This window comes from Amycolatopsis sp. M39, from assembly GCF_001651785.1.
Taxonomy (GTDB): Bacteria; Actinomycetota; Actinomycetes; order Mycobacteriales; family Pseudonocardiaceae; genus Amycolatopsis; species Amycolatopsis rubida.
This window is the reverse complement of sequence record NZ_LWSF01000029.1, coordinates 1-57,671: the sequence shown is the minus strand read 5'-3', so window position 1 is coordinate 57,671 and position 57,671 is coordinate 1. Positions and strand designations below refer to the sequence as shown.

The 57,671-nt window shown below is 68.0% G+C and carries 44 protein-coding genes, 1 tRNA gene and 1 pseudogene (1 of these 46 running past the window's edge); 14 read left to right on the top strand and 32 right to left on the bottom strand.

Annotation, left to right across the window (positions count from 1 at the left end; all coding sequences use genetic code 11):
- The 4 genes from A4R44_RS38415 to A4R44_RS38400 all read right to left on the bottom strand — a co-directional run.
- Nucleotides 1-973 carry the 5' portion of an ABC transporter substrate-binding protein gene (locus A4R44_RS38415; RefSeq protein WP_067592267.1) on the bottom strand. It extends 83 nt beyond the left edge of the window, so 973 of the gene's 1,056 nt are visible here — the first part of the coding sequence; its start codon is at nt 971-973; its stop codon lies off the left edge, out of view.
- A 114-nt stretch (nt 974-1,087) separates the two neighbouring features.
- On the bottom strand, nt 1,088-2,113 hold the full coding sequence (locus A4R44_RS38410) for an S-adenosylmethionine:tRNA ribosyltransferase-isomerase (protein ID WP_067592265.1): 1,026 nt from the start codon (nt 2,111-2,113) through the stop codon (nt 1,088-1,090).
- Nucleotides 2,110-2,784, bottom strand: coding sequence for an SDR family oxidoreductase (locus A4R44_RS38405; protein WP_067592263.1), 675 nt, complete (start codon nt 2,782-2,784; stop codon nt 2,110-2,112). Before A4R44_RS38405 ends, A4R44_RS38410 begins: the two co-directional genes overlap by 4 nt.
- Before the next feature lie 43 nt (nt 2,785-2,827).
- Nucleotides 2,828-4,201 (bottom strand): cytosine permease, encoded by a 1,374-nt coding sequence (locus tag A4R44_RS38400; RefSeq protein WP_067592261.1) that lies wholly within the window; start codon nt 4,199-4,201, stop codon nt 2,828-2,830.
- A 101-nt stretch (nt 4,202-4,302) separates the two neighbouring features.
- On the opposite strand from A4R44_RS38400, the gene A4R44_RS38395 reads away from it, so the two are divergent.
- Nucleotides 4,303-5,523, top strand: coding sequence for an MFS transporter (locus tag A4R44_RS38395; RefSeq protein ID WP_067592259.1), 1,221 nt, complete (start codon nt 4,303-4,305; stop codon nt 5,521-5,523).
- A gap of 62 nt (nt 5,524-5,585) precedes the next feature.
- Here the strand turns inward: A4R44_RS38395 and A4R44_RS38390 are convergent, their stop codons facing one another.
- Nucleotides 5,586-7,565, bottom strand: a complete 1,980-nt coding sequence (locus A4R44_RS38390) for a protease pro-enzyme activation domain-containing protein (protein ID WP_067592256.1) — start codon at nt 7,563-7,565, stop codon at nt 5,586-5,588.
- Between the two features lie 902 nt (nt 7,566-8,467).
- Between A4R44_RS38390 and A4R44_RS38385 the strand changes: the two genes are divergently transcribed.
- On the top strand, nt 8,468-11,344 hold the full coding sequence (locus A4R44_RS38385) for a BTAD domain-containing putative transcriptional regulator (RefSeq protein WP_067592253.1): 2,877 nt from the start codon (nt 8,468-8,470) through the stop codon (nt 11,342-11,344).
- Nucleotides 11,345-11,396: 52 nt separating this feature from the next.
- Nucleotides 11,397-12,185 (top strand): hypothetical protein, encoded by a 789-nt coding sequence (locus A4R44_RS38380; RefSeq protein ID WP_338080392.1) that lies wholly within the window; start codon nt 11,397-11,399, stop codon nt 12,183-12,185.
- Nucleotides 12,186-12,188: 3 nt separating this feature from the next.
- Here the strand turns inward: A4R44_RS38380 and A4R44_RS38375 are convergent, their stop codons facing one another.
- Nucleotides 12,189-12,647, bottom strand: a complete 459-nt coding sequence (locus A4R44_RS38375; protein WP_067592248.1) for a DUF4396 domain-containing protein — start codon at nt 12,645-12,647, stop codon at nt 12,189-12,191.
- Nucleotides 12,648-12,744: 97 nt separating this feature from the next.
- Between A4R44_RS38375 and A4R44_RS38370 the strand changes: the two genes are divergently transcribed.
- Together A4R44_RS38370 and A4R44_RS38365 are read left to right on the top strand one after the other, a co-directional pair.
- The gene (locus A4R44_RS38370; protein ID WP_067592247.1) at nt 12,745-14,211 is read left to right on the top strand and encodes an alpha/beta hydrolase; all 1,467 of its coding nucleotides are present in this window, start codon (nt 12,745-12,747) and stop codon (nt 14,209-14,211) included.
- 98 nt (nt 14,212-14,309) lie between these two features.
- The gene (locus A4R44_RS38365) at nt 14,310-15,323 is read left to right on the top strand and encodes an autoinducer 2 ABC transporter substrate-binding protein (protein WP_067592245.1); all 1,014 of its coding nucleotides are present in this window, start codon (nt 14,310-14,312) and stop codon (nt 15,321-15,323) included.
- A gap of 6 nt (nt 15,324-15,329) precedes the next feature.
- On the opposite strand, the gene A4R44_RS38360 is transcribed toward A4R44_RS38365, so the two are convergent.
- The 3 genes from A4R44_RS38360 to A4R44_RS38350 all read right to left on the bottom strand — a co-directional run bounded on the left by A4R44_RS38360 (nt 15,330) and on the right by A4R44_RS38350 (nt 19,001).
- Entirely contained in the window at nt 15,330-16,889 is a 1,560-nt protein-coding gene (locus A4R44_RS38360) for an esterase-like activity of phytase family protein (RefSeq protein ID WP_067592242.1), read from the bottom strand.
- A 90-nt stretch (nt 16,890-16,979) separates the two neighbouring features.
- On the bottom strand, nt 16,980-18,236 hold the full coding sequence (locus tag A4R44_RS51960; protein WP_067592239.1) for a hypothetical protein: 1,257 nt from the start codon (nt 18,234-18,236) through the stop codon (nt 16,980-16,982).
- Nucleotides 18,237-18,239: 3 nt separating this feature from the next.
- Complete coding sequence (locus tag A4R44_RS38350; protein ID WP_067592237.1) at nt 18,240-19,001, bottom strand: DUF4239 domain-containing protein; 762 nt, start codon at nt 18,999-19,001, stop codon at nt 18,240-18,242.
- A 513-nt stretch (nt 19,002-19,514) separates the two neighbouring features.
- Here A4R44_RS38350 and A4R44_RS38345 point away from each other — a divergent pair.
- On the top strand, nt 19,515-20,537 hold the full coding sequence (locus tag A4R44_RS38345; protein ID WP_067592234.1) for a family 2 encapsulin nanocompartment cargo protein polyprenyl transferase: 1,023 nt from the start codon (nt 19,515-19,517) through the stop codon (nt 20,535-20,537).
- A gap of 668 nt (nt 20,538-21,205) precedes the next feature.
- Here A4R44_RS38345 and A4R44_RS38340 read toward each other — a convergent pair.
- From A4R44_RS38340 to A4R44_RS38315, 6 genes are all read right to left on the bottom strand, one after another.
- Complete coding sequence (locus A4R44_RS38340) at nt 21,206-22,333, bottom strand: CapA family protein (RefSeq protein ID WP_369806028.1); 1,128 nt, start codon at nt 22,331-22,333, stop codon at nt 21,206-21,208.
- 78 nt (nt 22,334-22,411) lie between these two features.
- Nucleotides 22,412-23,731 carry a DNA polymerase IV gene (locus A4R44_RS38335; protein WP_067592232.1) on the bottom strand — a complete coding sequence of 440 codons (1,320 nt, stop codon included), beginning with the start codon at nt 23,729-23,731 and terminating at the stop codon, nt 22,412-22,414.
- A gap of 1 nt (nt 23,732) precedes the next feature.
- Nucleotides 23,733-24,038, bottom strand: a complete 306-nt coding sequence (locus A4R44_RS38330) for a transcriptional regulator (protein ID WP_067592229.1) — start codon at nt 24,036-24,038, stop codon at nt 23,733-23,735.
- Nucleotides 24,031-24,678, bottom strand: coding sequence for a hypothetical protein (locus A4R44_RS38325; RefSeq protein ID WP_067592226.1), 648 nt, complete (start codon nt 24,676-24,678; stop codon nt 24,031-24,033). Before A4R44_RS38325 ends, A4R44_RS38330 begins: the two co-directional genes overlap by 8 nt.
- A gap of 54 nt (nt 24,679-24,732) precedes the next feature.
- On the bottom strand, nt 24,733-25,467 hold the full coding sequence (locus A4R44_RS38320; protein ID WP_067592223.1) for an ABC transporter permease: 735 nt from the start codon (nt 25,465-25,467) through the stop codon (nt 24,733-24,735).
- A complete protein-coding gene (locus tag A4R44_RS38315) occupies nt 25,464-26,366 on the bottom strand; it encodes an ABC transporter ATP-binding protein (RefSeq protein ID WP_067592221.1) in 903 nt (300 codons plus the stop codon). Before A4R44_RS38315 ends, A4R44_RS38320 begins: the two co-directional genes overlap by 4 nt.
- Before the next feature lie 285 nt (nt 26,367-26,651).
- Here A4R44_RS38315 and A4R44_RS38310 point away from each other — a divergent pair, with 285 nt between their 5' ends.
- Nucleotides 26,652-27,818, top strand: a complete 1,167-nt coding sequence (locus tag A4R44_RS38310; RefSeq protein ID WP_067592218.1) for a macrolide family glycosyltransferase — start codon at nt 26,652-26,654, stop codon at nt 27,816-27,818.
- Nucleotides 27,819-28,145: 327 nt separating this feature from the next.
- Here the strand turns inward: A4R44_RS38310 and A4R44_RS48555 are convergent, their stop codons facing one another.
- The 5 genes from A4R44_RS48555 to A4R44_RS38290 form a co-directional block, all read right to left on the bottom strand.
- On the bottom strand, nt 28,146-28,415 hold the full coding sequence (locus tag A4R44_RS48555) for a hypothetical protein (RefSeq protein ID WP_157905106.1): 270 nt from the start codon (nt 28,413-28,415) through the stop codon (nt 28,146-28,148).
- 221 nt (nt 28,416-28,636) lie between these two features.
- Nucleotides 28,637-30,364 carry an aminotransferase class V-fold PLP-dependent enzyme gene (locus A4R44_RS38305; protein ID WP_067592215.1) on the bottom strand — a complete coding sequence of 576 codons (1,728 nt, stop codon included), beginning with the start codon at nt 30,362-30,364 and terminating at the stop codon, nt 28,637-28,639.
- Complete coding sequence (locus A4R44_RS38300) at nt 30,361-31,128, bottom strand: amino acid ABC transporter ATP-binding protein (protein WP_067592391.1); 768 nt, start codon at nt 31,126-31,128, stop codon at nt 30,361-30,363. The genes A4R44_RS38305 and A4R44_RS38300 overlap by 4 nt, the downstream gene beginning before the upstream one ends.
- Nucleotides 31,121-32,014 carry an amino acid ABC transporter permease gene (locus A4R44_RS38295; protein WP_067592212.1) on the bottom strand — a complete coding sequence of 298 codons (894 nt, stop codon included), beginning with the start codon at nt 32,012-32,014 and terminating at the stop codon, nt 31,121-31,123. Before A4R44_RS38295 ends, A4R44_RS38300 begins: the two co-directional genes overlap by 8 nt.
- Complete coding sequence (locus A4R44_RS38290) at nt 32,001-32,948, bottom strand: ABC transporter substrate-binding protein (RefSeq protein WP_067592209.1); 948 nt, start codon at nt 32,946-32,948, stop codon at nt 32,001-32,003. Before A4R44_RS38290 ends, A4R44_RS38295 begins: the two co-directional genes overlap by 14 nt.
- A gap of 99 nt (nt 32,949-33,047) precedes the next feature.
- Here A4R44_RS38290 and A4R44_RS38285 point away from each other — a divergent pair, with 99 nt between their 5' ends.
- A complete protein-coding gene (locus tag A4R44_RS38285) occupies nt 33,048-33,434 on the top strand; it encodes a pyridoxamine 5'-phosphate oxidase family protein (protein WP_067592206.1) in 387 nt (128 codons plus the stop codon).
- 407 nt (nt 33,435-33,841) lie between these two features.
- Here the strand turns inward: A4R44_RS38285 and A4R44_RS38280 are convergent, their stop codons facing one another.
- The 3 genes from A4R44_RS38280 to A4R44_RS38270 form a co-directional block, all read right to left on the bottom strand.
- On the bottom strand, nt 33,842-35,041 hold the full coding sequence (locus A4R44_RS38280; protein WP_067592389.1) for a GTPase: 1,200 nt from the start codon (nt 35,039-35,041) through the stop codon (nt 33,842-33,844).
- A 691-nt stretch (nt 35,042-35,732) separates the two neighbouring features.
- Entirely contained in the window at nt 35,733-37,505 is a 1,773-nt protein-coding gene (locus tag A4R44_RS38275) for a dynamin family protein (RefSeq protein WP_067592203.1), read from the bottom strand.
- A 97-nt stretch (nt 37,506-37,602) separates the two neighbouring features.
- The gene (locus A4R44_RS38270; RefSeq protein ID WP_198545613.1) at nt 37,603-38,940 is read right to left on the bottom strand and encodes an IniB N-terminal domain-containing protein; all 1,338 of its coding nucleotides are present in this window, start codon (nt 38,938-38,940) and stop codon (nt 37,603-37,605) included.
- Between the two features lie 304 nt (nt 38,941-39,244).
- Between A4R44_RS38270 and A4R44_RS38265 the strand changes: the two genes are divergently transcribed.
- A complete protein-coding gene (locus A4R44_RS38265; RefSeq protein WP_067592197.1) occupies nt 39,245-40,387 on the top strand; it encodes a molecular chaperone DnaK in 1,143 nt (380 codons plus the stop codon).
- On the top strand, nt 40,384-43,065 hold the full coding sequence (locus A4R44_RS38260; RefSeq protein ID WP_198545612.1) for a helix-turn-helix transcriptional regulator: 2,682 nt from the start codon (nt 40,384-40,386) through the stop codon (nt 43,063-43,065). Before A4R44_RS38265 ends, A4R44_RS38260 begins: the two co-directional genes overlap by 4 nt.
- A 13-nt stretch (nt 43,066-43,078) precedes the next feature.
- Here A4R44_RS38260 and A4R44_RS38255 read toward each other — a convergent pair whose 3' ends face one another.
- The 3 genes from A4R44_RS38255 to A4R44_RS38245 are packed head-to-tail and all read right to left on the bottom strand — an operon-like array spanning nt 43,079 to nt 45,063.
- Nucleotides 43,079-43,822 carry a ferredoxin reductase gene (locus A4R44_RS38255; protein WP_067592194.1) on the bottom strand — a complete coding sequence of 248 codons (744 nt, stop codon included), beginning with the start codon at nt 43,820-43,822 and terminating at the stop codon, nt 43,079-43,081.
- Nucleotides 43,792-44,391: a molybdopterin-dependent oxidoreductase gene (locus A4R44_RS38250; RefSeq protein ID WP_067592191.1), complete on the bottom strand. Its 600-nt coding sequence runs from the start codon at nt 44,389-44,391 to the stop codon at nt 43,792-43,794. The genes A4R44_RS38255 and A4R44_RS38250 overlap by 31 nt, the downstream gene beginning before the upstream one ends.
- A gap of 48 nt (nt 44,392-44,439) precedes the next feature.
- On the bottom strand, nt 44,440-45,063 hold the full coding sequence (locus A4R44_RS38245; RefSeq protein ID WP_067592188.1) for a pentapeptide repeat-containing protein: 624 nt from the start codon (nt 45,061-45,063) through the stop codon (nt 44,440-44,442).
- A gap of 224 nt (nt 45,064-45,287) precedes the next feature.
- Here A4R44_RS38245 and A4R44_RS51335 point away from each other — a divergent pair, with 224 nt between their 5' ends.
- On the top strand, nt 45,288-46,595 hold the full coding sequence (locus tag A4R44_RS51335) for a hypothetical protein (protein ID WP_232791965.1): 1,308 nt from the start codon (nt 45,288-45,290) through the stop codon (nt 46,593-46,595).
- Between the two features lie 300 nt (nt 46,596-46,895).
- Here A4R44_RS51335 and A4R44_RS38235 read toward each other — a convergent pair whose 3' ends face one another.
- The 3 genes from A4R44_RS38235 to A4R44_RS38225 all read right to left on the bottom strand — a co-directional run bounded on the left by A4R44_RS38235 (nt 46,896) and on the right by A4R44_RS38225 (nt 51,688).
- Nucleotides 46,896-48,323 (bottom strand): ATP-binding protein, encoded by a 1,428-nt coding sequence (locus tag A4R44_RS38235; protein ID WP_067592185.1) that lies wholly within the window; start codon nt 48,321-48,323, stop codon nt 46,896-46,898.
- Nucleotides 48,320-49,972: an FAD-dependent oxidoreductase gene (locus A4R44_RS38230; RefSeq protein WP_067592182.1), complete on the bottom strand. Its 1,653-nt coding sequence runs from the start codon at nt 49,970-49,972 to the stop codon at nt 48,320-48,322. The genes A4R44_RS38235 and A4R44_RS38230 overlap by 4 nt, the downstream gene beginning before the upstream one ends.
- A gap of 108 nt (nt 49,973-50,080) precedes the next feature.
- A complete protein-coding gene (locus A4R44_RS38225) occupies nt 50,081-51,688 on the bottom strand; it encodes a coagulation factor 5/8 type domain-containing protein (protein ID WP_198545619.1) in 1,608 nt (535 codons plus the stop codon).
- A 919-nt stretch (nt 51,689-52,607) separates the two neighbouring features.
- On the opposite strand from A4R44_RS38225, the gene A4R44_RS38220 reads away from it, so the two are divergent.
- A tRNA-Ala gene (locus A4R44_RS38220) sits at nt 52,608-52,680 on the top strand.
- Nucleotides 52,681-53,871: 1,191 nt separating this feature from the next.
- On the opposite strand, the gene A4R44_RS48550 is transcribed toward A4R44_RS38220, so the two are convergent.
- On the bottom strand, nt 53,872-54,312 hold the full coding sequence (locus A4R44_RS48550) for a hypothetical protein (protein WP_157905105.1): 441 nt from the start codon (nt 54,310-54,312) through the stop codon (nt 53,872-53,874).
- Nucleotides 54,275-55,750 (bottom strand): DUF4365 domain-containing protein, encoded by a 1,476-nt coding sequence (locus tag A4R44_RS46825; protein WP_095213869.1) that lies wholly within the window; start codon nt 55,748-55,750, stop codon nt 54,275-54,277. The genes A4R44_RS48550 and A4R44_RS46825 overlap by 38 nt, the downstream gene beginning before the upstream one ends.
- A 322-nt stretch (nt 55,751-56,072) precedes the next feature.
- Between A4R44_RS46825 and A4R44_RS49655 the strand changes: the two genes are divergently transcribed.
- Complete coding sequence (locus A4R44_RS49655) at nt 56,073-56,351, top strand: hypothetical protein (RefSeq protein WP_161269499.1); 279 nt, start codon at nt 56,073-56,075, stop codon at nt 56,349-56,351.
- A 76-nt stretch (nt 56,352-56,427) separates the two neighbouring features.
- Here the strand turns inward: A4R44_RS49655 and A4R44_RS38205 are convergent, their stop codons facing one another.
- On the bottom strand, nt 56,428-56,817 hold the full coding sequence (locus tag A4R44_RS38205) for a hypothetical protein (protein ID WP_067592169.1): 390 nt from the start codon (nt 56,815-56,817) through the stop codon (nt 56,428-56,430).
- A 671-nt stretch (nt 56,818-57,488) separates the two neighbouring features.
- Between A4R44_RS38205 and A4R44_RS38195 the strand changes: the two are divergent.
- A pseudogene (locus A4R44_RS38195) lies at nt 57,489-57,671 on the top strand (transposase); the annotation flags it as partial.

Below are 57,671 nucleotides of genomic sequence, written 5' to 3'. Positions count from 1 at the left end.
CCTTCAGGTCCGCCACCTGGTCGACGACGCCCGCGGTCACCGAGTCCTTGGCCAGCTGCGGGAACTGCGCGGGCACCGGGTCGGTGGTCAGTTCGATGTTCGCGAACGCGCGGTCGAGCACGGCCGGGCTGAGCGAGCTGCCGGACAGCTCCTTGAGCGCGCCGTTGACGACGGTCTTCGCCTCGGCCGGGTTCTTCTTCGCCCAGTCGATCGCCTGCAGTTCGCCCTTCAGCAGCGCGCGCACGGTGTCCGGGTGCTGCTTGAGGAATTCGCTGCGCACGATCGCGACAGTGGTCGGGAACCGGCCTTCCGGCCACAGCGACTTCTCGTCGACCAGCACCTTCGCGCCCGCGTCGGTGACCAGCCGCGACGACCACGGCTCGGGCAACCAGCCGCCGTCGACCTCGCCCTTGCGGAACGCGTCGAGCGTCTTCGGGTTGTCCAGGTTGGTCACGTTCACCTGGCCGGTCAGGTGCTTCTCGGCGAGGAACTTCTTGAGCGCGACGTCCTGGGTGTTGGCCAGCTGCGGCGTCGCGATCGTCTTGCCCTTGAGCTGGTCGACCGAGGTGATCCCGGGCTTCACCACCAGCTGCGCGCCGCCGGTGACCGCGCCGGACACCAGCTGGATCGCGCCCTTGGACTTGGTGAACGCGTTGATCGCGGGCCCGGAGCCGATGAACGCGACGTCCAGCGAACCGCCGAGCAGCGCGTTCACTTCGGTGGGACCGGCGTTGAACGTCTGGGTCGTGAGCTTGGCGCCGCCGAGGTTCTGCGCGAAGAAGTTCTTCTTGACCCCGATCAGCGCGGGGGTGTGCGTCACGTTCGGGAAGAAGCCGACGCGCACCTCCCCGGCGGCGCCCTGGTCGGTCGCGGCCTCAGTGCGGTCCGCGCGGGAACACCCGGCGAGCGCCCCGAGCACCGTCAGCGCGGCGAGTGCGGAAGCGAGCAATCGGGTTCGCGGAAATGTACGCACAAATGGCCCTTTCGCGGTCAGCGGAACGGGGCGAGAATGACACGTTCACCCGCGAGACTGCATATGCATCCGCATCCCGGGAAATTGTGTGGGATTACTTGACAGGCCCGGGCCTCACCTGCTTGCCAGGAGCGAGACGTCGCCGAACTCGTGCCACAGATACTCCCGCCGCACTGCCGCGTCGTAAGCCCGTTGCACCAGCTCCGGACCCACGACCGCTTCGAGCAGCAGCAGGTGAGAAGCCTCCGGCGCGTGCAATCCGGTAAGCAAACCGTCGACCGCGTGCGCCGGCCGGTCCGGGCCGAGCACCAGTTCGGTCCACCCCGCCGCCGCGGTGACGAGCCCGCCGGGATTCGCGGCCGATTCGATCGCGCGCACCGCCGTTGTCCCTACTGCGATAACGCGTCCACCCTGGTCGCGCACCCAATTGACCAACGCGGCAGTTGTTGCCGGAACGCGAAATCGCTCACCGTACGGCGGTTCCCCGGCTTCCGGCGACGAGACGCCGGTGTGCAACAGGATCGGCGCGAACAGCACACCGCGCGAGACGAGTTGAGTGACCAGCTCCGCAGTGAACGGCCGGGCCGCGCTCGGCATCTCCGCCGAACCCGGATCGAGCGCGAACACAGTCTGGTAATTCGGCAACGGCCACGCACGCGGGACATAGCCGTAGCGGATCGGCCGCCCGACCTTCGCGAGATACCGCGGGACCTCGCCTTCCACTTCGATCTTCGCGCGCCACAGTCGTTGCGCACCGGCGACGTGCGGCTCCCGCAGCGTGACGACGGCACCGGCGGGCAGGCGGAGCCGCTCCCCCACGCGCCCGTCGAGAAGAGGACCTCCAGGGGCGCGGAGTTCGACCACCCAGGTGCCGTCGTCGAGTTCAGTGGAGAAGTGGATGGTGATGACGTAGTCGTCCCGGATGGCGTCGACCGCAGCCGGCAGCGTGCCAGAAGTGTTGATTACCACCAGATCTCCGGGGTGCAAGAACGCCGCCAGCTCGCGGAAAGCGGCGTGCCGCACGCCCTCTGGACCGGCCGCGAGCAGCCGCACTTCGTCCCGGGCGAGGCCGCGCGCTTCGGGCGGCGCGGACGCGCTGCGGTCCTCGGCCAGGTCGAACCGGGTGCGCGGTGCGGTCATGACCGCACCTGCAGATCCGCTGCCCGGAACCGGCCGCTCGCCGGACGTTCCTCCAGCAGCCGCAGGAAAGCCGGCACCGCGGCCTCCGGCAGCGGCCGGTCCGAGATGTCCTCGCCCGGGAAAGCGGCCTGGTGCATGGCGGTGCGCAGATCCCCGGGATCGACGGCGTAAACCGCGATGTCCGGGTTCTCCACGCCCAGCACCGCGCTCACCTGGTCCAGCGCGGCCTTCGCCGAACCGTAGCCGCCCCAACCCTCGTACGCCTCCACGGCGGCGTCGGAGCTGATGTTCACCAGCACTCCCTTTGCCGCAGTGAGCGCGGGCAACAGCAGCCGAGTGAGCGCGAGCGGCGCGAAAACGTTGGTGCGGAAGACCGTTTCCAGCTCGTCCGGCGGATACTCGGCCAGCGGGGGCAGCGGGCTGGCCCCGAGCGTGCTGGCATTGTTGACAAGCAGGTCGAGCCGGGATCCGGCGGCTTCGGCGAGCTGGGCGCGGTGCACGGGATCGGTGACGTCGCCGGGCACCGGGGCGAACCCGAGGTCCGCCGCGGCCGCGCGCAGCGTGCCCGGGTCGCGCCCGGTGCCCAGCACTGTCCATTCGCGACGGACGAGAGCCGCGGCGAGCGCCCGGCCAAGACCGGCGGAAGCGCCGGTGACAACAGCTACTGGCATGGTCCCTCCAGGAGTAGGCACCTGCCAGCGTGCGACCTCTACCTTACTGGAGGTCAACCGTCCGTCGTCCGCGCAGCAGTGTGTACGCCGCCAGCGAAACCACGAACCCGGCGTAGTAGGCCAGATCCGCCCCGTGCAGCGCCGCGGCGACCGGTCCGGTGTAGACAGTCGTGTTCATGAACGGCACCGCCGCCGCGAAGCCCGCCACGAACGCCGCCAGCGCGGCCCAGCTGCGCACCGGTCGGCGCAGCTCAGCCAGCACATCGACCTCGCGACCACGACGCGTGCGCCGCAGCCAATCCGGCACGACGACACCGAGGAACGGCGGGATCCAGTAACTCACCACCAGCAGCACGTTCTGAAATTTCGCCGCCAGGTCGCCGCTGTGCATCCAGAGGATCAAGGCGAACGCCAGCACCGTCACGACCACCGCGGATACCGGACGACGCACCCGAACGCCGACAGTTTGCAACGCGAGCGAACCGCTGTAGTCGTTCATCGCGTTGGACGACACCGCCGCCAGCGCGATCACCAGCAACGCCACCGCACCCAGCACGCCACCGCCGAGCAGCGTCGACACCCCGGCGGCGGTCTGGTCGCCCAGCGCGGTGCCGAGGGCGAGACCAATGCCCTCGCCGAGCGCGTACGACGCGGTCAGGCCGAGCAGCGTGAACCAAAAGACGCCGCTCGGCCGCGTCGAAGCGGGCAAGTAACGGCTGAAATCCGACGCATAAGGAGCCCAGGAAATAGCGAGGCTGAGCGTGATTGTGGAAAACAGCACGACGGCTCCGGCGAAATCGCCGCCAGTCGCGGAATCGGCGAACGTGATCGGGTGATCAAGCACCACCTTTACCGCGAGCGCGACAAACGCGACAACCAGCACCACACTCATCACGGCCTGGACCCGGTGAATCACCGCGTAGCCGAACACGCCGAGCGTGCACTGCAACACCAGCACCACGAGCACCGCCGCCCAGAACGGCAAGCCGGTCAGCTGTGCCAGTGCTTCGCCGCCGAACAGCCCGACCAGCGCGTCCCAGGCGATCGAACCGAGCCATTGCACCAGGCCGGGCAGCACGACGCCGCGGCCGAACGGCAGCCGCGCGAGCGGCAGCTGACCAGTGCCGGTGCGCGGCCCCCAGGTGGACAACCACGCGACCGGCAGCGAACCGACCACGGTGCCGATCAGCGCGATGACGAACCCGGTGGTGAAGCCGAGCCCGAGCGTCGCGCCGAGGGTGCCGGTGAAGACGGCGGTCATGGTGAGGTTCGGGGCGAACCACACGCCCGCGAGCCGCCACGGCCGCCCGAACCGGTTCGCGGGCGGGATCGGGGTGATTCCGTGCGTTTCGATCGCGAAATCCCCTGCTCCGGAGGGCATTCGGCCGCCGAAGACCTCGGCGTCGATCCCGCTCATGCGCTGTCCTTTCTCCCGGCTGACCCGTGAGTCTGAACCGGAGCGCCCGGCCGCGCCAATACTCTGTGGCGTTCCCGACCCGTTCCCGTCAGGATCGCGGGGTGGGGGAAAGACCGCGCACTCCGCTGCGCCAGCGCGCATTCGCCGTTTTCTACACCGGACGGCTGGTCTCGCTGCTGGGCAGCGCCATGACCCCGGTCGCGCTGGCGTTCGCGGTGCTGGGCAGCAGCCACAGCCCGACCGACCTCGGCGTCGTGCTCGCCGCCGGGATCGTGCCGCTGCTGACGTTCCTGCTCGTCGGCGGCGCGGTCGGCGACCGGTTCCCGCGCAACCGCGTGCTGCGGCTGTCGAACCTCGGCGCGGGTGCGGCGCAACTGGTCGCCGCGACCATCCTGCTCACCGGCAACTACTCGCTGGCCGCCATCGCCGTCACCGAGTTCCTCGGCGGCGTCTGCACCGCGTTCACCACGCCGGTGCTGCGCGGGATCGTGCCGCAGATCGTTCCGGCGGAATCGCTGCGCCAGGCGAACTCGCTGCTGGCCACCGGACGGAACATCACCAAGGTGGCCGGTCCGGCCGTCGCCGGCGTTCTCGTCGGCACGGTCGGCGGCGGCTGGGCGATCGCCGCCGACGGGGTGTCGTTCGTGCTCGCCGCCCTGCTCTACCAGGCGATCACGCTGCCCCCGGCGGAGCACACTGTGCAAGACAGTGTCTTGCACAGTGTGCGAACCGGCTGGCGGCAGTTCTGGCGGATCCCGTGGCTGTGGCGGGTGGTCACCGCGTTCACCGTCTACAACATCGTGTTCACCGGTGGCTGGCTGGTGCTCGGGCCCGGCATCGCGCAGGACACGATCGGCGCGGCCGGATGGGGCGTGGTGCTGAGCGTGCGCGCGGTGGGAGCGTTGCTGTCCGGGCTCGTGATGTACCGGCTCGCACCGCGACGGCTGCTGCCGGCGGGACTGGCGAGTGCCGCCCTGACTGTGCTGCCGCTGGTCGCGCTCGGCCTGCACGCGGGGTTCGCGGTGCTGGCGGGGTCGACCTTCGTCGCCGGGTTCTGCGCGGGCGTCATGAGCGTCGCCTGGGACACGACGATGCAGGAGAACATCCCCGGGCATGTGCTGTCGCGGATGGCCGCGTTCGACGATTTCGGTTCTTACGCGGGCATTCCCGTGGGCGAACTGCTGGCCGGACCGCTCGGGGCGGCGTTCGGCGCGCCGCAGGTGGTCCTCGTCGGCGGGATCGTCATCGCCGTCGCCGCACTGTCCCCGCTGCGCTCGCCCGCCGTCCGCGCGCTGCGGCACCCGCCGGTCCGCGTGCCGTGAAGGACGGCTTCGCAAGGAAGGGCCTGCCGGGATTCCCGGCAGGCCCTTCCTTCACCCCTCGGTCACACCAGCAACAGGAACGCCACTCCGTTGGGCGAGCCGAGGCCCGTCACGTCGTCGTAGCCCTTGGTCGTGTGGATCGTCAGGTTCGGGTAGTCGAGCACCCGCGCCGAGGTCAGCAGGCCGTCCTTGGCGTCGGTCCCGTTGGCGAAGTCCACCCGCTGCACCGCGCCGTCGACGTGCTGCACGTCGTGGATCGCCGACGCCCGCGACGTCAGCTGGTACAGCACCGGGTTGATGAACCCGTGGTGGTAGTGGTCGAGACTGTCGGCCACCGCCATCACGCCCGCGAACACCGGCGACGCGAGGCTCGTGCCGCCGATCCGGTACTGGTCGTAGTAGACGCCGTCCGGGAAGGTCTGCGTCTGGCCGACCAGGAAGCCGGTGTTGGGGTCGGCGATCGCGGAGATGTCCGGGACCACGCGGCCCTTCGCGCCGCCGGTCTGGTTCTTCGTGGACAGCGCGTCCGGCACGATTCCCTTCTGGTAGAAGGGCTGGCCGAACAGCCGGCTCGTGCCGCCGCCCGCGCCGCCGTTGAACACGCCCGGGAACGCCGGGGCGTAGGCGCCGTTGGCCAGCGTCGACTTGCCGGTCTCCCAGCCGGTTTCGAAGATCCGCTTGCCGTCCTTGCCGACCGCCAGCGACGTGCCGCCGACCGCGGTCACCCACGGAGCCGAGGCGGAGAAGTCCGGCGACGGCGTGCCCAGGCGGGCGACCTCGTCCCCGTTGTCGCCGGAGGAGAAGTACACGCCGATGCCCTCAAGCACCGCCTGCAGCGAGATCTGGTTGAACACCTTGACCTCGGCGGCCGGAATGTCCTCGCCGGTGTCGCCATAGGAGTTGGAGATGATGTCGGCCTTGTGCCCCGCGACGACGTAGTTCAGCGCGGTGTCCAGCGACAGGTCCTCACAGTCCTGCCCGCCGACGTACAGGATGTTCGCGCCCGGCGCGAGCCCGTGCGCGGCCTCGACGTCCAGGGTTTCCTCGCCGTACCAGCCGGAAGCGTCGCACTGGTCCGGCGGCTCCAGCACCGGGTTCGCCGGGAAGATGTGCTGGCTGAACTGCTTCTTGGTCAGCGGGTGCGCCGGGTCGTTGCGCTTGGCGTACTCCGAGGCGTCGGCGTAGATCGTCGGCGACGCGAACGCGTCCACGATGGCGATCGTGGTGCCGCGGCCGTCCGCGCCGAACTTCGCGACCTGGTCCAGCCCGTACGCCGAACGCAACTGCGCGGGCGTGTAACCGCACGGCGCGTACGGAAGCTGCTTGCCGTTGTACGCCGGGTCAGTCGTGTCGGTCTTCTCGCCGTAGTAAGCGCTGCACGGACCCGAGTTGCGGAACCCGTTGCTGGGCGGCGCGGTCGACGGGCTGGCCTGTGCCCGGGACTGCTTCTTCGCCGGCGCGTCCGCACCGTCGGTGTGGTCCGGCTTGAACAGGTTCGTCGCCTGGTCGACGCCGACGACGCCGAGCACGTCGTTCGCCAGCGCCGCCGGAACGGACAGGTCCTTGTCCGCCGCCCGCAACGTCTGCCCCTTGACCTGGTACTTGCCCAGGGTCACGGCGAACGCGCGCTGCACCTGATCGGCGGTACCGGTGGCCTCGACGTACGCTCGGTTGGACGGCACCTCGCCGATGCCGAATCCGCTTGCGGACAGCCAATTCTTCACTGCCGAGACGGTCTGGTCGGTAGCCGCGAACTGGTCCCGCACCTGGTCCGGCGACAGATAACGCCGGTAGCCGCGACTGTTCGGATCGGACACCGACTGCGCGGCGGCTTCGGCCGCGCCCTGGTCCTTGAGGTTCAAGTAAACCCGAAAGTCCATAGTGGACGACCCGGCCGTGTCGGCCACCTTGGACTGCGGTTTGGCCCACACCGGATGCGATTGCGGAATGTCCGCCCGCCCCTGAGCCGACGCCACGGCAGGCGAAGCGGCTAAACCGCCCACCACCGCCAGCGAAAGAAACATGGTGACGCTTCTACGCACAGCAACTCCCTCGTGTTGCGCGGCCCTCGACCCCCGCCTGCCGCCGGAACGAGATTAGGACTGCCCCCGCCCGCCAGGGAAGCGTCCGGCTTCCCGGTGCGGAACCGTTATCTGCTCCCCTCATCGCGACACAAGGGACAACTGCGACCAAAGTCCGTTTCATCCGCACTGTCCACAGCGGAATGTAGCTAAATCGGAAAAATGCCCGTTTCCCGCAATCCCCGCACAGCACTAGACAGCCCGCGACACCACCTACGAAGGTCGCACAATCTCGATCACCCACACCAAACCCTCACCCGTCCGCCACGCCGCCCCCCGAAGCGTCCGCGAGGGGAACCCTCACAGACCCTGATTCCCTGAGGTCCCCTCACGACCTGCCGCCACCCCCGCGAGGGACCCCTTCACAGACCCAGATTCCCGCAACGCCCCCTTCGCCGACCGCTCCCCCCGGCCACCACCGCATGCGCCCAATGTGGCGGGTGCATCCCACGCACCCAATGTGGCGTTCGGTGCATCTGACGCGCCCCAACCGCACCAACGCACCCGACCATCAAGACCCCCAACCGCACCAACGCACCCGACCATCAAGACCCCCAACCGCACCAACGCACCCAACTGTCGAGACACCCAGCCCCTCCCCCGCACCCCGATCCGAAGCCCCCCGTCAGCACAATCAACCTTCGGGGTGCCCCACGCCAGCGACCGGGCCAATGTCGCCGCCAGGCGACGAGCCCCCTCAGCCCGCACATGAAAACAATTCACCCCACCCCAGCCGAACACCTGATGACATCCACCCCCGATATCACCCCATATGGGGTATTCCTCCCCCAGCGGATCTAGCTAACCGACCCAAACGCTCCTAGCATGCCGACCATGGGGACCTTGCCGCCAAGGCGGGTAAATTGATTTCGCTGACCTTCCGGATCCTGGGGCCGCTGGAGGTCATCGCCGAGGGCAGGGCCGTACCGCTGGGCGGCCCGAAGCCCCGCCTGCTGCTGGCCGCACTGGCCCTCCAGCCGAACATCGTCGTGTCCACCGAAGCCCTGGTCGAGGTCCTCTGGCCGACCACCGCCCCCCGCTCCGCGGCCGCCAACATCCGCACCTACGTCCACTCCCTCCGCCGCCGCCTGGCGGAAACCTCCGCCGACCTGGCCGACCGCATCACCAGCCGCGCCTCGGGCTATCTCCTCACCGTCCCGGAAGACGAACTCGACCACCTGCTCTTCACCCGCCTCGCCACCCAAGCCTGGGAATCCCAAGACCACCCGGAAACCGCCTTGGCCCTGCTGGATCAAGCACACTCGCTCTGGCGCGGCGAAGTACTGGAAGGCCTCCCCCACGACCCCACCTGGGGCCCCGCCGTCGCTCGCCTGGACGAACTACGCCTGGCTGTACAAGAACAACGCCTGCGCGCCCGGCTAGATCTGGGCCGGCACAACGAAGTCATCGCCGAACTCCGCGCCCTGGTCACCGAACACCCGCTGCGCGAAGAACTCTGGCACCACCTGATCACCGCACTACGCGACGCGGGCCGCACCACCGAAGCCGCGGAAGCCTACGAGCTAGTCGAGCAAACCCTCGCCGACGAACTGTCCGCGAGCCCCGGTGCCGCACTCCGCGAACTCCGCACCACCCTCGAAGTCCCCTGCGCCAAGGTCCCGCCGATCTGCCAACTCCCCTTGGATCTGCCCGATTTCACCGGCCGCGGCGAAGTAACCGAGCACCTGGTCGCGAAACTCCGCCAGCACGCCGAAGCGGAACGCCCCACGATCGTCGTCCTCTCCGGAGCACCAGGCATCGGCAAGTCCTCGATCGCCGTACGGGTAGCGCACGCCGTCCGCACCGTTTTCCCAGACGGGCAGTTACACGTAGACCTGGCCGGAACCTCGTCGTCGCCACGCTCGCCCATGAGCGTACTGGCCGAACTCCTGCGCGCCTTGGGCATCCCCGACTCCGGCCTCCCCCGAGATCTGGCCGAACGCTCCGCGCTCCTGCGTTCCCAGCTCGCCTGCCGCCGGATGTGCATCGTCCTCGACGACGCGGGCGGCGCCGCCCAAGTACGTCCGCTGCTGCCCGGCGCGGGCGCGTCCGCCGTAGTGGTCACCAGCCGAATCCGCCTGCCCGACCTCGCCGGCGCGATGCCGGTCGACGTCGACCTCCTGCCCGAGCCGGAAGCCGCGCGCCTGCTGGAAGGCATCGTCGGCCGCGAACGGGTCGCCGCCGAACCCGAAGACGCCGCGGCGATCCTGCGCCAATGCGGGCATCTGCCGCTCGCGATCCGGGTAGCCGGAGCCAAGCTCACCCACCGGCCGACCTGGTCCCTGCGCATCCTCGCCGACCGTCTCCACGACGAGCACCGCCGCCTGGACGAGCTGCGCGTCGGCGATCTGGCCGTCCGGGCGAGCGTGACCCTGAGCTACGACCTCCTGCCGATGTCCGCCGCCGCGGCCTTCCGCCGCTTGGGCGCGCTGGGCCCGGTGCAGTTCCCCGCCTGGGCAGTCGCCGCGGTCCTGGGCCGCCCGTCCGCCGACGACGTGCTCGACGTGCTCGTCGACGCCCACCTGGTGGAACTGGTCGCCACCGACGTCGCGGGACAGCCGCGCTACCGCCTGCACGACCTTCTGCGCGTCTACGCCGCGGAACTGGCCGAGCCCGGCGAAACCCGCACCGCGATCGGCCGCGTGCTGGAGGGATATCTGGCGCTGGCGGTAGAAGCCGCCGAACGCATGCCGATCCACTTCTTCGGCCAGTACCACGACGACACCGACCTGGCCCCGCCGCCGGAAGCGGACCGGCTGCTGACCGACCCCGCCGCCTGGTTCGCCGCCGAACGCGCCACCTGCGTCGCCGCCGTCGGGCTCGCCGCCGAACGCGGTTTCGACGACCTGACCTGGCGGCTCACCGTGGCCCTCACGCCGTACTTCGACCTCCGCGGCCACCAAGACGACTGGCACGCCACCCACCTGATCGCACTGGAAGCGGCGCGCCGGGCAGGCGCGATCCGCGGCGAGGCAGTCGTCCAGCGCAACCTCGGCCAAGTCCTGCTGTACCAAGACAACGACGCGGACGCGATGGTCGCCTTCGAGGCAGCACGCGAGCTGTACCACCGAATCGGCGACCAGCAAGGACTCGGCGAGGCCTACGCCGGCCTCGGCACCGTGCTGCGAATGCAAGGCCAGACCGACCGCGCGCTCGAACCCTGCCACGAAGCGCTCCGGCTGTTCGGCGAGGCGGGCGATCCGCACGGCGAAGCGGTGATCCGGATCGCGGTCGGCTCGATCTGGGTCGCGCGCAAGTGCTACGCGACCGCGCGCCGCTGGTACACCGACGCCCTTGAGCTGTCCTGCGAAATCGGCGACCGGCACCGGGAAGCCCATGCGCTGCAACGACTCGGGCTCCTGCACCAGCGCGAGGGCAACCTCGCCGAAGCCCGCGAACACGTCACGCGCGCCATCGCCGTGTTCACCGATCTCGGCGACGACCACTGCGTCGGCTACGCGAACCAGAACCTGGGCGCGCTGTGCCTGTACAGCGGCGATCTCGCACACGCGCAGCTGCTGCTGGTGAACTCGCTGAGCGTGCACCGCCGCAACGGCGACCGCCGATCCGAAGCCGAAGTATCTCAGCTCCTCGGCGAACTCCACTCCGCGCTCAGCCAGCCGGAACGGTCCCGCGGCTACGCCGAACGCGCGCGGGCCATCCGCCGCGAACTGTCCGCCGACGCCCCGGTCGACGACCGGCCGCGCAAGACCGGACCGCACCGGATCGTGTCCGCCTGACGCGCGGGCCCGGTTGCGCGGCCAAACCCGCGCGCCGGGCCACGATGCGCTGATGAACACTCCGAAAGCGGCTGGTCACGTCCTTCTCGCAGCGACTGTTATCGCTTTGTCGACTCCAGCTCCCGCCTGGGCCAAACCCCAGCACGGCAGGCGAGTGCTGGACAGACCGCTGACCTACCGCCTCTACGCGACCCGCGAAGGACTCGTCGGCGGCACCACCTCGAGCGGGCACCGGATCACCGAACGAGACCATTTCGTCGCGCTCCCGTCGACGAAAACGGTGTCCGTCAAGGGAAGAGGGACCTTCACCGTCCGGGTCTGCCGCACCGACGGCACGCGCTGCGAATACGCGCCCGTGTGGGATGTCGGGCCGTGGAACGAACACGACGACTACTGGAACCCCGCCGATCGGCGCGCGACGTTCGGTTCGCTGCCGCAAGGCGTGCCGGAAGCACAAGCGGCCTACCAAGACGGTTTCAACGGCGGCAAGGACGAACGCGGCCGCACCGTGCGCAATCCAGCCGGTCTCGACCTGGCCGACGGCACGTTCTGGGACGGTCTCGGCCTCAACGGCAACAGCTACGTGGACGTCACTTTCCTGTGGACCGGCAGTGCTCCGGCCACCGGCGTGGTAACCGGCGGAGCCCCGCTGGTCGTGCGCACGTCCGCGAGCAACGACGCGCCGCCAGCCGGATTGGCCGCCGATGCCGCTCAGGTGCCGATCGAGTGTTCCGTGCGAGGTGATTCGGTGGACGGAACGACCCGCTGGAACCGGATCGGCCCCGGGCACTATGTGTCCGGGGCCCACCTCCGAGCCGACGCGGCCGTGCCCGCCTGCTGAGGCTCAGTGATGGTGGTGGGCATGCACGACGGCGTGCCCGCGTCCGCGGCCGATCATCCACTTGTTGACCGGAACCGTGACCACGAAGGCGATCGCGAGCGACAACACCAGCGACAGCCAGAACAAACCGCTCGACAATCCCGCGTCCATCGCTCCCGGAATCGCCACGACGACGGTGTTGTCGATGACCTCCATAACCGCGATCGACACCGTGTCGGCGGCGAGCGCGACCTTGAAAGCGGCACCGAGCGCGAGGCCCGACTTGAGCACGCCGCGCATGGTGAGGGCGTAGCCGAAGACGAACGCCAGCACGATGGACAGCACCACAGTGGCCGCGTTGTGCAGGCCGAACGCGGTGCCGAGAACCATGCCGAGCACTTCACCGATGGCACAGCCGGTGAGGCAGTGCAGCGTCGCTTGGGCGGCGGTGGACCAAGACGCGCCGTGCTGGTGTTCGTTCATGCCGCCGACTATACCCCTGCGGGGTATCTGCCGCACAAGGTCGCCCGATGTGATGACTGTCGCCCGGCCGCTGCGGCGAATCGGTATAACCGGAAGTGTGGTGATCAACTCGGCGCGTCGGTGCGCCACCGCATTCGTCCTCGTTCTCCTTCTAGGAAGCTTCCTCAGCGCCCCGGCCGCCAGCGCGCGCACGTCCTCGCTCAAGTGGGGCGCGTGCCCGGCCGGGACGCCGCGGCAGGTGTCGTGCGCGAGCCTGCGGGTGCCGCTCGACTACGCGAAACCGGACGGGAAGCAGATCACCCTCACCGTGTCCGGCATGGGCAGCCTCAGCTCGCCGCATTTCCTGCTGGTGAACCCTGGCGGACCGGGCGCGTCCGGGCTGGGCACCGAGAAGCTCGTGTTCAGCCAGCTGCCGCAGGACGTCGCTCAGCAGTACGCGGTGTTCAGCTTCGATCCGCGCGGAATCGGGGCGAGCACACCGGTTTCCTGTGGCGACACCTCGAAACTCGCGCCGCATCCGGCGGCGCCGTACCAACCGGCAGACCTGCCGCAGGAGCGGCACCGCGAGGACCTGGCCAAGCAGATCGCGGCACACTGCGCGGCGAACGGGAAAGACCTGCTGCCGCAGGTCACCACCGAGAACGCGGCGCGCGACATGGATCGGATCCGCGAAGCGCTCGGCAAGGACAAGATCGACTACCTCGGTTACTCCTACGGCACCAAGCTCGGCGCCACGTACGCGACCCTGTTCCCGGCGCACACCGGCCGGATGATCCTGGACAGCGTCGTCGACCCGACGGTCACCACGTATCACACGCAATTCCAGCAAAACGCGGCCCTGCAAGCGCGGGCCGGGCAACTGTTCGCCTGGACCGCGGCGCGCGACAGCACGTATCACCTCGGCACCACCGCGGCCGAGGTCAAGGCCGCGTGGAGCGAGCTGCGCGAGAAACTCGCGGCACAACCGGCGGACGGCAAGACCGGAGTGTCCGAATTGGACGATCTGCTGGCGTCCGCGATGTACGGCGACTGGGCCTGGCCGTCGCTGATGCAGGCGGTCGCGAGCCACCGCGGCGGGGATTCGGCCGGGCTGAACGTCGCCGCCGGACAGGCCCAGTACGCGGTCGATCCCGGTCAGCTCGCCTACAACTGCGCCGACGCGGGCTGGCCGCGCACCTGGGCGGCCTGGCACGCGGACACCGCGAAGTCGGCGACGTCCGCGCCGCTGTTCGCCTGGCTCAACAGCTGGTACAGCGCGCCGTGCGCGTTCTGGCAGGTCCCGGCGACGCCCGAGGTCCGGATCGGGTCGGCTTCCGTTCCGCCGATCCTGTTGCTGCAGGGGAAGGACGACCCGGCGACGCCACTGGTCGGCGCGCAGCGGATGCACCGGGTGCTGCGCGGGTCGAGCCTGCTCGTCGACGGCGGCGGCAACCACGCGGCCTACCTCAACGAGCCCAACCCGTGCGTCGACGACAAGGCCGCGCACTACCTGCTGACCGGTGAACTCCCCCAGGACGGGACGTGTCCGGCGGGCGGAGAGGAGGCTGCGCCGTCCGGCGGTTGAACTCGCTTGCGTAACCGTTTGGTCGCGTTCGGTTGACCCCCTGCCGCCACTGGCCCTACCTTCGGCTGCCAGGTCACATAGCCGGGGAACGGTGGGGGATGCGAGGGCGGACCACAACGCTCGTGCTGGGCGCGGCGCTGGTGGCGACCGCGGCGGCGGTGGCGGGCAGTTGCTCGCCGGTCCTGTCGGACTCGGCCCCGGAGCCGGCGAAAATCGCCTTCGTGCCGAAAATCGGCGGCATCCCGTACTTCGACGCGATGAATGCCGGCGGCATGGCGGCCGCCAACCGGCTCGGCGCGAAGTGGTTCCTCCGCGCCCCCGCGTCGGTCGATCCGGCCGCGCAGACGGCGATCCTGCGCCAGCTCATCGCCAAACGCGTGGACGTCATCGCGGTCGCCCCGAACGATCCGGCGGAGCTGGCCCCGACGATCGCGGAGGCACGGGCGAAGGGCATTCACGTGCTCACCACCGACACCGACGCCGCCGGCTCCCAGCGCGAGGTCTTCGTGAACCAGACGACGGCCGAGGGCATCGGCTCGGCGCTGGTCGACTCGCTGATGAAGAAAACCGGCGGGACCGGCGAGTACGCGATCGTCTCGTGCGGGCACGCCGCGGCGAACCTCAACTGGTGGATCGAAGCCGAGAAAACGTATGCGGCACAACGCTATCCGCAAGCGAAGCTGGTCGAGACGGTGTACGCCGACGAGGACACCACCACCGCCACGAAGCTGGCGAAGGAGATCCTCAACCGGCATCCGAAGCTCACCGGCATGATCGGCCAGTGCACCACGGCGACGCCCGGCATCGCGCGAGCGGTGCGTGATCAGCAAAAGATCGGCCAGGTCTTCACCGTCGGCACCGGCACGCCGCAGACGATGAAGCCGTACCTGGTCGACGGTTCCTGCTCCATGACGGTGCTGTGGAACGTCGAATCCCTCGGCTACCTCACCGCCTGGACCGCCGAGCAGCTCGCGACCGGCACCCCGCTGCGGCCCAAGAACAACGTGAGCCCGGAGCTCCCCGCGGTGCGCTACGACGCGGCCACCCGGACGGTCCTGCTCGGCGATCCCCTGCTGATCACGCAGAACAACGTGGATCAGTTCAAGTACTGACGGTCCTCAGCGCACGTCGACGGTCACCGTCAGCGTGCGCGTCCGCGCCGGCAGCTTCGTCATGTCCACCTTCAGGTACTCGCCATCGTCCTGACGGCCGTTCGGCTGCGTCTTGGCGTGCAGGGTGTAGGGAGCCACCGAGTTCGCGACACCGTCGATGCCGAAGTCGCTGTCGTTGCTGATCACCACGGTGCGGCCGCCGTCGGTCGTCGCGACGCCTTCGACCTTGTCGTGACCGAAGAAGCCGCCGCTCGGGTCGAGCCCGGTCACCAGGCCGCCGACGTCGAGAAACAGCTTCTTCGCCGCGGGCGTCACACCGACCTTCGCCAGCGCGTCAGCGGCCTCCGCGGTGGTGGCCTTGCCGACGTACGCTTCGATGCTCTTGCCACCGTCGACGAGCAGCCCGCCCTTGGCCGCATCGTAAGTCGCGCCCGGCACCTTCGCCGCCGATCCGAGGTCGGTCGCCTTGCTCAGGTCGATCTCGAACAGCTTCTTGTACGCGCCTGGCTCGGCATTACCGTCACGCTCGTCCACGAGGAACCGGGTGGCCGACAGCGCGGTGATCTCGGAGACCGCGGTACTGGTCTCGCCCGGGTTGTCGAGCAGATAGGCGTACTCGTGCGTGGCACGGGTCTTCAGGTCGACAGTCACGATCCGCAGCGCAGGAACTTTACTGGGCTTCTTCGTGAGATCCGGCTGCTGCAGCGCGGATTGCATGATTCCGACGAGTGTCCGGCCGTCCGGCGTGAGCGCGAGGCCCTCCACACCCTTGTTCGGCACGCGGTTCTTCAGTTCCTCCGGCAGCGAACCGTCGAACGGCGAGAGCCGTTCGACGGCACGGCCGTCCGCGCGGAAGTGCGTGATGAACGGGCCGTACTCGTCCGATACCCAGAACGTCCCGTCGCGTTGCGCGACGAGCCCTTCGGAGTCGTAGCCGTTCGGCGACGCGGGCAGTTTCGCGCCGCTGAGGTCCACGATGGTCTCGCCGGTGTTCGCCAGGGTGTTGACCTGGCCGTTGTACGGGGACCCATCGGCCGCACGCAGCGAAATATTCCGCTCCAGTACGGCTTTCCCGCCCCTGAGCCGGAACTTGCCGATGGCGGGCGTGAACGACGGCAGCGGTTCCACTTTGGACCCATCCGGCGCGTCGACGTTCGGCCCGCGGTCGGTGAGCCCGTAGAACTCGTCGCGCGAACCTGGCACCGGAGTGAGCGCCGACCCGTACCCGCCGCCGGTGATCTTGACGCCACCGACAGTGCCGAACGGCGGCAAGTCCGTCGGATACAGCCGGACCGCGTCGCTCACGGTGAAAGTGAACGTGTCGCGGCCGGTGAACCCGGCGGCGGGCGTGTAGCGGAACGATCCGTCCGGGCCGATGACCAGTGCGCCGTGTCCAGGATCGGTGTGCCGGACCACCGCACCGTCGCGCTGAGCGTCGCCACGCACCTGCAGCGTGTGCCCGGCCCGCACCCGGTAATGGTCGTCCGGGCGGCCCTTGGCCTCGGCCGGTCCCGCGGCGGCCAGCGGCAGCACCAGCGCGACCAACCCGATCTTCACGCTTTTCATCGGCTTTCTCCTCCTCTGGCGTCGTTTCGACGCCAGAGGAAGTCTTGACGGCCAAGTTGGACAACGTCCGTCATCGAGACGACTGCCGCGTTAACGAGCACGCCGTGCTCGAGCCGCTACTGCACCTCCCCCGACGATCAGCAGGACCGCCGTAATGCCCCAGCGCCGCTGCTTCTTGACGTTGTTCCGTGCTTTCGCCGCGCGTTTCTCGGGCGGTTTCTGGATGGCCTTCACCGGCTCGGCACGTGGCGGTGCCGGGGGTTGGGGCATCGGTATCTGCCGGATCATCACGTCCGGCGGTTGCGGGGACGGGATGACCGGATTCGGCATGGTGGGTGGCAGGGAGGACGGCGTTGACGATGAGGGCGGCAGCGTGGGGCTCGCCGAGGACGGCGGCGGGGACAGGGACGGCGTGGTCGACGGCGTCGGGGACAGGGACGTCGGCGACGAGGGAGGCGGCGAGGTCGGCGGCGGGGCCGAGGACGACGGAGGTGGCGGGGGCGGTGGAGGCGGCGGCGGGGGTTCCGCCAAACACCCGGCACCGTCGGACATCGCCAACGGCGGTCCAGTACTCACCTCCACCGCGCCGTCGTCGTCCAGCCGGTACGTGACGCTCCGCCCGTCGATCCAGTTCGCGGTCGCGTAGAGCTTGTGGTCCGGCCCGAACACGACGGCACCGTAAGTCGCCTCCGGAAACTGCTCCCCCGGTACCTTCGCGACGTTCCCGCTCACCGGATTCACCGTGACCACCGCGCCCTCGCCCGTGGACGAAACCCCGTACAGCAGACCGTCTTCCGGGTTGTACGCGAAATCGTCGACGCCCGCCGCGAGCCACCACGGATGCAGCAACACCGGCCCGGTCGCAGTGAGATAGCCGGAGCTGCGAGGGTCAACGTCCACTGTGTACAGACTGGTCGCCCGCTTCACGTACCAAGAATTGCCGGACATCGCCCCGGCCGTCGCGCCGGTCACCCAGCTCCACACGCCGTGGTGCGTTTCGCGGCCGACCGCGCCGAGGTCGGTCAACTCGCCGCCGGAGTCGATCCGCACCGCGTGCCAGCCGTCGTGAAAGCGTCCGTCGGCGACGCCGTACGTCACGTCCTGCGCCGCCGAATACGCGATGGCATTCAGTGCGAAGGGACTGTGGTGCAACAGATGTCGCGAGCCGGAGGGCAAGGTCAGCCGCACAATGCCGGACGACCTCCCATCACGGCTTTCGACCTGGAGCACCCGGCAGGACGTCGCGGCCGCGCGCTGGCGGGCCGGAGCCAGCCACCCGGACGCGACGAGCAGCCCGGCGACCGCGGCCGCGGCGGCCACCACAGTCAGGTACCGGGAACCTCGCACCGGTCAGCCGAGCCGCGAGATCGCCGAGGTGAACGCGTCCGGATGCACATTCGCGCCTCCGGCATAAGGATTCTGCAGCTGGTAAATCGCGTACAACAGCAGGACGATCGTACCGGCCAGCGTCGACACGATCACCAGGTGCGCGGCCATCCGCGTGCCGCCGAAGAGGTTGGGCAGCAGGATCGAGATGACGCTGCCGAGGATGAGCGCGAACCACATCACCGAGCCGACGCCGTCGGTTTCCGCACCGGTGAGCCGGGTCTGCCGGGCCTGGTAGACCTGCCAGAGCTGGTCGGCGGCGTCCTTCTTCCGGTCGTTCGTCCAGTCGTCGCTGGCCTGTGCGCCGGCGACGACGCGGCGCATCTGGTCGAGCTGCGTCCAGCCGGTGTCCGGGAGCGGCCCGTCGTCGATGAGCCGGGGCCATTCCTGCTTCGACACCGTCGTCGCGTACGCGATGGCCAGATGCCGCACCTGCTCGCCGGTGTCGCCAGGCAGCGCCTGGGCCGACCAGGTGGCGGCGACCAGGCCTTCCGCCTCGGCGTAGGAACCCTCGCGCGTCGCTGTGACGGCGTCGAAGAGCGAGATCAGCACGAACGCGACCAGCACCGCGTGCAGCCCGCCGACGATGGTGAACACCTGCCCCGCGGCGTCGTTGTTGTCGCGGCGGCCCTCGTCCCAGCCGAAGCGCCGGACGAGATAGCCGATCACCGCGGCCGCGATCGCCGCGCCGACGACCCAGAACACCCCGGTCACGTAGACGTTCATCCGGTTCCTTTCGCGCGGGAAATACGCTGGCCGACGCTATCCAGCCGATTCCGGAACAGACAACGGAGAAACCCGCGATTCAGCCGGGTGGCCGTCCGCGGCCGCCGGGGTTCGCCGGATCGGAGCAGCGGCCCGGATACGCGTTCCCCCCATTGCTCTTGCCTGGCAAGGAAAAAGCTCGGATACCGGTCGCGCGCACTCGACCGGGTTACGGCAGCAGACTCACGGTGACGCACTTATCGTTGTCGACCGGACAACAGCACCGGCAATGTCCGAAAAGGAGGTTCGGCAAACAGGTGAATCGCACTCGGCTACCCGATCGAGTGATTGTCGAGATCATCCGCCTTGCTATGTTGATGCGCGGCACCGCTTACGATTCGCATTCCTCTCCCGGAAAACACCGCTCCGCCGTGTCCCGGCGTTTTCGACGTTAGGTGGTTTCGCAGTGATCGTCCCGAACCCCTCCGCACTGTCCACTGTGGCCGCGGCGCTGCGTCCGGAAGCGGAAGACCGATGACGACGGTGGACGCGCGCACCCGGGCCCGCTCCGTGACCGAGGTGCTGGACTGGAGCCGGAGCCGATGGGAACCGGCGATGCGGGCGGCGGTCGACCGGCTGCCCGTGGCGATGCGCCGGATCGCCGGCTACCACCTCGGCTGGTGGGACGAAACCGGAACCGCCACGAGCGCCTCCGGCGGCAAGGCCCTGCGCCCGGCACTGGTACTGCTGTGCGCGGAGGCCAGCGGCGGAGACCCGGAAGACGCGATCCCCGCCGCGGTGGCCATCGAACTGGCCCACAATTTTTCGCTGCTGCACGACGATGTCATGGACGGCGACCGCACCCGGCGGCACCGACCCACCGCATGGACCGTCTTCGGCACCGGACAAGCCGTGCTGGCCGGAGACTCCCTGCTCACCCTGGCCTTCGACGTCCTGTCCCCAGACGGCCCAGCCGCCGCCCGCCTGCTGAGCACCGCGGTACTGGACCTGCTGCACGGCCAGCACGAGGACCTGGCGTTCGAACAGCGAACGAACGTCGAAGTGGCGGAATGCGTCCAGATGGCACAGGGCAAAACGGCAGCCCTGCTGAGCGCGGCATGCACACTCGGCGTACTGGTGGTCGGAGGCCGCGGCGAGCACGTCGAACGCTTCGGCCGCTTCGGCCGATCGCTTGGCCTGGCCTTCCAACACGTCGACGACCTCCTCGGCATCTGGGGCGACCCGGCAGTCACCGGAAAACCGGTTTATTCGGACCTGCGCAGCCGCAAGAAATCCCTCCCCGTGGTCGCGGCGCTCACCTCAGGCACGTCAGCCGGACAGGAACTGGCGATGCTGTACCGGCAACCACTACCGGAGGACTGCCTCGCCAAAGCCGCGACTCTGGTCGACGAAGCCGGCGGCCGATCTTGGAGCCACACCCAAGCGGACGAACTGCTCGCTGACGCGTTGACCGCCCTGACCGCCGCCAACCCAGCCCCGCGAGCAACGGCGGAACTGACCGCGATCGCCCAGCTCATCACCCGCCGGGACCACTGACCGGAACAACCGCCCGCCCCGGGCGATCATCTGCCCAGGACGACCGTCCGACCTGAACGGCCGTCCGCCCCGGGCAACCACCTGACACGCGAGCGCGGGACGGTCGTCCGCCCCAGGCCCCAGCTCGAACCGGGCGACCACCCAACCAGGACGATCGTCCGCCCCGGGCGACCGCCCAAGACGAGCGACCATCCGCCCCGGCCAATCGCCCAACCCAAGCACCGCGCTACGCCAGCCAATCCCCCACCCACGGCGACCGGCCCAACCAGGGCAATCGCCCGACACACCCGGCACCCGCGACCACCCAACCAGGGCGACCGTCTGCCCAGGGCGGCCATCCAACCCGAACGATCGTCCGCCCCCGACCCCCCATCCGAGCCGGGCGAACGCCCAACCAAGACGGACACTCACCCAGGGCAACCGCCCAACTCGATCGATCGCCCGCCCCGGACGACCGCCTGACCAGGGCGGACGCCCGACCAGAACGACCGCCCTGGGCAGACGACCGCCCGACCAGGGCGATCGCCCTGACACCGGCACAGGGCTCATCCCACGGTGACCTCAAGCGCATCCAAGCGATCTCCCCAACACCGCGCCGGGTGCACGCAACGCACCCAACGCAGCGCCCAGCACCCCACCGCCCTGGGCCGCGACCGGCCCAGAAACCGTCACCGCCCCGGTCGGCTCAACCCGTCGTCCCCTGCGCCCCGGGAAAGCACCACCTTGTCGGTGTTCGCGAGCGCATCCTTCCCGCGCTCAGTCGGCGGCGCGGTCGTCAGGTCCCGCAGCCGGATCGGCGGTCCGAGGTCGATCAGCGTCGGCACGTACTCGGCCTTGTCCACCGTCCACTTCCCGCCTGCCCGGCTGAACCGGAACCGAGCCGCGACCCCCTCCTCCGTGGATCCGCGAGGTTCGTCATGCCGCGCGACCTCATTGCCGAGCCCGAACGCCACCCACTTGCCGCCGACTTTCTGGAACGGCTGCACCACATGCGCGTGATGCCCGACGATCAGGTCGAGATCCGGCGATGCCGTCAGCTTCTGCGCCAGCTGCTTCTGCTCAGCAGTCACGTCATGCTGGTACTCAACGCCCCAATGCAGGCTCGCGATCACGACCTCCGCCCCGGCCGCCTTCGCCTCGCGCGCCGAGGAGAGGATCTCACCGGGGTCGATTTCGTTGGCCAGCCACGGTTTCCCGGCCGGCCGCTTGATCCCGTTGAACCCGAACGAGTAAGACAGCTGCGCGACCTTGACCCCGTGCACGTCCAGGATCAGCGGTTTCCCCGCCTCCGCGGCCGAACGCGCGGACCCGGTGTGCTTCAGCCCGGTCTGGTCGAGCTTGTCCAACGTCCGCTGCACACCCGCCGCGCCTTGGTCGAGCGTATGGTTCGACGCGGTGGAGCAGGTGTCGTATCCGGTGTCCTTCAACGCGTCCGCGATCTCCGGCGGCGCGCTGAACGACGGATACCCGCTGTAGGGCCCACCCTCCGGCGCGAGCGGCGTTTCGAGGTGGCAGATCCCCAGATCCGCGCCGGACACCAGCGGTTTGACCCCGGCGAACAGCTGCCGGTAGTCGATCTTCCCGCCGCCGTCCGCCTCGGCCTGCTCGGTGAGCCGCGGGTGGATCAGCACGTCCCCGGTCGCCACGACAGTGAACGAATCCGGCGAAGCGGCCGCCGACGACGACGGTGACGGCCCGGCCGAGGACCGTTGCGGGGCGGCTTCGCTCCCACACGCCGCCAGCATCAGCGCGACCCCGGCGAGGGCGGCGGCGCGGCGCATGTTCGTCATGATCATCCCCTTTGCCCGACTGCCCGGCACATCCTTCCTCATCACTCTTGTGGGTTAACACCCGGTCGTGACCAGGCGAAACGCTCAGGCTAGGCAGTCGGCGGGCTTTCCGCGAGCCAGCGCCGGGTCGGTCTGGTCGAACGTCCGCGCGACGCCCGGACCGGATGTGCGCGTCTCAAACCGCACCGTCACCCGGCCGTGCCCCGCACCCTGTACCCAGCCCGTGCCGAACTCGGCGTGCACCACGTCGTCGCCGGGCCGCCATCCCGACGACGACACCGGCGCGCTCCCGCCCGGCGACGGTGCCGAAGTGACCACCGGCTCCTCCGCCGCAGCGGGCACGGTCAAGCTGAACAACGCGTCCTGATGCGGCACCGAAAGCCCGCTGAACGCGACGCCCGCCAGCCGTACTCCGCCGAACTCTTGCGGGTCGAGCAACAACCGTTCTGCGGTAGCCGCAAGCTGTTCGAGGTCATCAGTGGGCGACGCAGTGGTCTCGGAGCGAGTCACCGTGCTCATGTCCGTATGCCGCAGCTTGATCACCACCGTGCGCGCGACGCGGCCCGCTTTAACCAGCCGTGAGTGCGCACCAACCGCGATTTTCCTCACCTCGGCGCGCAATCGGACGAGATCGACCACGTCGACGTCGAATGTCGTCTCCGCACTCACCTGTTTGGCTTCGCCCCGTTCCGCGACCGGTCGGTCGTCGAACCCGCTCGCCAGCCGCCGCAAGTCGCGACCGACCACGCCACCGAGCGTCGACACCGCGTCCGGCTCCGGCAACGCGGCAAGCTCGCCCAAGGTGAGGACACCGATCGTGCGCAGTTTCGCTTCCGCGACCGGTCCGATCCCCCACAGCGCGCGCACGGGCAGCGGAGCCAGAAACTCGCGTTCGGTCCCCGGCGGCACGACAAGCAGACCGTCCGGCTTCGCACGATCCGACCCGATTTTCGCGACCTGCTTGCCCGTCCCCGCGCCGATCGACGCAGTCAGCCCAGTCCGCTCCCGGATCCGCGCCCGCAAGTCCTCGGCCCACTCGGTCACCTGCTCGACCGGCGCGCCAGCCAACACGGGCGGTTCGGCGAACGCCTCGTCGAGGGAAATCCGTTCCAGCACCGGCGCGACCTCGCCGACGACGTCGAAAACCTGCTTGCTCAAGACTTCGTACAACCGGAACCGCGGCGGCAGCACCACGCCGCCGGATGGAAGCAGCCGTCGAGCCTGGGACATCGGCATCGCCGACCGCACGCCGTACTCGCGGGATTCGTAGCTCGCGCCAGCGACGACGCCGCGATGTCCGGTGCCGCCGACGACCACCGCGCGCCCGCGCAGCGTCGGCCGGGTGAGCTGCTCCGCGGAGGCGTAGAACGCGTCGAGGTCCAAGTGCACGACCCAGCGAGACATGTCAGGTTCCAGCGTCCAGGAGCCGTTGCAACGCCTTGGTGTAGCTCTCGAACGCGGCGCGGCCCTTGCTCGTGAGCCGCACCAGCGTGACCGGTGTGCGGTGCTCGTAAGCCTTGGTGATCTCGACGTACTCGGCGTCCTCGAGCTTGCGCAGATGCGTCGAGAGATTGCCGGCGGTCATCTCCAGCAACTGCTGCAGCCGGGGGAAGGTGATCTGGTCGGCCGGACGGAGCCCGGCGAGGGCGACCGTGACGCGCAGCCGCGCCTGGGCGTGGATGACGGGGTCGAGCTCCGGCAGCTCAATCACGGGGCCGCACCACGTAGACCAGCGCCGCGACCGCGAATCCGCCGCCGCCCGCGAGCGAGAGGACGAGGAAGTTGCCCGGCACGCCGACCAGGACGCTCGCCCCGCTGCACACGATGATCCAGCCGCCGAAGAAGTACTGCCGCAGGTCCTGCCACAGCATCCCGCCCGCGAGGTAGAGCGCGCCGGTCAGCAGCAGTGACGTGCCGGACCACAGCAAAGGCACCAGATCCGAGTCCTCGGGGAGGAGTTTGGTGATCCGGATGTCGATCAGGCTCATCCCGGCGAACGAGATCATCCACGCCCACCCGTACATCGCACCGATCCGCCGCGACGGCCCGCGAATCCCGCGGCCGCCTTTGCTGCCGTGCCAAGCGGAGTACACGATCGCGCCCACCATGAGCACCGCGACGACGATGCCCGCGACCCAGCCGGGCAGCAGCGCCGCCGACCGGTCGTCGGAGAGGTAGACGAGCCCCCAGCCGACCAGCCAGGCGAAGGCCCAGACGGCGAACAGACGCGCCGGGCTGACTCGCAGTTCCCGGCGCGTCCGCTCGTTCTGCCGGGCGATGAGCTCAAGCGATTCCGCCACCGACAGCGGCTCGCCTTCGTCCTCGACGGGGTCCCCCGCGTCGTTGTTCACCCCGGCCCGCCCTTCCCCCGTACTGACCCCTCATGCAGCACGGAAGCTAACACGTCACGCGACCTTCACCGGGCCCAGCCGGAACCGCCGCACCACCACGAGCGCGGGCACGACCAGCCACGCCGCCAGCACACCGACCGCGAGACCGAGCCCGCCGGCGTGATCCACCGGGAGTGTGCCGACGCGGCCGAGCCAGTACGTAGGGAAGAAATGCGCGAGCGCGGACATCCATTCCGGCAAGATCGACAGCGGCATCCACAACCCGCCGAACACGCCGAGCGGCAGCATCAACGCGCCGGTCATCGCGCCGACCGTGTCGCCCTTGCCGAACAACCCGAGCAGCAGGCCGAGCACCGCGAACGGCAACGCGCCCAGCCACAACGAGACCCCGCTGAGCAGCCACTGTGCCGCGGTGAGCTGTACCCCGCGCAACGCGCCGGCCACGAAGATCACCAGAACCACCGGCAACGCCATCGCCATCGAGGACGCGATCTTCACCGCGAGATAACCGGGCCCGCGCATCGGCGTGAGCCGCAGTTGCCGCTGCCAGCCGTCCGTCCGCTCGGTCGCCACGCGAGTGCCGGTGAACAACGCGCCGCTCATCGCGCCGTACGCGCCCATGTTGATCATCGTGGTGACGCTCGCCTTGATGCCGTCCGGCCCGACCTGGTCGCCGAACAACCCGCCGAACAGGAGAAACATGCCAAGCGGGACCGCGATGGTGAACAGCGCGAACTGCGGGCTGCGGACGATGCGCAGAATCTCCAGCCGGAGGTAGACGAGGTTCATCGGAGCGCTCCCTGCGGCTCGTCGGCGGTGAGCGCGAGGAACGCTTCCTCCAGCCCCGCGGAGGTGATCTCGATCGAGCGGGCCTGCGGAAACGCCGCGAGCAACGCCCGGATCGCCAGGTCGGAGTCCGTGCAGCCCAGCTCCGTACGATCGCCCTGTACACGTGCACTGGCGACCCCGTCGAGCGCGGCCAGGGCTTCCGGGCAGGCGCCCTGTACGACTGCCCTGATCACTTGCCCAGACACGTTCGCGCGCACCTCGTCGACCGCCCCGTCCGCGACGACCTTCCCGTGCCGCATCAACACGACGCGGTCCGCATAGTCCTCCGCCTCGGCGAGGTAATGCGTTGCGAAGAGAACGGTCCGCCCGGACGCCGTGAACTCGTGCATCGACGTCCAGAATTCACGCCGGGCGTCGACGTCCAGCGCCGCCGTCGGCTCATCGAGAATCAGCAGCTCCGGGTCGCCAGTGAGCGCGAGCGCGTACCGGACCCGCTGAAGCTGCCCGCCGGACAACTTCCCGCACCGCCGCTTGGCGAACTCCCCGATCCCGGCCCGCGCGTAAACCTCCTTGACCGGCAGCGGATTCTCGAACATCGACCGATGCAACTCGACCAGCTCGGCCGGTGTGACGTCCCGCAGCAAGAACCCGTTCTGCACCATCGCCGCGAGCCGCCCGGAGTCGAGCGCCGCCCGAGGCGCGCCGCCGAACACCCGCACGCTTCCCTCGTCCGGCGAGGCGAGCCCCAGCAGCATGTCGATCGTGGTCGACTTGCCCGCGCCGTTCGGCCCCAGCAGTGCGACGACCTCGCCCCGCCGCACGGCCACCGACACGCCGTCGACCGCGCGGACCTGCTTGAATTGCTTCACCAGGCCGGTCAGCCTGAACGCTTCCGTCATCCCGTCCCCCAGTGCTTCGCTGTCCTGAACTTTGTAACACAAAGTCAGTTGCGTTGAAAAGTAGTGGGCGATGCCGAGTCATTCACCGCGGAAAGCCTGCGACGGCGACGCCCGGCTAATCCGGTTGCTCCCGGCGCCCAGCCGCACTACCGTCCGGGTTCATGACGATCTTCGCCCGCTGCCGCCGGTCCTGATCCCGGCACGACCTTCCGGGCCGCCCGCCGCCGGGCGGCCCCCGCTTCGCGTGCCGGACCGCATCTCGTCCGGAAAGGACACTTTCGCCTCATGGGCAAGCACATCGTCGTGGTCGGCTGTTCCGCGCCGAGCCACATCTACCCGTCGCTGGGGATCATCCGCGAACTGGTACGGCGCGGACACCGGGTCAGCTACGTCGTCGGCGAACCGCTCGCCGAACTGGTCGAGGCGACCGGCGCGGACGTCGTCACGCATCCCACGATCTTCCCGCTCGGCCCGGACGCGGAATGGCCGGCGGACCCGGCCGAAGCGATGCGCGTCTTCCTCGACGAGGCCGCAGCGATCCACCCGCGGCTGATCGAAACCTTCGACCACGACCGGCCAGACCTGTTGCTCTACGACATCGGCGGCCTCGGCGCGCCGCTGCTCGGCCTCCGCTACGACGTGCCCGCGGTGCAGCTCTCCCCCACCTACGTCGCCTGGGACGGCTATGAGGAAGAACTCGCCGACGTCCTCAAACCGATCCGCACCTCACCGTCCGGAGTGGACTACAACCGGGCATTCACCGAGTGGCTGGCGGAAAACGGAGTCGCCGAAGACGCCTGGACGTGGCTCGCGCGACCGGTGCCGATCCTGTCGCTGATCCCGCGCGCGATGCAGCCGAACGCTGACCGCGTCCCGGAGGACCGTGTCCAGTTCGTCGGCCCGTGTCTCGACCCGGCGCGCGCAGCGGAGCACTGGACGCCGCCGTCCGACGGCAAACCCGTGCTGCTCGTGTCGTTCGGCACCGCGTACAACGACCAACTGGACGTCTACCGGCACTGCATCACCGAATTCGAGGACTGGCACGTCGTGCTCTCCATCGGCAAGCACGTCTCGAAGGACGATCTCGGCCCGCTGCCGGAGTCGGTCGAGGTGCACGAAACGGTGCCGCAGCTAGCGATTCTCGATGTCGCGTCCGCCTTCATCACGCACGCCGGAATGGGCGGCTGCACGGAATCCCTGTGGTACGGCGTCCCGACGGTCGCCATCCCGCAGGCTGTCGACCAGTTCGGCAACGCCGCACAGCTGGAAGCGCTGGGAGTCGGCAAGCATCTGCCCGCGGACCAGGTGACCGCCAAGTCGCTGCGCGAAGCCGTCGATGGAGTCAGCAGTTCGCCGGACGTCGCCGCGAGGCTGGCTGAGCTGCGCGCGGAAATCCGTGTCAACGGTGGGATTACCGCGGCTGCGGACGCGGTGGCGAAGTTCCTGAAATAAGCGCGAGGAGTACGCCGCGGTCGAACCATTCGCCGCCGGCATGCTCCTGGTGCAAGTAAGCGCTGACCGCTTGGGCCTGGCAACATCGTGCAGCCGTGCCCGGATCTACCTGTGCGGCACGGGAAAACCGCGCGATCAACGCATCGATATCGTTGCAGCGCACTCGCGCCACGACCGTGAACGCGTCGAACGCCGCCGTACCGACCGCGCCACCTGATCGGGTCGATCGCCAACCACGGTTCTCGTTGCGCCCGCCGCACATTCCCGAATTGGAGGACGGCGGGCAGCATGGTGTCCGTCTGATCGTCCGCGAGATGCGTGATCAGCTCACGTGCCTGGTCGACTGGCCGGATCGGCAAGCGCGTGCAGTTCCAGCTGTGCAAGCCATGGCTCGGCAGGTGAGGCAAGCGACCGCGTCCCGATCGGCGTGGGCACTGCCAGGCGGCGGGCCAGCTCGCCCGCGACCTCGGCCGCATCTTCGGCTCGCACTGTTTCCAGCGTCGCGGGACCGGTTCGTTCGAGCAACAGCGTGCTGCCGTCCGCAGAGGCCGCACGACACCGGCGAAGTGCTGCAACATTGCCGATTCCGTCGCGCAAGTCTAATGAGGTAACGAAATCTTGAGCACCGCCGCTTCCCCGGCGCGCTTGACGGGCAGGACCACTACCGTCTCCGCATGTCGGGGAGAGCCCGCGATCTGACATTCCCCTCGTGTGCAGGCCTGCGGGATCAACTCCGGCGGTTCCCGCAGCCAAGTCTCGCCCGCGGCACCCTCGTTCCGCCGCCGCCGCCACCACCAGCTGCGGCGGAACGACGACGCTCATCCAGCCCGGATCTCGTTGAGATAGTTGTAGATCGTGTACCGCGTCACCTCGAGTTGCCCCGCCAGATGGTCCACCGCGTCCTTGATCAGGAAGTACCCGGCCTCGTCCAGCTCCCGGACCACCGCCGACTTGTGCCGCTTCTTCATCAGCTCCACCGGAATCCCGGACTTCCCGATCGCGCGTCCGACAAGGAACCGCTGCAGGCTGTCGACGTCCGGCAGGAACGTCTCCTCCCGCCGTTCCTCCGACGTCTGCGCCGCCGCGGGCAGTTCGCTGTTCACGCACAGGCACCCGATCGCCGTACCCTCGGCGTCGCGCAGAAACAACGTGGACGAACGGATCTCGCGACCGTCCGGACTGTGCGTGCGGTAGTTGGTCAGGTCCTGCGTCGTGCCGCGCCGGACGAGCCCGAGCAGCAGATCCGTCATCGGCCCGCCGACCGAGCGGCCGGTGAGCTTCCCCGCGATCGCGACGATCGAATCCGGCAGCCGCGACAGGTCGTGCAACAGCACCTCGTTGCCCGGCCCGAGCATCGCCGCCAGCCCGTCCACCGCCGGAATCAGCGCGGTGAGCAGCTCATGCGTCGCGGCGCCCGAGACCGACGCGACCGGCACGACCCGGCGAGGCCGCAGCAGAGTCTCCAGCGCGTCCCGAACCAGCTCAGCAGCCGCGGCCGGGGTCGACGCGTGCGGCGACACCCGGACGTGTTCCGGGCGCACCGTCGCCGCGATCCCCGCCGCCGTCAACGCCGCTCCGACCTGCTCGGCAGGCTTCTCCGGCAGCGAAAACGCAAGAATCCCGGCCCGCCGTTCGGTCGCCGACACGATCTCCGCGCCGAACGAGCGCAGCACTTCTTCAAGTTCGCCGACGCGTTCGTCGATCCGGCCCGCGATCGCCGCTACGCCGGTTTCCTCGACCAGTTCGAGCGCCGCCGCGAACGCGCCGGACGTGACCGGACTGAGGTTCGAGATCGACCAGCTCGCCGCGGTCGGGTCGGCCGGGTGGATCTCGTTGTCGAACAAACCAGAGTCGCGCGCGCCGGTCCAGCCGGACAGGATCGGGTCCATCCGCGCCAGCGCCCGGTCGGACAGCACCGCGAACCCGGTGCCCCAGCCCGCGCGCAGCCACTTCTGCCCGCCGACCACGAGCACGTCGGCGACCTCCCACGGCGCTTCGACGACCCCGAAGCCCTGGATCCCGTCGACCACCAGCAGCCGATCGCCCGCGACCTCGCGCAACGCGGCGAGATCAGCCCGGTAGCCAGTGCGGAAATCGACCGCACTCACCGAGACGACAGTGGTTTCCGGCGTGAGCGCTGCCGCGAGACGATCGGCGGTGACGTAACCCCCTTCCAGCCGCCGCATCCGCACACGTCCGGCCTGCTCGGCACGCGCCCACGGGTACGTGTTGGCCGGGAACTCCGCGGCCGACACGAGTACGTCGCCGTGGCTGTTGAACGCCGCCTGAAACAGGCCGAGGCTGGTGTGCGGGAGCAGCACGGTGTGGTCGGTGTCGCTGCCGCAGAGCCGCGCGGCCGCTGCTTTCGCCCGGATCTCCTGCCGCATCAGCTCGTCCACAGTGGACGGGCCGGCCTTGGTCGTCGCCTCCAGCAGCCGCGCGGTGGTGTCGAGCACGGCGTGCGACGGCGGCCCGAACCGCGCGAAATCCAGGTAGCCCGCGGGCTCGTCGAACTGGAGCAGGTACCGGGGCGGGATGCGGGTCACGAGAGGACCCGCGCGAGGAACTGCCGCGTCCGCTCGTGTTCCGGGGACTTCAGCACCCGCTCCGGCGGCCCGGTTTCGACCACCGCGCCCTCGGCGAGGAACACCACCTCGTCGGCGGCCTCCGCGGCGAAAGCCATTTCGTGCGTCACGACCACCATCGTCATCCCCTCCCGAGCCAACGTACCCATCACCGCGAGCACCTCCCCGACCAGCTCCGGGTCCAGCGCCGACGTCGGCTCGTCGAACAGCATGAGCTTCGGCTTCATCGCCAGCGACCGGGCGATCGCGACCCGCTGCTGCTGCCCGCCGGACAGTTGCCCTGGGTAAGCGCCCGCTCGGTCCGCGAGCCCGACCCGGTCGAGCAGGTCCAGCGCCTCTTTCCGGGCCTGCGCCGGGTCGACGCCGAGCACTCGCACCGGTCCCTCGATCACGTTTTCCAGCGCCGTCCGGTGCCCGAACAGGTTGAACCGCTGGAAGACCATGCCGATGTCCCGGCGCTGCCGGGCGACGTCCTTCTCCCGCAGCTCGTACAGCTTGCCTCCGCGCAGTGTGAACCCGATCGGCTCGCCGTCCACCCAGACCTGGCCGCCGTCGATCGGCTCAAGATGGTTCAGGCAGCGGAGAAACGTGCTCTTCCCCGCTCCCGACGGCCCGAGCAGGCAGACCACCTGTCCTTTGCGGACTTCCAGGTCGATGCCCTTGAGCACCTCGGTGTGCCCGTAGTTCTTGCGGACCCCGACAGCTTTCAGCAGCGGCTCAGACACGCGCACCCCTCACCAGCGGCATCCCCTTGAACGCCTTCCCGACCCGCGCGACCGGACCCCGGTCAGCTGCCCCGAACGATCGTTCAAGGTAATGCTGGCCGACGCCGGCCACGGTCACCACGACCATGTACCAGATCGCCGCGGCGATCAGTGTCTCCATCACCAGCAGGTTGTTGGACGAGATGTTGTTGGCCGCGTGGATCAGCTCGGTCACGCCGATCACCGACGCCATCGACGTGCCCTTGAGCATGTTGATGAAGTCGTTGCCGGTCGGCGGGATGATCACGCGCATCGCCTGCGGCAGCACGACCCGGCGCAGCGTCGCGCCAGGCGTCATGCCGATGGATTTCGCCGCCTCGGTCTGCCCGGCGTCGACGCTGGTCAGCCCGGCACGGACGATCTCCGCCATGTACGCGCTCTCGTTCAGTGCCAACCCGAGAAGCGCCGCAGTGAACGCACTGATCAGCACGTTCGTCGGCTCGTGGACGAGGTAGCCGCCGAACGGAAGCGGGATCGAGACGGTCGGGAAGATCAGCGCCAGGTTGTACCAAATCAGGATCTGCAACAGCACCGGAAGCCCGCGGAACAGCCAGATGTAGGCCGCCGCGAACCATTTCGCGACCGGGTTGGCGCTGAGCCGCAGCAACGCGATCAGGATGCCGAGCACGATCGCGATCGCCTGCGCGATCACCGCCAGCACGACCGTGTTGAGCAGGCCGAGCGCCATCACGCGATAGAACACGAAGTCGGGGACCGAACCCCACTCGATCTGCGCTTGCGCGAGCGCGAAACCCAGCAGTACCAGGAGTGCGACGATCACCGCCGCGCTGACCCAGCGACCCCAATGCCGCAGCCGGACGATCGGCAGCGGTTCAGCTTCCGCCATTGACGACCGCCTCCTTGATCGCACCCTGTTCGACGCCCCAGGACTGCAGGATCTTGCCGTATGTGCCATCGGCGACGAGCGACTGCAACGCTTGCTTGACGGTGTCACGCAGCTTCGAGTTGTTCTTCGCGAAGCCCATCCCGTACGGCCCGCCCTCGATCGGCTGGCCAGGCACGACCTCGAAGAACTTGCCGTCGCCCGCGGTGCGCGAGATGTAGACCGCACTCGGCAGGTCGTTGAGAATCGCCGCGACGCGACCGGTGCGCAGCTGATTCTGGTTCTGGTTGTCGCTGTCAGTCGCGGTGACCGTGATGGCGGGCTTGCCCGCCTGAGTGCATTTCGCGCTCTGCGCCGTGGCGAACTTCTGGTGGCTGGTGCCCTGTACGACTGCCACGTTCTTGCCGCACAACGTGTCCGGCCCGGTGATGCCGTCCGGGTTGCCCTTGCGGATCATGATCGTGATGCCGGACGAGAAGTAGTCGACGAAGTCGATCTGCTGCTGGCGTTCCTTGGTGTCGTTCATCGCCGCCATGGTCAGATCGACGCGGCCGGACTGCAGGCTCGTGATCAGCGAACCGAACGCCAGGTCCTGGTACGCGACGGTCACCCCGAGCTTCGCCCCGACCGCCTTGGCCAGATCGACTTCGTAGCCGATCGGCGTCTTGCCGTCCGCCGCGTAGAAGTTGTTCGGCGCGGATTGGATATTGGACGCCAGCCGCAACGTCTTGGCCTGCACAACCGCTGGCGGCAACCCTCCGGCGAGCTGCGGGTCGGCCTTGATCGCCCCGAGCAACGCAGTGTTGTCCGGAACAGCGCTCGGCTTCTGCCGCTGCCCGCCGCCGGCCCCGTCAGAACCTCCCCCACAGGCGGCAGCGAACACGAGCAGACCGCCCAGCAGCGCGGCCTGCCAGGCACGGGAACGAAGCGACGACATGCGGGCCCTCCAGGACGTCGTTGGTTTCGCGGGACGCTACAACTGGTTGTTAAAGAGGTCAACAAGCAGTTGAATTTATGTCTCGTCTAGCGTGCGGACATGACCCTCGACGAGAGCTTCCGCCAGTTCTGGACCGAACGGCGGCTCGCGTCGCTCACGACGGTGCGCGCCAACGGAACGCCGCACGTAGTAGCGGTCGGCGTGACGGTCGACTTCGAACAAGGCATCGCCCGCGTGATCGCCTCCGGGACCTCGTACAAGGCCCGCCTCATCCGCGCCGCCGACGACGCTGGGCTGGCCGCCGCGGTGTGCCAGTTCGAGGGCCGGATCTGGTCGACGCTGGAAGGCCGAATCCGCCTCCTCGACGACGCTGCTTCCGTCCGCGACGCCGAAGAGCGCTACGCCCAGCGATACCGGAAGCCGCGGGAAAACCCTCAGCGAGTAGTCCTGGAACTCACCATCGGACGGGTGCTGGGCAACGCCTGAGCTTCCGAGATCCGGCCAACCGCCCTGGCCGATCGCCCTAGTCGACCGCCCTGGTCAGTTGCCCCGGTCAGTTGCCCCGGTCAGTTGCCCCGGTCAACCGCCCTGGTCAGTTGCCCCGGTCAGTTGCCCTGGTCGACCGCCCCGGCCAGTTGCCTTGGTCAGTCGCCCCAGTCGGTCAGCAGTCCTGGTCGTCAACCCAGGTCAGTCGCCTCGGTCGAACGTCCTGGGCGACCACCCCGGACGGACGTCCCGGGCGACCGTCCTGGTCGTCGACCCGGTCAGTTGCCCCAGCCAGTCGTCTCAGCCAACTGCCCCGGCCAACCACACTGGTCGTCAACGTCGGACAATTGCCTCGTCAATCGCCTCGACCAACCGTCCTGGGCGATCGCCCCGGGCGACTGCCCCGGTCAAACGAACTGCGCCAGCAACCCTTCCGCACTGCGCACCACAACCTGCGCCGCAGCCCGCTCCGCCAACGCCCGGTCCGGCCGCTCCGCCTCATGTCGCCACCGCATCACCGCGTCCAGACCGGCCTCGTACATCTCGCGCGGATCCGTACCCGCCACAAGCCCCAGCCGCTCCTCTGACGCCGTTCCCTCTGCCCCCAGTAACCGCGCAGCTTCTTCCGCAGACTCCCCTGCCAACGCCGTACGCCCGCCACGAATGTCCGCGATCAGCCGCAACTCTCGGAAGTCATGCGCGCTGGCCGAAAACCGCTCAACCCGCGCCGCAAGCCGATCACTGTGCGGTCGGGGCTCCGCGTTCAACACGGTCTCCAACCGAATCAACGCAGTCCGCGCACGCAACGCGTCTGCACGCGCGGCGAAACAACCTGCAATAGTGTCGCGAAGCTCGCCAAGACCGCTGCGCCGCACCAGTTCCGTCGACAGCTTCACCCGGTCATCGCAGCCCGTACGGATCAGCGTCAGCGCAAGCTTCACCCCGAACAGCCCGAAGCGCACCACCAACGACCGTCGCGTCTCGACTGACACCGGCCCCGGAAACGCCGGATCAGTAAATGAATCCACCGAGAGCAGATACCGCTCCAACTCCTCACGAGGCACAGCCGCGAAGGCGGCGAGAAGCTCGAACTCGTCGTCGGTGAAGGCGCGCGCCCCGTACGCAAGCTGCGCCGCCACGGCGATCACGCCTTGGAACCCGCTGCACAGCGGATCTTCACGCCACGCGCGCCGCGCAATCTGCTTCGCGGTAAGCAGTGCGTCAATCCGCCCCGCGCCGGTCTCATCCGCGCGCGCAAGCACAAGGATCGTGTCAACGGCCGTCTGCCGCGCGAAGGCTGAAGGCGTTGTCGGACGCAGCGTCGCCAACTGGTCGGGCTCAAGGTGGCGTAGCAGCCGTACAGATGCGTCGGTGAGCGTCGACGGAGGCGGCGCATCGAGAAACTCTAGATCGCGCAACGCCCGCGTCGGCCAATCCCCCAACGCAGCAGCCAACGTGGACTTCCCCGTCCCCGCAGCTCCTCCAATGCTCACCCGAAGCGGCTCGTCGAGGTGGTCAAGCGCTTCCCCCAGCAACGCCGAAGCCCTCGGACTGTCGCGGTAGTACGCACAAGCATCCACCAGAAGAGCCCGAACGTCCTCAACCACGCGCGACACCACTCCTCACTCGACTCACCCGGCACAGCCCTAAACATCCTCGACTACCCGGCAAACACCCCGCTCACCGAGTCCCGAAGCCCACCACGATCAACCCGCAGACGTCTCCCGAAACACCCTCAGCCGCCCAATAACGGCACTTTCCCGACGGCCGAACCTTCCACCACGCAGCCGCATCTCCCGGCTCCGCTCCCATGATGGGAGCGATTCAACCCCGCCGAAGCACGCCGCCACTAACCGATCCCACCCACGCGCGACTTGTCCCAGGGCCAAACCGCCTTCACTGCAGCAAAACACCCCAAAGACCAATTCGCTCCCACAATGCGAAACCCGCTCAGGACCACTGCCCGAGGCCACGCGGCGATCCGGACCCACCTCCTCCTCCGGCCAGCACCGAACTCCACCGAAAGCTCAGCCCACTCAATCCCGAAGAAGGCACCACCAAACACGGCGCATCCATCCGGGGCCTCGCGGACAACCCTCTCAGCACCGCACACTCCGCGAGCCAGCTGACCGGCCAGCCTCACCAGCCCGCAGAAAGCCGCCAGCACCGCCGAAAGCGCCCCGCGCCCAGCCCGCCGAGGCGAAGCCGCGCAGGCAACTCTTCCGCACCTGATTGGCCAGTATCACCGATCCGTCCAGCCGCGAAGAGCCAGCGGAACCAAAGCCCGCCACGCCAAGGTCACGCAGGCAACTCCTTGGGCGCCCGATTGGCCAGCATCCCCAGCTCCCCAGCCCGCTTGTGCAACCCCGCGAGCCGGTCGATCTCCCGCCGCAGCGCCGCACTGCGCCGTTCTCGTTCGGCCGACCCGGCGATGATCATCTCGCGTTCCCTTGTCAGCTCGTCGGCGAGACTGTCCGCAAGATCGGTGAAGTGGTCCCGCAACCGTCGCTGCACGTGCCGGATCGCGTCGCGGCACTCCTTGCTGAACCGCAGGAACACGTCGTCGACGTGCCGTTGCGCGGTCATCTTGGCCACTGCCTGCCGACGTTGCAGCCGCATGCCGCCCTCGTCGCTGATCGTCTTCGCGGCGAACGCGACGCCGGCGCCGATGGACACCGGGTTGATCAACGGCAGGCCCGCCAGCCCGGTCACCAGACCGAACATCAGCACGCCACCGTACGAACCGCGCAGCCCGGTGAACGCCTTCTGCCCGATCTTGAATCGCTCGATCCGCGGCTGCCGCACCTCGGCGATCCGGTCCGCGCCGGAGTCGGTCAAGGTCAGTTCCGGCAGGTCGTACTGCGCGCCGAAGCTCACCGCCACCGCCTGCGCGATCCACTCCGCGCGTTCGGCCGCGAACGTGTAGGTCGTGTCGACCGCTTCCGCGAGCGTGCTGTCCAGCCACGGCCCGAACTCGTCCCACACCTTCACCGGATCCCCGCGGTCGAAGGTCTCGTCGATCGTCTCGACGATCTTCCGGGTGCGTTCGCGCAGGTCGTACTCCGCGTCGGACTGCAGGTCGGCGATCTCGTCCGCCAGCAGGTTCTGCCAGCGACTGTTGCGCCGGCGCAGCTCGTCGGCGCGACGTTGCGAACGTTGCAGCAACGTCGTCTGGTCGACGCCGGCTTCCTGCCCCGCAGCCTCGGCGCGCGCCCGCAACGTCTCGACCAGTTCGGCCGCCGCCGCGCGCACACTCACCGCCGCGAGCAACGCGGCCGTGCTCTCCGCGGGTCGCGAAACCTGCGTCGCGATCCAGGAAAGCAGCTCTGGGAATCCGGACCGCACGTTGAGGTCTTGATCGCCGCCCTGAGCGGCGGCGAACCGAACCGTCGCCGACACCGGCAGCACCGGCGAGTCGATCCCGGCCGCGGACAGCGCGGTCCGGTTCTGTTCGGCGACCGTGCGCCATCCGGCGCTGACATCGATCTTGGTCAGCGCGATGACCACGTGCGGACACCACGTCCGGATGTGATGCGCCAACGCCAGCTCGGCCTGATCCAGCGGAGCGGCTGCGTCGGAGACAAGAATGACCGCGTCGGCGTCCGCGAGAACGTCAAGAGCGGCGGCTGTGCGCGGCGACCTCGGGTCACCGATAGCCGGGGTGTCGATGAGCACCAAGCCCGCGGACAGCAAATCGCGCGGAACCCCGACCTCGACCCGGCGCAGCGACCCGGCTGGCCGGGCACCGACCTCGCCGGTCAGCTTCTCGATCTCGACCGGGAGACGTTCGTCGGCACGTCCGACGAGCGTCGCGCCGGGTTCGGCCGCGTACCCGACTTCGATCGGCACCGCGGGGGTCGCCGCGTCGCCGACTGGGCAGACCGGCGCGTTGAGCACCGCGTTGACCAGGTATCCCTTGCCTTGCTTGGGAAAGCCGAGCACAGCGACCCGCGTGCCCCCCGGCGGCCGGTCCTGACGTCGGCGAAGGCGTTGCGCCAGGTCTTCGCGGCCGTGCGTCCGGCAGGCATCCGTGGTCTCGGCGAGTACTTCGAGCCAAGCTGGAGCCGTCACGGCGAACCAGTGTCCCCCGTGTACGGGGAGTATCCGAACCGGGTGGTGGCTCCGCGGTCGCACCCAGACCGCGGAGCCACCCCCGAATTACCCTTGCTCAGAGGGAAATGTGCAGCTCACCGCCGCCGTGCGAGGTCTCCGCACCGGCGTGCAGGTCAAGGCCGAGGCCCTGGTGCCCGAGATCGGAGACCGTCGAGACGGTGTCGTGCACCATGCCGACACCAGCGTCGGTCCCGGTGTGCGCCTCGGTCGCGGCGTCGGAACGCTCGGTCTCGCCATGCGAGATGAGCGAGTGCGCCTGCTGGGTCACACCGTTCACCGCGTGGTTCAGCCCGTCGGCGCTGAGCGTGTTGCTCAGGCTGCCGACGTTCTCGGTGACGGTCCCGACAGCGTCGCTGACGTGCCCGGCAACCCCGCCGCCGGCCTCGGTCGCGTGGTCGGCGACCTGCGCGGCGGAGTTCGCGACCGGCAGGTCGCTGACGTTCACCGGGGAAGCCGCCGCGAGCTCTCCGCCGACATGCTGCACCTGCGAGATGGCACCGTCAGCCGCAGTGGCCGCCTGCCCGCTCGCCTGGGCGACCGCGCTGGAGTCCAGGCCGCTGGCCAGGTCGTTGCCCAGGGCGAGTGCACTGGTCGGGTTCTGCACCAGCGCGGTGACGGACGCGGCAGCGTTCTGCACGTCGCCGAGACCCGGCACCGAGGGCAGCCCCGGAACGGCCGGGACACCCGGCACAGCCGGAACCGACGGCAGCTCGCCAGCCACCGGCAGCGCCGGAACGGCCGGGACCGCGCTGGCGACGTCGCCGACACCAGGCAGCGCACCGACGCCCGGAAGAGCACCGGCACCCGGCAGCTCGCCGAGACCAGGGAGCTGGCCGACGCCCGGAAGTTCACCGAGACCCGGCACTGCCGGCAGCTCGCCAAGGCCCGGAAGCTCACCGGCGGCGGGCAGCGCCGAAGCACCAGCCACGTCGCTCACGACGGGCAGTTCGCCGAGGCCAGGAAGGTCGTCGACAGCAGGCAGCGCACCCGCGCCCGGCAGCTCGCCAAGACCGGGCAGCTCGCCCACGCCCGGCACCGCCGGCAGCTCGCCGAGGCCCGGCAGCCCAGGCGAACCCGCGGATGCCGCAGCACCACCGGCCGAGACGCCGAGCGAAGCGGTGAGTGCTTGCAGCTGTTCGATAGCGCCCTGCGGACCGTCTCCGAGCGCAGTGGTCAGGTCGCCTGCCTGGGGCAGTTGCCCGAGCGAGGCCAGGTGGTCCACCGGCACGTAGTCGAGCACCAGCGGCGCGACCTCGTTCACGTCGGCGGCGCTGATGTCGCCCAGCCCAGCAGCGGCCAGCGCGGCCTGCGGGTCCTGGCCGAAAGCGGCGAGCGCGGACGGGTCTTGGAGCAAGGTGAGCGTGAAGTCGTGCAGAGTCTGCACCGAATCCATGGGGGGATCTCCACTTGTAGTGATTACGGGGAATGCCCGGCCCTCCCCGGCCGGGCGTGGCGCCCAAGGTAGGGACGGGGCACCCCCGCCCACATCGGGGTTTACACCCAGTCGCGCCTCGCTCAGCCGTTAGGGGGTCGATATGAGATCGTTAGGGAGTTAGGGGATCGGACACGCAGAACCCGGTTGGGTTAAATCCCACCCCACTCTTGCCCGTCTGACCCGAACGGGTGAGGATGCGTATCCGTTCAGTGAGTTACGCCCCTTGGCCGAACCCCGACTGCGACGAAGGGAGGAAGCGGCGGTGCCCTACGTGCTCGGCATCGATCTCGGCGCTGCCCGGACCCACGCCGCGCTCCGTCGCAGGCACGGTGACCGGTGGGACGATCCCGAGCCGTTGTGGCTGGGCGAGAACTCGCCGGCGACCGCGACCGCGCTCTTCCTCGACGACGAGGGTTACCTGCTCACCGGCGACGCGGCCACGCAAGCCGGCACCGCCGTTCCGTCCCGCCTGATCACCGGCTTCCACCGCCGCATCGGCGACGACGTGCCGGTGTTCATCGGCAGCGAACCGTTCACCCCGGAGTCCCTGACCACTGTCTTCGTCGAAGGCATCGCCGACGTCGCAGCCGGCCAGACCGGCGGACCGCCGCGCCAACTCGTCGTCACCCACCCCGGTGACTGGGGCGGTTACCGGCGCGAACTCCTCCGCCAGTCGCTGGCGGAGTCCGGTTTCACCGCGGTCACCCTCGTTCCCAGCGCGGTCGCCGCGCTCTACGCCCACCTTCCGGAACCCGGTGCGGGCGACCGGACAGCCGCGGTGTGCGAGTTCGGCCCGGACGGCGTCACCGTCACCTTGGCGACCGCCTCGGGCGCCAGCGGCTGGATAGCCCGGAACAGCACCGAAGGCGTCGCTCCGGGTTCCGCAGTCAAGACCGCGTTCGGCCTCGCACAGGCGGCCAACGTCGCCCCCGAGTCGCTGGCCGGCATCGTGTTCTGCGGCGAACCCGGCCCGGGCACTCGCCCTGTACGTCTGCCCTGTCCGTTTTTCACGGGCCCTCAGCCTGCGGATACAGCGGCCGTCGGCGCCGGGATCCTCGCCAGTCAGCGGACGAGGCCTCTCGCGCGAAGGGAAGCCCCCGCGCCCGAAACCACCTTGCTGCCGCGAGTCGACCGCGAACCCGAACTTCCGGAAAGACCCGAGCGACCGCCGGTGGACATCACTCCATTCACGCTGCCGGAGCCCGAGGGCGCTGCCAAACTGTTGCGTCGATGGCGACCGCTCGCCGCCGCGGCGGCGGTGCTGGCGATCAGCTCCTCGATCCTGATCGCGGTCCTCACGTCCCACGAAGCGACCGCCGACAAGGAACCCGTTTCTCCCCGTCCCCCTGTCCTGAGCTCGTGCGCCCACCCAGCCACAGCTCCCTCTGGTGAAGGTCACTGTTGAACGCACTGCTGGCGAAAACCGGCAACGACGCCGTCCACCCCGCAGCCCGCCGCCTCCTTGAACAACTCGCCGACGCCCCCGCAGCCCCAGTCCGGCTCGTGGTCGTCGCACCCGGCGGCTACGGCAAGACGGCCTTGCTGGGCGCCCTCGATCGCAGCTACCGCGAAGCAGGTGTCGAGGCCACGGTCGTCGACGACGCAGACCAGCTCGACGACGAAGACCTGACCAGGCTCACCATGCTCGCGGCCGCCAAAAAGGGACCGCTCGTGGTGGCACACCGTCCAAACCCTCGCGCGCAAGCGTTGCGGGCCCTCGGCGAAACCCTGCTGCTGCCGCCGCTGACCGTCGACGAAGTCGGGAAGCTCGCGAAACAACTCACCGGTCGCACCACGGACGCCCCCGCCCTGCACGCCAGCACCGGCGGTGTCCCCCGTCTCGTGGAACGGGTCGTAACTGCCCGTCTCGCGGACTTCCGCGCTGAGCTGGCGGCACTCGACGACGACGTTCTCCGCTACCTCATCGCCGCCGAAGCCGGTGCGGCCCGCAACCTCGACCTGCTGTGTTCATTGCTGGAGCGCACACCAGACGAACTGCCCGAAGTCGTCGACGGCGCCCGCGCTACCGGCCTCCTCGACGCCGAAGACATTCTTCTTCCTGCCGCCGCAGAAGCAGTACGCGCTTACGGACCGCCCGCCCGACGCCTAGCGGTGTTGCAACAGCTCGTGGAAGCACAGCTGACTCGCGGCCTGCCCGTATTAGACCTCGCGACGTCTCTGCTCGATGCGGGCAGTTCTGGTGCCTCCGCAGCAACCGCATTCGCAACCGCCGCGAGCGAAGCACTCCCCACCGACCCAAAGCACGCCGCCCGACTCTTCGAAGCCGCAGCCGAAGCTGGTGCCCGCGACGCCGCGACCACGACGGGCTGGGCCCGCGCCGCCGCACTGTCCGGAGACTTGGACACGGCCCTCCGTCTAGGCGACGGCATGCTGTCCGGCGAAGACCCCGAAGCCCGAGCCGCCGGTGCCGAGATCGCCGCGACAGTCCTGGCCCACCGCGGCGAACTGGCCCGAACTGCCGAGCTGTACCGCTGGGCCGCAGCCACGGACAGCTGGTCTCGTCAACACGCGGCCACTCCGCTATCCAACTCCGGCGGCCCTGACTCCACCCGACCAGACAACGAAAGTCCCAACGCCGCGGTAACGAGCCACCAAGCGGCAGCCCAACGGACATTCGCCAACTCGACAGATTCTCAAGCCTCCGCGCTGCTCCACCGCGCGGACGCTGCCGGAGCCGCCGCCGATCACACTTCCGTTGCACCGACCGCTTACGTTCCCAACGGCCATCCCTCGTTCCCCACGCCGGCCCAACCAAATGGCGAAAGCTATCGGTGGGTCGGCCCTGGCGCAGTGGACGCGTTCGCCACGATCGCCCTCGTCGGAACTGGCCAGGCCACCGACGGTCAAGCTGTCGCCAACGTCCCGATGCCGGGAGTCGCGCCGACGTTGTTCACCGGTGCCGCAGCGCGAACAGCAAGCGGGATCGTGGAATCGGTGTCCGGCTGCGGAACAGAGGCGCTGCCGACCCTCGTAGGTGCAGCAGCAATGCTCGAACCGGCGGTCGGCGGTGCACCGCTTCCGGACAGCCCCGCCGCGCTCGCCGCACTCGCGGGCCTGCACGCGGGCGAACTGGCGCTCGCCGAATCGGTACTGGAACGAGCACTGGCCAGCAGCGTCGGCGGCGATCTGCTTGCGCCCCGGCACCGGCTGCTGCTCGGCTGGGTCGCGATGACCGGCGGCCATCTCGCCGCCGCGACGGAACACCGCGACGCCGTCGCCGGCACCAAACTTGAGGCTCGCGACGAACTGTTCTTCGCGACGCTGGAACTCGGCCTCGCCCGGCGGGCGAGCGACTTGGTCGGGCTGCAGCAGTCGTGGGAGCGGGCGTATCAGGCGTCCATGCGTCAGCAAGTGGACTTGTTCACGTTGCTGCCGTTGGGAGAACTGGCAATCGCAGCCGCTCGGACCGGTGCGCACGCCAAGCTGTTCCGTCGGCTAGAAGGCGCGCACGCGATGCTTGACCATCTTGGTAATCCTCCTTTGTGGACGGTCTCGCTGTGCTGGCACGAATTGCACGCCGCGATCACCACGGAAAACCGCGACACCGCCGAACAGCAACTGGCAGCGCTGAACCGCTTCGCTGACTGCGGCCGCTACCCGGCCGCGCTCGCCTGCGCCGCTGAGTGCTGGCTCGCGGTGCTCAGTGGGACGTTCGATCCAGGAGAAATCTCCGCAGCAGCCGCGGAACTTCATGAACTGGACCTGTGCTGGGACGCGGCCCGACTGGCCGGCCAAGCCGCGATTCGCACCTCTGACCGCAAGGCGATGGTCCAGCTTCTCGAAGCGGCCAGGCAGTTCCAAGGCACGACTGGACGTCTCGAGTCCGCCGCCCCGGCACCAGGCGCGGCGACCGGCTTGAGCGCCCTCAGCGAACGCGAGCTTGAGGTCGCCCGCCTAGTAGTCGACGGACTGACTTACAAACAAGCCGGTAGCAAACTCTTCATTTCCGGCAAGACCGTCGAACACCACATGGCCCGTATCCGCGGCAAGCTCGGTGCCGCAGACCGTCGCGAGCTGCTCGCGACCCTGCGCGAGCTCCTCGCCAAACCGACCGCGCACTGATTCGTGGACGGCTTCAGTCCCGGCTGGGGCCAAAACGCTCGGTCCGAATCGACTGCAGCGAATGTCCTAACGCGAGCATGATGTCCGCGGCGGTCTCTACGAACCCGGTAGGTCCGCAAATGTACGTGGTGGCATCGAAGTCAGCTGGCCACGCAGCGGTGTTCAATGTGGCGACGTCGATGCGCCGCGGAATGCCGGATCGCCCTTCCGGGAGCTCCCGCGTGTAGACGTAAGTGATGTCCAAGCCTGCGTAAGGTCGGCGGAGTTCCTCGGCGTAGTACAGCTCTGCCGGGGTGCGCAGCGAATAGACCAGCCGGAACAGTGCTTTGCTGCCAGCTTCGCGACGAGCCCGGATCATCGCCATCAGCGGGACGATGCCTGCGCCACCGGCAACGAGCAGCACCGGTGCTGAGTCGGTGGGACGCCACACGAACCAGCCACCGATCGGGCCGCGGATTTCAACCGGGTCACCGATCGAGTACGGGCCGGTGAGATGTTCGGACACTTCACCGTCGGCTACTCGTTGCACGGTCAGTTCGATCCGGTCTCCGTTCGCCGGTGCAGCGAGCGAGTAGCTGCGTTGTGCCGTGTAGCCGTCAGTTGCGGTGAGGCGAACGTCAACGTGCTGTCCCGCGAGATGGCCCGGCCACCCTGGGATGTCGAAGACCAGGGTGCGCGCGGTCGGTGTCTCCTGCCGGACTTCGGCGAGCCGGGCGACGCGCCACGCTAGTCGCCCTGATACCGCTGTTCCCGCCATGGATCTCCGTAGTCGTGGTAGCCGGCCGCTTCCCAGAAGCCTGGATCGTCCTTCGTCGCGAGTCGCAACTCGCGCACCCACTTCGCGGACTTCCAGAGGTAGAGGTGCGGCACCAAGAGCCGAGCCGGGCCGCCGTGTTCCGGAGTGAGCGGTTTGCCGCCGTACTCGTAGGCGATCCAAGCTTGTCCGCCCAGGACATCCGCGAGGGGAAAGTTTGTGGTGTAACCGCCGTAGGAATGCGCCATAACGTAATCAGCGGCCGTCTCGAGATCCCCGACGAGCGCATCCACTGGGACGCCGCGCCAACGAGTGTCCAGTTTGGACCATTGGGTGACGCAATGGATGTCGACCGTGACCTTCTCGCCCGGCAGCGCCATCAGTTCCGGCCACGACCATGAGCGGCGTTCGCCGCGCTCGGTCACTACCGCGAACTCCCACCGCTCTGTGCTCACTCTGGGGGTGGGCCCAGCCGAGAGAACCGGGAAGTCCTCGGCGAGATACTGCCCTGGTGGCAGCCGCGGATTGGCACCGCGGGCGCGTCCGGTGAAGCCTGGTGTGACGACTCCCATCGCGCTCCCTCCGGACATACCCGACAGCTCGGTTCCTCAGACGCGAGACTACCCGTGTACCTGCAGCCCGAGCGACGTGACGAGCACCGCCGCCTGTTCCGGAGACACGATTGCGCCGGCCAGCGATGCACGAGTGAGGTCGAGGGCCGACAGATCACTTCCCCGGAGTTCGGCGCGCGTGAGATCGATGTCCTGCAGCTCCGCCCCGGACAGATCCAGGTCGGTGAGCACAGCTCCCGAACACTTCGCCTTGGTGAGGTCCGCTTCGCGCATCCGCATCTGTTGGAACGTGACTCCACGCAGGTCGGCACCGTTCAAGCCGACGAAAGACCAGTCTCCGCCCGTCACACGCAACGGCCGCAGGTCGCAGTCCTGGAATCGACTGCCGACCAGCTTGCACCCGGTGAACTCAGCGTCGAACAGGTTGCACCCTTTGAACACGCAACCGGTGAACGCAGAGTCGGTGTGCCGGGAAGCGTTCAACTGGACGTTTCCGAACACACAGTCCAGGAAGGAGACACCGCGCGTGACTGCTTCCGTGAGATCGACCTGGTGGAACTCACAGCGCACGAACCGACGCGCCGTGAACTCCTCCGCGTACCAGTCTTCTCGCTGGTAGACGCGGTCTTCGACCGTCTCGATGTCAGACGGCTCGTGGTCGTGTTCAGACATTCGTCAAGCCTAGTTCGCTGCCCCGCCGATCGGGTGCCGGACGCGACGTCAAGCGCCTCGCTGACGCGGAATTCTGGCTGGTGGCGGCCAGGATCACCGAGACCGCAGCACCTGCCGAGCCGCCGGTTACTCGGGCGGCTTGCGTAATCGGCCCGTTCCCGTCCGTTACGCGGCTCATGCCACAGGAAGGAGCGGTCTCCTCAGGACAGCCATACGATGGCCGGATGAGCGAAGGCCGATGGTTCGATGCCTGGGTGCCCTGGCCCGAACTGTCGGGCCTGGCCGCCGCAGGCCGGGCACTGCTGCCCGCACCGGCCGCGATCGCCCGGACCGTCACCGAGCAACTGGTGGGCCGTCGCCTGACGACCACAGTGCAAGGCCACGAAGTCGGCCTGACCCTCACCGAACTCGATTACCCGGCGGACTCGCTTCGTCTGGCCACCGGTCGGGTCGGAGACGTCCGCATTGTCGCGGAAGACGTCGACTGGCCCGTTCCGAACAACTCGGCGGCCCCCGTTGAGCACGGCGCTGGCAGCCTTGCCGGCACTGCTCGCTCGTCTCGAACTGCAGCGGCCGGAGCAGCGTCGAACGCGCGTGGCGAAACGAAGGGCCCGACCACCGCGGACGCGCCCGGCATGCCTGCTGCGACGGGCACTCGGTCCCCCGCCGACGAAACAAGCAAGACAGACGGCCCGCCGGATGCGGGCGGTGTTTCGCCTGGTCGCATCGCACAGACCGCCGGCGGCCGAGCTGACGCACACCCATCCGGTCCACGAGAGAACACGGCATCGTCGGATTCTGTTCAGGCGCAAGGCGATCGCCGAGTTGCGGAAGCCACACCAGGTGCCGCAGCATGGAACCCCATCTCGGGATCTGGCGCAACAAACACGGGACCGCACAAATCCGAACGACCGACTTCTCGACGCGGCTCCAGACGGGCGTCCACCGGTCGCGAAGCCGGTCCTGAAACGTGGCCAACTGTCGGACCGCCTGCGCAGCCAGATGTCGACCGCATTCCGCTGCGGCGCGTGACCGTGCTCGCCAAAGACGTACGGCTTCGAGGACTGCCTTCGCCAGCGGCAATTCCCGGATCTGTCGAACTCGAGATAGAAGTGAGCGGGACCGTGGTGCGGGATCGGGTCGCCACGGCACGTCCGGACCTGATCGCGACACCGCATCCGGAAGGATTCCGTCTGCACTGGCGGAAACATCCGCGCTGGGGATATTTGACTCTCGTCGCAGGCATCGAAGACGAAGCGATAGTGCTGACCCCGACCGCGCTCTGCCTCGGACGGCGGACGAGGCGTCCACCGAAGCGGATCCGGCCGATCGTGCTCCCCCTCCCGAATCTGCCGAAAGGCTTGCGCCTGACCGGAATCCGACCTGGCGAAGACGAGCTCTCGCTGACGATCGCAGCCGGCGAATGGCCTGGACGGCTCGCCCGGATTCCCTTGCCGGACTTGCTGACCTGGCTGACGACAGCGGCAATGACACTGACACTTCCCGGATTCGGATCACGGTCCCTCCCCTGAACCGGCGGCGACGCCCACCGGACCCCTTCTAGGCCCGAGCAATGGACGCGGTGCTGCCGTGCTCCAGAGTGCTCGAACATGCGTTCCCAATCATCACCCGATCAGGGAAAGATCGAAAACCGTTGGCGCATAAGGGAAGTTCGAAAACAGCCCGAAATCCTGTCGGTGCGGTCCGCTAGCCTCGGAATCGAGCCGTCGATTCGCTCCGAGGGGATACCGCCGATGACAGCCACCGCAGAACTGCTCCGAAGAGCCCGAAGATCCCGGCACCATGCCGGACATCCGCGGGCAATCGCGGGTTCAGAGCGACGCTTGTTCCTCCACCGGAAGGCAAACTTCGAACCGCGTGTCACCCGGTTCCGACGTCACCTTGATGTCGCCCGAGTGCCGTTCCACGACGATCCGCCACGAGATGTCCAGCCCGAGACCGGTGCCTTCGCCGACGCCTTTGGTCGTGAAGAACGGCTCGAAGATGCGCTGGCGCACCTCCTCCGGGATCCCTGGACCGGTGTCGCCGATCTCGACGCGCACCTGTTTGCCGACCTGCCACGTGCGCAGAGTCAGCGTTCCCTCGCCGCCCATGGCACCGACGGCGTTGTCGATGATGTTGGTCCACACCTGGTTCAGTTCGGCGGCGTAGGCAGGGACCCGGTCGATCGAGCAGTCGTATTCCTTGACCACACGGATTCCCTCACCGAGCTTGCCCGACATCATCACCAGCGTGGAGTTGAGTCCTTCGTGGACGTCAATGAACTGGTGCGGGGCGCGATCCATTTGCGAGTACTGCTTCGCCGCGCCCACGAGCGTGGAAACCCGGCTGGTCGAGTCTTCGATCTCGCCCATCAGCATCTCGGTTTCGAGCGCGTAAGCGAGCCAGCGGATCGCGCCGTCGAGCAGTCCTTCGCCCACCGACTCCAGCACGTGGTCGAGGTTCGTCGGGGTGAGCCCGGCAGCGACGAAGATGCTGGCGAGGTCCCAGCCCTGGTCGATGCCATGGTCATCGAACCAATCGCCGATCTCGTCCTCGCGGTCGGCTTGCTGCATCGCGGAGAGCTTGGGCGCGTCGCCGACCTGCTTCACCAAGCGTTCCTGCACGTCGAGGAGCAGCTCGAGCAGATCCGGGTCGATATCCTTCTTCGCCAGGATCGCCAGCTTGTGCCGCATGCCGGCGACTCGCTCGCGCAGCGCGGCTGTCGCCCGTACCGCAGCCGCGGCCGGGTTGTTGAGTTCGTGCATGAGCCCCGCGGACAACTCGCCGAGCGCGACGAGCCTGCGGCGCGACGACACCAGTGCGTCGGTGTGCCGCCAGCCGAGATACATCCCCTCCAGCAAGTGCGCCGCCATCGGGAACCATTGCCGGAATTCGACGGCGAACTCCGCCGCGGGAAGTGTGAGGAAGGTCAGGTCGCTGACGGCGTAAATCGTCGCGCCGTACGTGGCTTCGCTGTCCTGGTAGGCCAGGAATTGCGTTGCGCCGCAGTAGGAACCGCGCTGATCGGACCGCTTCATCTCGACCTCGGCACCGGCCACCACGCGGGTCATCCGCAACGCGCCGTTGAGCAGGACGTAGAAGCACGTGGCCGGGTCGCCCTCGCGGATCACCACGGAGTCGGCCTTGAACTCCTCGCGCACCGCGTTCTGCTCGATCCAGTCGAGCTGCGCGTCGGAGAGATGTTCGAACAAGAACAGGCCGCGGAGTTCCTCGCGCGGCAAAGCGGGCTGAGTCACTGTTCCTCCAAGTAACGGTGGACCAGGGTCACGGCCATGGCGCCCTCGCCGACGGCGGACGCCACGCGTTTCACCGACTGCGAGCGCACGTCTCCGGCCACGAACACGCCGGGTACGGACGACTCCAGGTAGTGCGGATCGCGGTCAAGGGTCCATCCCGGCGGCCTGCGCCCGTCCTCCACGAGGTCTGGGCCGGTCCGGACGAATCCGTGGGCGTCTCTGAGGACGCTCTTCCCCAGCCACTCTGTGCGCGGAGCGGCTCCGATGAAGATGAAGAGGTGTTCCGTGTCCAGTTTCTCGGTCACGCCGTCTTTGCAGACCGTGATGGACTCGAGGTGATCGTCCCCGTGCGCCTTGACCACGGTGGTGTGCGTGCGGACGTGGACGTTTTCGATGGCAGCGATCTGCTCGATGAGGTAGTGCGACATCGACGACTCCAACGACGCGCCGCGCACCAGGAGCGTCACGTCGGTGGCGTGCTGGGCGAAGAACACAGCCGCCTGACCCGCGGAGTTCGCGCCGCCGACGATGTACACGTGGTCGTTCGAGCACTCAGGTGCTTCCGTCGCGGCAGAGCCGTAGTAGACGCCCCGGCCGGTCAGCGCCGCGATTCCGTCGGCTTCCAGCGCTCGGTAGTTGACGCCGCTGGAAAGGATCACGGAGTGCGCGGCGATCTCGGATCCGTCGCCGAAGGTCACGACCCGGCTCGATCCGCGCGCTTCCAGACCCACGACATCGCGGGCCGTAAGCACTTCGGCGCCGAACTTCTGCGCTTGGCGGCGGGCTCGATCCGTGAGCTGTGCGCCGGACACTCCGTCCGGGAAGCCAAGGTAGTTCTCGATCCTGGAGCTGGTTCCGGCCTGACCGCCGGTGGCCTTGCGCTCGACCAGCACGGTCCGCAGTCCCTCGGAAGCGCCGTAAACGGCGGCACCGAGTCCAGCCGGACCGCCGCCGATCACCACCAGGTCGTAAAAGTCCTGCGCGGGCTGCGTAGAAAGGCCCACCGCATCGGCGATCTCGCTTCCCGATGGCTGTTTCAGCACCGTGCCGTCCGGCGTCACCACGACCGGGATGTCGGTCTCGCACGCGCCAGCAGCTTGGAGAATGCGGCCAGCTTCTTCGTCGTCGACCGAGTACCAGCGGTACGGGACGGCGTTGCGGGCCAGGAAGTCGCGCATCCGGAACGAAGGTGCCGAGTACCGGTGCCCGATCAGCTTCGTCTCTTCGACCGGACGGTCGCCCACCGCAAGCCAGGTCTCGACGAGCGAGTCGATGACCGGGTACAGCTTCTCCTCGGGCGGGTCCCAGGGCTTGAGCAGGTAGTGGTCGACGTCGACCACGTTGATCGCCTGGATCGCGGCATCGGTGTCGGCGTAGGCCGTCAGCAGCGCCCGCCGGGCGTTCGGGAACAGGTCCATCGCCTTCTCCAGGAAGACGATGCCGTCCATGTGCGGCATGCGGTAGTCGGCGAGGATCGCCGCGACGGCGTCGCCGCGCAGCTTGATCTCGCGAAGTGCGTCGAGGGCGTCGGCACCCGAATCGGCACGGATGACGCGGTAGTCCCTGCCGTAGCGGCGACGCAGGTCGCGCGCCACCGACCGCGAAACGGCGGGGTCGTCGTCGACGGTCATCAGGATCGGCTGGCTCACACGGCACAGCCTACGGTGTCCTGCCAGCTGTCGCGGCAAGGAACAGAACCAGGGACCGGTGCCCGTCGCGGCCGCCACCGCGGCGGGCACCGGTTGTTCAGGTGGCGGCTACGGGTAGCGCACCAAGTTCACCGGTTTCGTCCCCGGCGGGGTAGTCGCACCGACGTCGTTGATCACGTGGGTGATCGTTCCCTGGTGGTTGAGCGAAACCGTCACCATGCCGTGGAACCGCACGTCGGGGGCGACCGGAGCGGCGAAGGCGTGCGAGCAGGACACCGACGGGTTCGTGCTGAAAAAGCAGTAGCTGCCAAGGCCCCAGGCTTCGTGGCTGGTCACGTCTGGAGCGACCTGGTACGCGGCGTAGCCCGCGCTCCCGCTGTTCATCCAGGCTGCCTGGTCGGGGACGTCGTAGGGCATCTCGTTCTGGAAGAAGTAGGTGCGCCCGCCGTTTCCGTTCCAGGTCACCTGCGTTTCCTGGAAGTGCTCGACGAACAACCCGTAGACGGTCACGTCGTTGCCATTCACCACCAGGCCGGTGTCGGCAGTGTTGGCACTCCAGCCAACGTGGCTGTCGTCGGCACCGTGGTCGGCTCGCCAGAGCCACAGGTGGTCGCCGATCACGTCGTTGCTGTTGACGACGAGGCTGATGCGAGCTTTGCCCGCCGCGGCACCGCCGACGCGGAAGAACACGTCGTGCAGCGAGGTCGGGTTCGCCGAATGGTCCGCGTCCGACCCTGGATCGCCGACCTGCATAAGCGTGGCCGACGAGGTCGTTCCGGCGTCGATCAGCAGGCCGGCGATCTTCACCCCGTCCACGTCGTCGACGTTGATCGCCGTGATCCCGCCGTCCGGGATCAAGGTCGCGATGCCAAGGCCGAGGACGACCGTGTCCGGGCGAGTCACGTGGAGCGGCTGTTCAAGGTGATACACGCCTGGGGTGATCAGCAGGTTCTGGCCCGCCGTCAAAGCCTCGTTCATCTCGGACGCGGTAGCGCCTGGCTTCGCGATGAAGAACTGGTCGACCGGCAGTGAAGCGCCTGGGGCACTGTCGTGTTCCCAGGTGACCCCGGAAGTGTTGCTTCGCAGGGCGGGCACGAACACCCGGTAGTGACCGGATTCGTCGACCTGGAGGCACGGCTTCTCGCGGACGACCGGGACCTGATCGATCGTCGTGTAAGGCGGGTCCGGGAAGGTGCTGGCAGGAGCGCCGTCCACTCCGACGAACACCATGTTCCAAGTGGACCCGGTCCAGCCGCCGAAGTGCGAAGCGCGCGAGATCCATTGCTGCTGCGATCCGGAACGGATCTGGCCGTCGATCTTCGTGTCCGAGATCCAGCCCCCGCTCGACCAGCCGCCGCCGTCGTCGAGGCGAAGGTCGCCGCGGACGTGCATGCGCCGGTACGGGCTCGCCTGTGAAACGGCCCATTGGTCCGCGCCCCCGACGGGGTTCACGGACAGGTTTTCCGCGCCGCGCCAGAAGTTCTGGGTCGCGTTGTTCGGGGGAAACCAGTCTGCCTCAACGTGCACTGCGCCGTTGATCGTCACGGCGTCGGGCGTGCTGCCCAGTCCGAGGATTTGGGTGTAGAAGCCGACGTTCACGTCGTTGGAGTAAGTGCCCGGTTTGAACAGCACCGCGTAGCGCTGACTGCCGAACTGGTTCTTCTCCTGCTCCGCGAAGATCGCGTCTAGCTCGCGCTGGATGCTCGCGCTCGGCATCGACGGATCGAAAACGACGACGTTCGGCCCCAGGTCCACTTGTCCCGGCGGCGGAGAAGTAGTGCCACCCACGGAGATCAGTGTGAACGACCGGTCAGTGCCGTCATGACGGCCGTACTGCTGCGGCTTCTCGCGGTCGGCTGCCAACCCGGCCGGGCGCGGTTCGCGGTCTCGGCCGGGGGCAAGATCGACAACCGCAGCGGTCGGATGTGCTGGCCATTGCGGGTCAGACTCGGCGGACGGCAGTCGCGGCGGGGCTGCGGCACAGCTGGTTTCCGAGGCGTTCTTGTCCGCCGGCGAGAGAGGGCGGGAGGGTCGGGTGGTCGTCTCTGCATCGCCCTTGCGGGTGAGGTGGAAGTGCCAATCGTGCGCGTTTGTTCCGGTGCCAGTGTACGAGCGGGCCAGCGCGGCGCGCGTGGCAAGCGGACGAGTAGCGGCTCGCCGGGCGTTCGCCGTCCCCGTTTGAGCGGGCCACGCATCAGCGTTGGTCTCGAGGGGCTGACGGGAAGGCGTTCCGCTGTTCCGGCCGGGGAGGTAGCCGACCGAACTCGGAGGCGTCAGCGTTAGAGCGGCCACTCTCCGTGATTCGGGATTCATCGTCACCTCCTTGCCGAGACGAGACCGCCGGGCGATCTCTGCCGGAGATGCGGTTCGCCTCGCGGCGGGGCCCGGCTCGGACATCGCGACTGCGAAGGAATGTAATCGCGGACACACTGACACTCAACGCAAACCTGAAGAAAAGTCAGGAAGTGCAGTCGACCTGCACTAATGCGCCCATAGCAGGCGACGAAGGTGCGGGTTGAACCGGCTTGGCGCGCCGTTCCGGCGTGACCGCGGCACGTAACCGACCCCCTGACGAAGGAGCTGAAGGCGGGGTGTACTGTATGTCCATACGAGATGCGGAGTTCACCTCTGCTTCGGGGCTATGGCGCAGCTGGTAGCGCACCTCACTGGCAGTGAGGGGGTCAGGGGTTCGAGTCCCCTTAGCTCCACCGTGATGAAACACCGCCCGCCGGATTCATTAGTCCAGGCAGGGCGGTTTTTTCATCCTGCCAAATCTTGAGTTTTGGAGTCGTGAACTTCAGCTACCGTTCAGTAGCTGGAGCAGTCCTGGAGCAGCCCTGACCCCATTTCGGATTGGGCGTAGGTTCTGCTCCAGGACATGTCGCCGATCGGGTGGTTGTCCCGAAGTTTCTTCGGCATGCGACAAGCGGGCACCCGCCGCGCCACTGGCTCAACCTGGCAGCCAACCAGCCGCAAGACAGGTGTCTTGCGTCCGTCAACTCGTTACGCCTGGACCGCAGCGCGCATTGGCGTCAGCCGGTTGTCACCAGCGTGGCCCGGAGCACTATGTTCGTAGACAGCAGCAATCCGGCAGCTGAAGGATGCGGCGGTCGATAAAGACCGCGAGCCGGGCAGGTCAGCCTCTCCACGGATGCCAGGTAGCCTCTCGAAATTTCTGGGCTGCGCTTACCCGATCCGGCGTCGCCGCCACGTGTACAGAGTGTCTAACTCGCCCGCGACAGACGTCCGCCCGTCGGCAGAAGAGTGACGCGCAGGCACCATTATCGAGAACGTGTCCTTACCGCGACGCCGAGCCGCAACGACCGCGGCAACTGACGAATCTTGTGCCAGCGCGCCGCACCGTTCAACGCGCCGCGCTGGCGGCCGGGGCGCGATCAACCTCGCGGCATGACTAGCGCGACCGCTCCGGCCGACGAACCTGCTGCGATCACTGACCGTGCAACTGGACGCCAACGGGAATCGAACTGGCCGTCCGCGGGTGGCTGTCCAGGGGAATTCCGACTGGCCACTGACACGGATTGGGGCTCGCCAAGAGGGCTACGGGAATCTGTGGACAACCTGGAATCTGTCCACCGGCATGATCTTGCGCGAGCAGCGTCGACGCTGCGGCACCTGTGCGGCTGTCCAGATGTCGTCAGCTGCAGAACGGTTCGTGCCCGTGCAGATTCTCCCAGCCGTCAGGAGGGAGTAACCGGCCTGGGCTCCTGGCGATTCATAGCTTCGCGCGGGAATTCCGAGGAGCGCTGAGCACAGACGCACGCAGGGCGAACTCGGCACGGCTGACCTCGCGCAACAGTTCACGTGAGGTGCGTTCGTGGTGGGAAATCCGTCGCTGGTGGCCAACAGAGCTGCGACGGTGCAGCCCGGTGCGTGCAGGCTCACCGGTCGGGCGGTATCAGCCAGAGAACTGGCGTTGGACGATTGTCTGGACGAGCGGCCAGCTGCTGGCAAACATCGTCGGCCAATGTCGCAATCTCATGGCCGGCCAGGTCGAACCACGGTTCGCCACCGTTATCGGATTCAGACAGAAAGGTCAATACGTCGGGATAGGACGAACCGCAGCGTTGGTACGCCTGTTCGGCCAGATCACGAACGAGAGGACTGCCGAGGCGGTGAGCGGCGCAGGTGGCGCTCAACCAGAATCGTGCATCATCGGACAGGTAGGCGATCAGCACCGCGTAGGCCAGTTCGTCCTCATCGGGCAGTGTGTCGGCTGCGGCAAGCCAGTAGCGGGGGTCGAGCGCGTCGATGTCGATCAGGAGTTGTCGGCAGAGCCACGGGTCAAGAAATAGGAATGTCGTCGTTCGATAGCGGCTCACTTCGCACCTGGGCTCGCAGCCCCGTGGTCCGCACTATCAGGGCGGCGGCTACGTGGACTATTGCGGCGAGGGCCGACGACGAGGATCCGGCCGAGTCCCAGTCGGCCAAGAGGTCGGTTGTCGCGTGGTAGTGACCGCTGCGCATGAGCGAATCCGCCAGGAGCGGGACGATGTGTCGCGGATTGGCGCCACACTGCAACGCGGTGCGGTAGGCCGAGACCGCAGCTTCGTCCTGGTCGAGGTTGCGGTGAAGGTCGCCCAGTTGTCGGTGGTAGTGATCAAATTCCAGGTAGCGCGGGTCGTAGTGGGCGCACGCTGCATAAGCGGCGAGGGCGAGTTCGTACATGCCGGCGGAGCCCAGGTGTTCGCCGAAGTTGCTGTACGCCAATGCTGCGCGCCGTCGCTCGTCCTGGGCGAGCTCGATTTCGATGAGCTCCTGGTCGAGTTGCAGCAAGTCTTCGGCGACTGCTTGCGAGACCATGTCGCCGGTGATCGCCGTCGCCAGTAGAAGGCTCCCTGTGTCACGAACGTCGGGGTCGGGATCGCGCAGGAAGGGGGCGCTAAGTGTGATGGCATCGTCGTGCCGACCTGTGGCGCTGAAGCAGGTGCCTGCTGCGGTCGTGACCTCGAAGGCACGCATGAGCCGTGTTTTCCCTGTCCCGAGGAACAAGCTGGCGGCATGGGTTCGGGATCCAAGGGCGGCCAGGACGTAGCCCATGGCCGCGGCTGTCTCGGCAGCGTGCTGCTGTGGAGTCAGGTCGCGGTCGAGGTGCACGGTCAGTGCGGCCAAGCCGACTGGCCCGGTGACCCGGAGTTCGGTCGGTCCGCACTCGATTCGCAGCATCGCGTGCTTGGGCGACGCCGGTGCGGTTCGGACCGGCGCGGCGTCTAATAGTCGTCGTAGCGCCAGGTGCTGCCGCTGGGCATGAAGTACTTCAGTGAACTCGACCGAGTAGGTGATTGGTTCGATCAAGCTGCCATTTCGAATGGCACGCAGACGCTGAACATCTTCGCACAGCTTCGTTGGTGCTGTGTCCTGACAGAGCCGGTCGTCGTCGGTGAAGTGGAACGTCGTCGATTGTGGCCGTGGTCGCCCCGTGCGGAGGTATACGTGCGGGTCATGCGTGTGTGCCCAGCGGCCGTATAGCTGTTCTGTTCTGCTCTCGTACAGGACCACCAGTACTGGAACGTCAAGGCGGCTCCAGTACTCCAGGGTATCGGTTTTGATAGAGCGACGACGCCGGCTGGTGTCCGTGCCCTTGAGTTGCACCTTGAATGTCATGCCGGTGGCATGACCATCCTCGAAGATCTCGACTTCGGCGTCGACGCCGTAGTCGATGCGCGGCGGCTGGAACAGCCAACTCGATGGCAATAGACACCCGAAGGCGCGCTCGGAATCCGTATCCAGCTCATGGCTTCGAGGACGCGACGGCGACATCAAATCAGCCTACTTAGGGCCTCGCGTGACCTATCGAGGTCGGCGTGCGCCGGCCGGAATACCAAGACCAGGCACGATGGGATGGGACGACAGTTCGGCATGACGCAAGTTCGCCGCGCTGCTGAAACACAAGTCCAGACCCCGCTGCACTGGGCCAGTATGGCAGGAGCAACGTTCCACGTCGCTCGGCCGGACGTGAATCGAGCAACGTAATCGGATCACGGCGAGCATCGTGTCCGGCCGTAATGTCGAACGTGCGGCTTACCTGGACGCTGGAACACTGCGATTGGCCTTCTGCAACCAGTAACAGATCACTGATGCCGTGGAGAAGGAGTACAACGTAGTCGCCCTGCGCGTCGGCGACTACGACGTCGACGAACAGACCGCCCTCGAGAGGTACGCCGAAAAGGTCGAGGCAAATGAAGGAACAGCAACGCAAACGCGAACTACAGCTAGAGCAGATTATCCAGCCAGCATGACAACCGACAGGGATAGCCGGACAGATCGGATCGAGCCTTATCGGACCATCGAGCGCCTTTGCCCCGGCCAGGGCCGTTACGCCGACGCCTTCGACGCGATATGCGCGGTTGTCCGGCGGTAGTCGCACGCGCATATCGCCAACGACATCTCAATGGGCGAAGATACCGGCCCACCAACACCAGCGAGGGGATCCGCTGTCACTGATCATCGAACGGGAACTTGTACGGCTCTCGCCGCTCTTCGATGACCTTCCTCCTGTTCGGAGCTTCCTCGGCCAGTACTACAAGAGCATCCACGCCCCCGACCCTGCGCCACAGCGTGGGCGCGAATATCACGCTTTCCGGGTGTTTCCCCTTGGCAAGTTTATGCGAGGTCTCGCTGGTGACGACCTGCTTCATCGCTTCGTCGTCAAGGGAAACGTCCCATCGCCATCCGGAACATTCGTCGACGGCCAGCACCGCACCGGCTTTGACGATGCTTCGGACTTCGTCGGACTCGAGCCAGCCCGTGACGAACGTCCACCTGTTGCCGTCCGGACCGGCAACAGCGTCGCCGCCGTCCACGTACCGCGGCTCTTCTTCCACCATCAACCCACCCAACGCTATTGCACCCGCCTTTCCTGTCACCAGTAGTAGTGCGTTGTATGCGTCCTCCTATTCCTGTAGCCCCGTCTCCGGTCTTTAGCATTTTTGTAATAGTCGCAGTGTACGTGGTTCTTGGCGCTGCATGTTCCGCCGGTACCGGCCGCGCCCTTTGCTGTTGCGGCGTCTCTCTTGGCTGCCTTCTTGGCTGTCTTCTTGGACGGAAAAATCTTGGGCTTCGGCTTCCGCGGCTGGGCCATGCGCATCGTACGCAGATGCAGCGCCTCGTTGATGTCGCTCACGCGGGCTCGCGAACTGCTGCTGGCTGCGGGGCGTCCGCTGCCCAGTCGCGGCGAGGGCAGCGAGATACGCGGCGGATGTTTCGCCGCCCACAACGCGCCCACTCCGACGACAATCACTGTGGCGAGTTCCCAGGCACCGATCGCTTCGCCGATGCACGCGTCCCAGAAGCAGCGGCCGTCGAGGTCTGTGCTCGAGACGGGTTTGGACGGCCTGGATGACCAGCTCGTCGAGCAGTTGGTGAGCCGTGCCAAGGCTGGTGGGTTGAAGCTGACCGGTGAGGGCGGGGTGCTGCAGCAGTTGACCAAGCGGCTGCTGGAGTCCGCGCTGGACGGCGAGATCACCGATCACTGGGGTTATGACAAGCACGACCCGGNTTGAAGCTGACCGGTGAGGGCGGGGTGCTGCAGTAGTTGACCAAGCGGCTGCTGGAGTCCGCGCTGGACGGCGAGATCACCGACCATCTGGGTTATGACAAGCACGACCCGGCCGGCCGCGGGACCGGCAACTCACGGAACGGCGCCCGCTCCAAGACTGTCCTGACCGACGTCGGGCCGGTG

Excerpts from the sequence above, each read along its gene's own strand:
- A4R44_RS38340 (WP_369806028.1), bottom strand. The coding sequence starts at position 22,333 with ATGATCATGACGAACATGCGCCGCGCCGCCGCCCTCGCCGGGGTCGCG.
- A4R44_RS38320 (WP_067592223.1), bottom strand. The coding sequence starts at position 25,467 with ATGAACCTCGTCTACCTCCGGCTGGAGATTCTGCGCATCGTCCGCAGC.
- A4R44_RS38205 (WP_067592169.1), bottom strand. The coding sequence starts at position 56,817 with ATGGTGGAAGAAGAGCCGCGGTACGTGGACGGCGGCGACGCTGTTGCC.
- A4R44_RS38315 (WP_067592221.1), bottom strand. The coding sequence starts at position 26,366 with ATGACGGAAGCGTTCAGGCTGACCGGCCTGGTGAAGCAATTCAAGCAG.
- A4R44_RS38290 (WP_067592209.1), bottom strand. The coding sequence starts at position 32,948 with ATGTCGTCGCTTCGTTCCCGTGCCTGGCAGGCCGCGCTGCTGGGCGGT.
- A4R44_RS38285 (WP_067592206.1), top strand. The coding sequence starts at position 33,048 with ATGACCCTCGACGAGAGCTTCCGCCAGTTCTGGACCGAACGGCGGCTC.
- A4R44_RS38270 (WP_198545613.1), bottom strand. The coding sequence starts at position 38,940 with ATGGATTCGGTGCAGACTCTGCACGACTTCACGCTCACCTTGCTCCAA.
- A4R44_RS38350 (WP_067592237.1), bottom strand. The coding sequence starts at position 19,001 with ATGAACGTCTACGTGACCGGGGTGTTCTGGGTCGTCGGCGCGGCGATC.
- A4R44_RS38380 (WP_338080392.1), top strand. The coding sequence starts at position 11,397 with ATGAACACTCCGAAAGCGGCTGGTCACGTCCTTCTCGCAGCGACTGTT.
- A4R44_RS38225 (WP_198545619.1), bottom strand. The coding sequence starts at position 51,688 with ATGCCGAGCGCGAGCATCCAGCGCGAGCTAGACGCGATCTTCGCGGAG.
- A4R44_RS38250 (WP_067592191.1), bottom strand. The coding sequence starts at position 44,391 with ATGGGAGTCGTCACACCAGGCTTCACCGGACGCGCCCGCGGTGCCAAT.
- A4R44_RS46825 (WP_095213869.1), bottom strand. The coding sequence starts at position 55,750 with ATGTCGCCGTCGCGTCCTCGAAGCCATGAGCTGGATACGGATTCCGAG.
- A4R44_RS38360 (WP_067592242.1), bottom strand. The coding sequence starts at position 16,889 with ATGAAAAGCGTGAAGATCGGGTTGGTCGCGCTGGTGCTGCCGCTGGCC.
- A4R44_RS38400 (WP_067592261.1), bottom strand. The coding sequence starts at position 4,201 with ATGAGCGGGATCGACGCCGAGGTCTTCGGCGGCCGAATGCCCTCCGGA.
- A4R44_RS38310 (WP_067592218.1), top strand. The coding sequence starts at position 26,652 with ATGGGCAAGCACATCGTCGTGGTCGGCTGTTCCGCGCCGAGCCACATC.
- A4R44_RS38405 (WP_067592263.1), bottom strand. The coding sequence starts at position 2,784 with ATGCCAGTAGCTGTTGTCACCGGCGCTTCCGCCGGTCTTGGCCGGGCG.
- A4R44_RS51335 (WP_232791965.1), top strand. The coding sequence starts at position 45,288 with ATGAGCGAAGGCCGATGGTTCGATGCCTGGGTGCCCTGGCCCGAACTG.
- A4R44_RS38255 (WP_067592194.1), bottom strand. The coding sequence starts at position 43,822 with ATGGCGGGAACAGCGGTATCAGGGCGACTAGCGTGGCGCGTCGCCCGG.
- A4R44_RS38295 (WP_067592212.1), bottom strand. The coding sequence starts at position 32,014 with ATGGCGGAAGCTGAACCGCTGCCGATCGTCCGGCTGCGGCATTGGGGT.
- A4R44_RS38245 (WP_067592188.1), bottom strand. The coding sequence starts at position 45,063 with ATGTCTGAACACGACCACGAGCCGTCTGACATCGAGACGGTCGAAGAC.
- A4R44_RS38410 (WP_067592265.1), bottom strand. The coding sequence starts at position 2,113 with ATGACCGCACCGCGCACCCGGTTCGACCTGGCCGAGGACCGCAGCGCG.
- A4R44_RS38335 (WP_067592232.1), bottom strand. The coding sequence starts at position 23,731 with ATGTCTCGCTGGGTCGTGCACTTGGACCTCGACGCGTTCTACGCCTCC.
- A4R44_RS38345 (WP_067592234.1), top strand. The coding sequence starts at position 19,515 with ATGACGACGGTGGACGCGCGCACCCGGGCCCGCTCCGTGACCGAGGTG.
- A4R44_RS38365 (WP_067592245.1), top strand. The coding sequence starts at position 14,310 with ATGCGAGGGCGGACCACAACGCTCGTGCTGGGCGCGGCGCTGGTGGCG.
- A4R44_RS38375 (WP_067592248.1), bottom strand. The coding sequence starts at position 12,647 with ATGAACGAACACCAGCACGGCGCGTCTTGGTCCACCGCCGCCCAAGCG.